Origin of the sequence: Psychrosphaera algicola, assembly GCF_028401425.1 — a bacterium.
Lineage (GTDB): Bacteria > Pseudomonadota > Gammaproteobacteria > Enterobacterales > Alteromonadaceae > Psychrosphaera > Psychrosphaera algicola.
In genome coordinates, this window is record NZ_JAQOMS010000002.1 from 2,537,548 (window position 1) to 2,595,218 (window position 57,671).

General features: G+C 40.8%; 60 protein-coding genes, 1 tRNA gene and 12 pseudogenes (2 of these 73 only partly in view). 36 read left to right on the plus strand and 37 right to left on the minus strand.

Going from position 1 to position 57,671, the window contains the following annotated elements; all coding sequences use genetic code 11:
• From PN838_RS13775 to PN838_RS13795, 5 genes and pseudogenes are all read right to left on the minus strand, one after another.
• Positions 1–1,167, minus strand: the 5' portion of a protein-coding gene (locus tag PN838_RS13775; RefSeq protein ID WP_215963190.1) for a sigma-54-dependent transcriptional regulator. The gene continues 180 nt to the left of window position 1, outside the view; the window shows 1,167 of its 1,347 coding nt (coding positions 1–1,167); its start codon is at positions 1,165–1,167; the stop codon falls past the left edge of the window.
• A gap of 63 nt (positions 1,168–1,230) precedes the next feature.
• Positions 1,231–2,436 (minus strand): ABC transporter permease, encoded by a 1,206-nt coding sequence (locus tag PN838_RS13780; protein ID WP_272181041.1) that lies wholly within the window; start codon positions 2,434–2,436, stop codon positions 1,231–1,233.
• An 8-nt stretch (positions 2,437–2,444) separates the two neighbouring features.
• Positions 2,445–3,757 (minus strand): annotated as a pseudogene (locus PN838_RS13785) (ABC transporter permease).
• Position 3,758: 1 nt separating this feature from the next.
• Positions 3,759–4,490: an ABC transporter ATP-binding protein gene (locus tag PN838_RS13790; RefSeq protein ID WP_215963187.1), complete on the minus strand. Its 732-nt coding sequence runs from the start codon at positions 4,488–4,490 to the stop codon at positions 3,759–3,761.
• A gap of 70 nt (positions 4,491–4,560) precedes the next feature.
• Positions 4,561–5,816, minus strand: a pseudogene (locus PN838_RS13795) (efflux RND transporter periplasmic adaptor subunit).
• A 268-nt stretch (positions 5,817–6,084) separates the two neighbouring features.
• Between PN838_RS13795 and PN838_RS13800 the strand changes: the two are divergent.
• On the plus strand, positions 6,085–6,234 hold the full coding sequence (locus tag PN838_RS13800) for a type II toxin-antitoxin system YoeB family toxin (RefSeq protein WP_370661036.1): 150 nt from the start codon (positions 6,085–6,087) through the stop codon (positions 6,232–6,234).
• Positions 6,235–6,472: 238 nt separating this feature from the next.
• Here PN838_RS13800 and PN838_RS13805 read toward each other — a convergent pair.
• A pseudogene (locus PN838_RS13805) lies at positions 6,473–7,664 on the minus strand (BaiN/RdsA family NAD(P)/FAD-dependent oxidoreductase).
• A gap of 322 nt (positions 7,665–7,986) precedes the next feature.
• On the opposite strand from PN838_RS13805, the gene PN838_RS13810 reads away from it, so the two are divergent.
• Together PN838_RS13810 and PN838_RS13815 are read left to right on the plus strand one after the other, a co-directional pair.
• Positions 7,987–8,181: a DUF481 domain-containing protein gene (locus PN838_RS13810; RefSeq protein ID WP_272181042.1), complete on the plus strand. Its 195-nt coding sequence runs from the start codon at positions 7,987–7,989 to the stop codon at positions 8,179–8,181.
• Between the two features lie 11 nt (positions 8,182–8,192).
• Positions 8,193–8,669, plus strand: a pseudogene (locus PN838_RS13815) (DUF481 domain-containing protein); the annotation flags it as partial.
• Positions 8,670–8,825: 156 nt separating this feature from the next.
• Here PN838_RS13815 and PN838_RS13820 read toward each other — a convergent pair.
• Positions 8,826–8,972, minus strand: a complete 147-nt coding sequence (locus PN838_RS13820) for a hypothetical protein (RefSeq protein WP_272181043.1) — start codon at positions 8,970–8,972, stop codon at positions 8,826–8,828.
• Between PN838_RS13820 and PN838_RS27350 the strand changes: the two genes are divergently transcribed.
• Both PN838_RS27350 and PN838_RS13825 read left to right on the plus strand, forming a co-directional pair.
• On the plus strand, positions 8,911–9,075 hold the full coding sequence (locus PN838_RS27350; protein ID WP_370661108.1) for a DUF481 domain-containing protein: 165 nt from the start codon (positions 8,911–8,913) through the stop codon (positions 9,073–9,075). The two genes, PN838_RS13820 and PN838_RS27350, sit on opposite strands and share 62 nt — an antisense overlap.
• Entirely contained in the window at positions 9,003–9,572 is a 570-nt protein-coding gene (locus PN838_RS13825; RefSeq protein WP_272181044.1) for a DUF481 domain-containing protein, read from the plus strand. Before PN838_RS27350 ends, PN838_RS13825 begins: the two co-directional genes overlap by 73 nt.
• A gap of 141 nt (positions 9,573–9,713) precedes the next feature.
• On the opposite strand, the gene PN838_RS13830 is transcribed toward PN838_RS13825, so the two are convergent.
• From PN838_RS13830 to PN838_RS13835, 3 genes are read right to left on the minus strand one after another with little or no spacing between them, the layout of a single operon-like run.
• Positions 9,714–10,283, minus strand: a complete 570-nt coding sequence (locus tag PN838_RS13830) for a diacylglycerol/lipid kinase family protein (RefSeq protein ID WP_272181045.1) — start codon at positions 10,281–10,283, stop codon at positions 9,714–9,716.
• Between the two features lie 33 nt (positions 10,284–10,316).
• A complete protein-coding gene (locus PN838_RS27355; protein WP_370661109.1) occupies positions 10,317–10,397 on the minus strand; it encodes a hypothetical protein in 81 nt (26 codons plus the stop codon).
• Positions 10,397–10,615, minus strand: a complete 219-nt coding sequence (locus PN838_RS13835) for a hypothetical protein (RefSeq protein WP_272181046.1) — start codon at positions 10,613–10,615, stop codon at positions 10,397–10,399. The genes PN838_RS27355 and PN838_RS13835 overlap by 1 nt, the downstream gene beginning before the upstream one ends.
• Before the next feature lie 241 nt (positions 10,616–10,856).
• On the opposite strand from PN838_RS13835, the pseudogene PN838_RS13840 reads away from it, so the two are divergent.
• From PN838_RS13840 to PN838_RS13860, 5 genes and pseudogenes are all read left to right on the plus strand, one after another.
• Positions 10,857–12,685, plus strand: a pseudogene (locus tag PN838_RS13840) (assimilatory sulfite reductase (NADPH) flavoprotein subunit).
• A 54-nt stretch (positions 12,686–12,739) separates the two neighbouring features.
• Positions 12,740–14,447, plus strand: a pseudogene (gene cysI / locus PN838_RS13845) (assimilatory sulfite reductase (NADPH) hemoprotein subunit).
• A gap of 88 nt (positions 14,448–14,535) precedes the next feature.
• Positions 14,536–15,258 (plus strand): phosphoadenylyl-sulfate reductase, encoded by a 723-nt coding sequence (locus PN838_RS13850; RefSeq protein WP_272181047.1) that lies wholly within the window; start codon positions 14,536–14,538, stop codon positions 15,256–15,258.
• Positions 15,258–16,717: pseudogene (gene cysG / locus PN838_RS13855) on the plus strand (siroheme synthase CysG). The gene PN838_RS13850 and the pseudogene cysG overlap by 1 nt, the downstream one beginning before the upstream one ends.
• A 234-nt stretch (positions 16,718–16,951) precedes the next feature.
• Positions 16,952–17,827 (plus strand): hypothetical protein, encoded by an 876-nt coding sequence (locus tag PN838_RS13860; RefSeq protein WP_272181048.1) that lies wholly within the window; start codon positions 16,952–16,954, stop codon positions 17,825–17,827.
• Positions 17,828–17,839: 12 nt separating this feature from the next.
• Here PN838_RS13860 and PN838_RS13865 read toward each other — a convergent pair whose 3' ends face one another.
• From PN838_RS13865 to PN838_RS13875, 3 genes are read right to left on the minus strand one after another with little or no spacing between them, the layout of a single operon-like run.
• Positions 17,840–19,042 (minus strand): flagellar assembly protein A, encoded by a 1,203-nt coding sequence (locus tag PN838_RS13865; RefSeq protein WP_334313518.1) that lies wholly within the window; start codon positions 19,040–19,042, stop codon positions 17,840–17,842.
• A gap of 9 nt (positions 19,043–19,051) precedes the next feature.
• Positions 19,052–19,186, minus strand: coding sequence for a hypothetical protein (locus PN838_RS13870; RefSeq protein WP_272181049.1), 135 nt, complete (start codon positions 19,184–19,186; stop codon positions 19,052–19,054).
• Positions 19,164–19,487: a hypothetical protein gene (locus PN838_RS13875; protein WP_272181050.1), complete on the minus strand. Its 324-nt coding sequence runs from the start codon at positions 19,485–19,487 to the stop codon at positions 19,164–19,166. The genes PN838_RS13870 and PN838_RS13875 overlap by 23 nt, the downstream gene beginning before the upstream one ends.
• 377 nt (positions 19,488–19,864) lie before the next feature.
• Here PN838_RS13875 and PN838_RS13880 point away from each other — a divergent pair, with 377 nt between their 5' ends.
• From PN838_RS13880 to PN838_RS13915, 8 genes are all read left to right on the plus strand, one after another.
• Positions 19,865–21,502 (plus strand): choice-of-anchor B family protein, encoded by a 1,638-nt coding sequence (locus tag PN838_RS13880; protein ID WP_272181051.1) that lies wholly within the window; start codon positions 19,865–19,867, stop codon positions 21,500–21,502.
• A complete protein-coding gene (locus PN838_RS13885) occupies positions 21,432–22,655 on the plus strand; it encodes a Calx-beta domain-containing protein (protein WP_272181052.1) in 1,224 nt (407 codons plus the stop codon). The genes PN838_RS13880 and PN838_RS13885 overlap by 71 nt, the downstream gene beginning before the upstream one ends.
• Before the next feature lie 97 nt (positions 22,656–22,752).
• Positions 22,753–22,827: transfer RNA gene (locus tag PN838_RS13890), tRNA-Ile, on the plus strand.
• Between the two features lie 1,197 nt (positions 22,828–24,024).
• A complete protein-coding gene (locus PN838_RS13895) occupies positions 24,025–24,819 on the plus strand; it encodes a Vgb family protein (RefSeq protein WP_272181053.1) in 795 nt (264 codons plus the stop codon).
• A gap of 27 nt (positions 24,820–24,846) precedes the next feature.
• On the plus strand, positions 24,847–25,275 hold the full coding sequence (locus PN838_RS13900) for a Vgb family protein (RefSeq protein ID WP_272181054.1): 429 nt from the start codon (positions 24,847–24,849) through the stop codon (positions 25,273–25,275).
• Between the two features lie 178 nt (positions 25,276–25,453).
• The gene (locus PN838_RS13905) at positions 25,454–25,921 is read left to right on the plus strand and encodes a hypothetical protein (protein WP_272181055.1); all 468 of its coding nucleotides are present in this window, start codon (positions 25,454–25,456) and stop codon (positions 25,919–25,921) included.
• A 701-nt stretch (positions 25,922–26,622) separates the two neighbouring features.
• Positions 26,623–27,000: a hypothetical protein gene (locus PN838_RS13910; RefSeq protein WP_272181056.1), complete on the plus strand. Its 378-nt coding sequence runs from the start codon at positions 26,623–26,625 to the stop codon at positions 26,998–27,000.
• A gap of 95 nt (positions 27,001–27,095) precedes the next feature.
• Entirely contained in the window at positions 27,096–29,132 is a 2,037-nt protein-coding gene (locus PN838_RS13915; RefSeq protein ID WP_272181057.1) for a TonB-dependent receptor plug domain-containing protein, read from the plus strand.
• A 464-nt stretch (positions 29,133–29,596) separates the two neighbouring features.
• Here the strand turns inward: PN838_RS13915 and PN838_RS13920 are convergent.
• The 3 genes and pseudogenes from PN838_RS13920 to PN838_RS13930 form a co-directional block, all read right to left on the minus strand.
• A pseudogene (locus PN838_RS13920) lies at positions 29,597–30,252 on the minus strand (Bax inhibitor-1 family protein).
• Positions 30,253–30,488: 236 nt separating this feature from the next.
• A complete protein-coding gene (locus tag PN838_RS13925) occupies positions 30,489–30,767 on the minus strand; it encodes a hypothetical protein (RefSeq protein WP_272181058.1) in 279 nt (92 codons plus the stop codon).
• A complete protein-coding gene (locus PN838_RS13930; RefSeq protein WP_272181059.1) occupies positions 30,734–32,158 on the minus strand; it encodes a hypothetical protein in 1,425 nt (474 codons plus the stop codon). The genes PN838_RS13925 and PN838_RS13930 overlap by 34 nt, the downstream gene beginning before the upstream one ends.
• 507 nt (positions 32,159–32,665) lie before the next feature.
• On the opposite strand from PN838_RS13930, the pseudogene PN838_RS13935 reads away from it, so the two are divergent.
• Positions 32,666–32,859 (plus strand): annotated as a pseudogene (locus PN838_RS13935) (YwbE family protein).
• A gap of 3 nt (positions 32,860–32,862) precedes the next feature.
• Here PN838_RS13935 and PN838_RS13940 read toward each other — a convergent pair.
• The 5 genes from PN838_RS13940 to PN838_RS13960 form a co-directional block, all read right to left on the minus strand.
• The gene (locus tag PN838_RS13940) at positions 32,863–33,003 is read right to left on the minus strand and encodes a hypothetical protein (RefSeq protein WP_272181060.1); all 141 of its coding nucleotides are present in this window, start codon (positions 33,001–33,003) and stop codon (positions 32,863–32,865) included.
• 43 nt (positions 33,004–33,046) lie between these two features.
• Positions 33,047–33,547, minus strand: coding sequence for a GGDEF domain-containing protein (locus PN838_RS13945; protein ID WP_272181061.1), 501 nt, complete (start codon positions 33,545–33,547; stop codon positions 33,047–33,049).
• A gap of 146 nt (positions 33,548–33,693) precedes the next feature.
• Positions 33,694–34,500: a cache domain-containing protein gene (locus PN838_RS13950; protein WP_272181062.1), complete on the minus strand. Its 807-nt coding sequence runs from the start codon at positions 34,498–34,500 to the stop codon at positions 33,694–33,696.
• Between the two features lie 391 nt (positions 34,501–34,891).
• Complete coding sequence (locus PN838_RS13955) at positions 34,892–35,587, minus strand: 2OG-Fe(II) oxygenase (protein ID WP_272181063.1); 696 nt, start codon at positions 35,585–35,587, stop codon at positions 34,892–34,894.
• Positions 35,588–35,813: 226 nt separating this feature from the next.
• On the minus strand, positions 35,814–36,317 hold the full coding sequence (locus tag PN838_RS13960; protein ID WP_272181064.1) for a paraquat-inducible protein A: 504 nt from the start codon (positions 36,315–36,317) through the stop codon (positions 35,814–35,816).
• A 369-nt stretch (positions 36,318–36,686) separates the two neighbouring features.
• On the opposite strand from PN838_RS13960, the gene PN838_RS13965 reads away from it, so the two are divergent.
• Genes PN838_RS13965 through PN838_RS13975 form a run of 3 tightly spaced genes read left to right on the plus strand, consistent with a single transcriptional unit; the run spans position 36,687 to position 38,040 of the window.
• Positions 36,687–36,908, plus strand: a complete 222-nt coding sequence (locus PN838_RS13965) for a hypothetical protein (protein ID WP_272181065.1) — start codon at positions 36,687–36,689, stop codon at positions 36,906–36,908.
• Positions 36,878–37,147: a GntR family transcriptional regulator gene (locus PN838_RS13970; RefSeq protein ID WP_272182601.1), complete on the plus strand. Its 270-nt coding sequence runs from the start codon at positions 36,878–36,880 to the stop codon at positions 37,145–37,147. Before PN838_RS13965 ends, PN838_RS13970 begins: the two co-directional genes overlap by 31 nt.
• A 5-nt stretch (positions 37,148–37,152) precedes the next feature.
• Entirely contained in the window at positions 37,153–38,040 is an 888-nt protein-coding gene (locus PN838_RS13975) for a hypothetical protein (RefSeq protein ID WP_272181066.1), read from the plus strand.
• Positions 38,041–38,160: 120 nt separating this feature from the next.
• Here PN838_RS13975 and PN838_RS27360 read toward each other — a convergent pair whose 3' ends face one another.
• The 3 genes and pseudogenes from PN838_RS27360 to PN838_RS13985 all read right to left on the minus strand — a co-directional run bounded on the left by PN838_RS27360 (position 38,161) and on the right by PN838_RS13985 (position 39,877).
• Positions 38,161–38,616: a methyl-accepting chemotaxis protein gene (locus PN838_RS27360; RefSeq protein ID WP_370661110.1), complete on the minus strand. Its 456-nt coding sequence runs from the start codon at positions 38,614–38,616 to the stop codon at positions 38,161–38,163.
• Between the two features lie 69 nt (positions 38,617–38,685).
• Positions 38,686–39,348: pseudogene (locus tag PN838_RS27365) on the minus strand (PAS domain-containing protein); the annotation flags it as partial.
• Positions 39,349–39,676: 328 nt separating this feature from the next.
• On the minus strand, positions 39,677–39,877 hold the full coding sequence (locus PN838_RS13985; RefSeq protein WP_272181067.1) for a hypothetical protein: 201 nt from the start codon (positions 39,875–39,877) through the stop codon (positions 39,677–39,679).
• A gap of 275 nt (positions 39,878–40,152) precedes the next feature.
• Between PN838_RS13985 and PN838_RS13990 the strand changes: the two genes are divergently transcribed.
• The 4 genes from PN838_RS13990 (at position 40,153) to PN838_RS14005 (ending at position 41,533) form a co-directional block, all read left to right on the plus strand.
• Positions 40,153–40,530 carry a GNAT family N-acetyltransferase gene (locus PN838_RS13990; RefSeq protein ID WP_334313366.1) on the plus strand — a complete coding sequence of 126 codons (378 nt, stop codon included), beginning with the start codon at positions 40,153–40,155 and terminating at the stop codon, positions 40,528–40,530.
• 156 nt (positions 40,531–40,686) lie between these two features.
• Positions 40,687–40,920 (plus strand): hypothetical protein, encoded by a 234-nt coding sequence (locus PN838_RS13995; RefSeq protein ID WP_215964424.1) that lies wholly within the window; start codon positions 40,687–40,689, stop codon positions 40,918–40,920.
• Between the two features lie 23 nt (positions 40,921–40,943).
• Positions 40,944–41,339 carry a DUF1801 domain-containing protein gene (locus PN838_RS14000; protein ID WP_272181068.1) on the plus strand — a complete coding sequence of 132 codons (396 nt, stop codon included), beginning with the start codon at positions 40,944–40,946 and terminating at the stop codon, positions 41,337–41,339.
• Positions 41,336–41,533 carry a YdeI/OmpD-associated family protein gene (locus PN838_RS14005; protein ID WP_272181069.1) on the plus strand — a complete coding sequence of 66 codons (198 nt, stop codon included), beginning with the start codon at positions 41,336–41,338 and terminating at the stop codon, positions 41,531–41,533. The genes PN838_RS14000 and PN838_RS14005 overlap by 4 nt, the downstream gene beginning before the upstream one ends.
• 103 nt (positions 41,534–41,636) lie before the next feature.
• On the opposite strand, the gene traF is transcribed toward PN838_RS14005, so the two are convergent.
• Positions 41,637–42,860, minus strand: a complete 1,224-nt coding sequence (gene traF / locus PN838_RS14010; protein WP_272181070.1) for a conjugal transfer protein TraF — start codon at positions 42,858–42,860, stop codon at positions 41,637–41,639.
• Positions 42,861–43,427: 567 nt separating this feature from the next.
• Between traF and PN838_RS14015 the strand changes: the two genes are divergently transcribed.
• Positions 43,428–43,787, plus strand: a complete 360-nt coding sequence (locus PN838_RS14015) for a hypothetical protein (RefSeq protein ID WP_272181071.1) — start codon at positions 43,428–43,430, stop codon at positions 43,785–43,787.
• Between the two features lie 32 nt (positions 43,788–43,819).
• Complete coding sequence (locus PN838_RS14020; RefSeq protein ID WP_272181072.1) at positions 43,820–44,233, plus strand: hypothetical protein; 414 nt, start codon at positions 43,820–43,822, stop codon at positions 44,231–44,233.
• Positions 44,234–44,276: 43 nt separating this feature from the next.
• On the opposite strand, the gene PN838_RS14025 is transcribed toward PN838_RS14020, so the two are convergent.
• The 11 genes from PN838_RS14025 to PN838_RS14075 all read right to left on the minus strand — a co-directional run bounded on the left by PN838_RS14025 (position 44,277) and on the right by PN838_RS14075 (position 51,298).
• Positions 44,277–45,818 (minus strand): hypothetical protein, encoded by a 1,542-nt coding sequence (locus PN838_RS14025; RefSeq protein WP_272181073.1) that lies wholly within the window; start codon positions 45,816–45,818, stop codon positions 44,277–44,279.
• Positions 45,819–45,914: 96 nt separating this feature from the next.
• Positions 45,915–46,421, minus strand: a complete 507-nt coding sequence (locus PN838_RS14030) for a hypothetical protein (protein ID WP_272181074.1) — start codon at positions 46,419–46,421, stop codon at positions 45,915–45,917.
• Entirely contained in the window at positions 46,346–46,777 is a 432-nt protein-coding gene (locus tag PN838_RS14035; RefSeq protein WP_272181075.1) for a hypothetical protein, read from the minus strand. Before PN838_RS14035 ends, PN838_RS14030 begins: the two co-directional genes overlap by 76 nt.
• Positions 46,778–46,818: 41 nt before the next feature.
• Positions 46,819–47,223: an early set domain-containing protein gene (locus PN838_RS14040; RefSeq protein WP_272181076.1), complete on the minus strand. Its 405-nt coding sequence runs from the start codon at positions 47,221–47,223 to the stop codon at positions 46,819–46,821.
• Between the two features lie 142 nt (positions 47,224–47,365).
• Complete coding sequence (locus PN838_RS14045; protein WP_272181077.1) at positions 47,366–47,683, minus strand: hypothetical protein; 318 nt, start codon at positions 47,681–47,683, stop codon at positions 47,366–47,368.
• Positions 47,617–48,177, minus strand: a complete 561-nt coding sequence (locus tag PN838_RS14050; RefSeq protein ID WP_272181078.1) for an outer membrane protein assembly factor BamD — start codon at positions 48,175–48,177, stop codon at positions 47,617–47,619. The genes PN838_RS14045 and PN838_RS14050 overlap by 67 nt, the downstream gene beginning before the upstream one ends.
• Before the next feature lie 6 nt (positions 48,178–48,183).
• Positions 48,184–48,726, minus strand: a complete 543-nt coding sequence (locus PN838_RS14055; protein ID WP_272181079.1) for a hypothetical protein — start codon at positions 48,724–48,726, stop codon at positions 48,184–48,186.
• Between the two features lie 8 nt (positions 48,727–48,734).
• Positions 48,735–49,205, minus strand: coding sequence for an MlaD family protein (locus tag PN838_RS14060; RefSeq protein ID WP_272181080.1), 471 nt, complete (start codon positions 49,203–49,205; stop codon positions 48,735–48,737).
• Positions 49,195–49,854 (minus strand): ATP-binding cassette domain-containing protein, encoded by a 660-nt coding sequence (locus PN838_RS14065; RefSeq protein WP_272182603.1) that lies wholly within the window; start codon positions 49,852–49,854, stop codon positions 49,195–49,197. Before PN838_RS14065 ends, PN838_RS14060 begins: the two co-directional genes overlap by 11 nt.
• 11 nt (positions 49,855–49,865) lie before the next feature.
• Positions 49,866–50,612, minus strand: coding sequence for an ABC transporter permease (locus tag PN838_RS14070; protein WP_215964432.1), 747 nt, complete (start codon positions 50,610–50,612; stop codon positions 49,866–49,868).
• Positions 50,613–50,734: 122 nt separating this feature from the next.
• Entirely contained in the window at positions 50,735–51,298 is a 564-nt protein-coding gene (locus PN838_RS14075) for a TetR/AcrR family transcriptional regulator (protein WP_272181081.1), read from the minus strand.
• A gap of 165 nt (positions 51,299–51,463) precedes the next feature.
• Between PN838_RS14075 and PN838_RS14080 the strand changes: the two genes are divergently transcribed.
• The 8 genes and pseudogenes from PN838_RS14080 to PN838_RS26450 all read left to right on the plus strand — a co-directional run bounded on the left by PN838_RS14080 (position 51,464) and on the right by PN838_RS26450 (position 57,552).
• On the plus strand, positions 51,464–52,579 hold the full coding sequence (locus PN838_RS14080) for an MBL fold metallo-hydrolase (RefSeq protein WP_215964434.1): 1,116 nt from the start codon (positions 51,464–51,466) through the stop codon (positions 52,577–52,579).
• A 29-nt stretch (positions 52,580–52,608) separates the two neighbouring features.
• Positions 52,609–52,965, plus strand: a complete 357-nt coding sequence (locus PN838_RS14085; RefSeq protein WP_272181082.1) for a hypothetical protein — start codon at positions 52,609–52,611, stop codon at positions 52,963–52,965.
• Positions 52,953–53,507 (plus strand): annotated as a pseudogene (locus PN838_RS14090) (efflux RND transporter periplasmic adaptor subunit); the annotation flags it as partial. The gene PN838_RS14085 and the pseudogene PN838_RS14090, both read left to right, overlap by 13 nt.
• Positions 53,508–53,576: 69 nt before the next feature.
• On the plus strand, positions 53,577–53,702 hold the full coding sequence (locus PN838_RS14095) for a hypothetical protein (protein WP_272181083.1): 126 nt from the start codon (positions 53,577–53,579) through the stop codon (positions 53,700–53,702).
• 2 nt (positions 53,703–53,704) lie between these two features.
• Positions 53,705–56,746 (plus strand): annotated as a pseudogene (locus PN838_RS27370) (efflux RND transporter permease subunit).
• A gap of 164 nt (positions 56,747–56,910) precedes the next feature.
• Positions 56,911–57,048, plus strand: a complete 138-nt coding sequence (locus tag PN838_RS26440; RefSeq protein WP_334313367.1) for a hypothetical protein — start codon at positions 56,911–56,913, stop codon at positions 57,046–57,048.
• 49 nt (positions 57,049–57,097) lie between these two features.
• Positions 57,098–57,319, plus strand: a complete 222-nt coding sequence (locus tag PN838_RS26445) for a hypothetical protein (RefSeq protein WP_334313368.1) — start codon at positions 57,098–57,100, stop codon at positions 57,317–57,319.
• Positions 57,316–57,552, plus strand: coding sequence for an SOS response-associated peptidase family protein (locus tag PN838_RS26450; protein ID WP_334313369.1), 237 nt, complete (start codon positions 57,316–57,318; stop codon positions 57,550–57,552). Before PN838_RS26445 ends, PN838_RS26450 begins: the two co-directional genes overlap by 4 nt.
• Positions 57,553–57,620: 68 nt before the next feature.
• Here PN838_RS26450 and PN838_RS14120 read toward each other — a convergent pair whose 3' ends face one another.
• Positions 57,621–57,671, minus strand: the 3' portion of a protein-coding gene (locus PN838_RS14120; protein ID WP_272181087.1) for a GMC family oxidoreductase. It continues 375 nt past the right edge of the window; the window shows 51 of its 426 coding nt (coding positions 376–426); the start codon falls outside the window, past its right edge — the gene reads right to left on this strand; it ends in the stop codon at positions 57,621–57,623.

Genomic DNA, 57,671 nt, shown 5'->3' on the forward strand with positions numbered 1-57,671 from the left:
CTCACTAAGCGCAAAATCTTCAGCTTCAATCACACCGATTGGCTTTAAGACAGCGACCCTTTTACAGCCATTTTCAAGCTCTCTTACATTACCTTGCCAAAGATGACTTTTAAGCGCATTTTCTGCAGATAAACTTAGCTCTCGATTTGGCAAAAAATGATGCACCAGAGGCATGATATCGTCTACTCTGTTGGCTAGTGAAGGCACGTGCAATTCAATTACATTCAGTCTGTAAAACAGATCTTCCCTAAATTCGCCAGTTGCAATGGCGTCTAGAAGATTACTGTTTGTTGCTGAAATAACTCTAACGTTGGTTTTTATTGTATTTACCGAACCGAGACGTTGAAACTCGCCCGTTTGAATAACCCGCAACAACTTTGTTTGCCCAGAGTAGGGAAGATTGCCAATTTCATCTAAGAACAAGGTTCCGCCATCGGCGGCTTCAAATAAACCAATTCGCTTTTTGTTTGCGCCAGTATAGGCACCCGCTTCAGCACCAAATAATTCGGCCTCAATTAAGTCAGCAGGTAACGCACCACAGTTCACTTTGATAAAAGGCGCGTCAGGTATAAGGGAGTTAGCTTGCACAACTTCTGCAATTTTTTCTTTCCCGCTCCCGTTAGCACCTGTAATTAATACTGAAATGTCTGATTTTGCGACCTGAACCGCCATGTCAACAACACGCTGCATTGCAGGGCTCGCATATACGAGACCGACATTGTTCGCAATTGACTTTGTGCTTTCAGTTATCGCTTGTTGACGTTGTAGCTTCTCACTTGCCTGATTTGCTTTACCTAATGCCACTAAATTTACAATTGTATTTAGTAGCTTTTGGTCATCCCAAGGTTTTGCTATGTAGTCCACCGCACCGGCTTTAACTAATTCAATTGCTTGCTCTAAATCAGTCCAAGCTGTGATTAGAATAACAGGCAGATGGGGATCTAAATGTCGCAGTTGGTAAAATAACTCTTTACCTTCATCGCCGGAAGTCGTGTCTCCGGTGAAATTCATATCTTGAATAACAAGGGAGACACGCAATTGATTCGCGTATTGTAAAGCCTGGACAGGTGATGTTGTTGTAATAACATCGTAACCATGAATTTCAAGCAATAACGACAGAGCTTGGAGAACTGCCGGTGTATCATCAACGATTAATATCTTATCCATTGTCTGCTCATTGCTTGAATATATCCTTTTTGGAATAAGCATATAGCCTACCAATTATGACCATTAAATACTACGAGTTGCAATGCTCGGAGATATGTTAGCTGCTTTAGTTGCCGGCATGACGACCGAAAGTAGACTCGCAATAAAAACAAATAGTGCGGTCATTAATACATAGAATGTATCAAGCGCTGGCATGGAATAATTTTCTAATAGCAGCTGACCCATAAATATTGCAGCAATCGAACCAAGCACAAGCCCGAACACACAAATAATGGCGTTCTCAATTAAAAAGTAACGCACAATCGCTGACTTTCTAGCCCCTAATGCGCGCCGCGTTCCTATTTGTTTGGTACGTTTATTAATATTAAACACCGTGAGGCCAAATATTCCAAGACCCGTTATCAGCACAAGGACAATGATAAGAGTGATGAGCATACGTAACATTAAAATATCTGAAGCGTTATTATCTCGTTTATCTTCATCCATGCCTTGTAAGCCAATAATGACTCGTTTGCTGTGATCTTGGATCATTAAGTCTTCAATCTGGCGCATGATGGCAGTTCGTTGTTCAGGCTCGGTTCGTACAATAATTTTCTGAAATATCGAGGCACTGACAAACGGTATGATGGATACGTTATCAGGACGACTGTCTTTCAACCAAGCACTCTTCATCGGCTCCGCAATACCGATAATTTTCAGTGGTGCAACGCCAAAATAAACGGTTTTTCCAAGTGCATCCCCGGTTGGAAATAGCTCTAAACCTAGTGCTTTTGTAATGATGGTAACTTCAGGGAAGACACCTCTACTTGCAGACATAATCACTTCATCTGGACGGAAATTTCGCCCTTCAAGTAAGTTTACACCAAGCGTATCTAATGCGTTTTCATCCGCTAAAAAATAGGCGGCTCGAACATCTGGGCCCTCTTCAGTCGCAGGTTTTAGGCTTAAACCACCCGCTGAACCACTGCCAGACAAAGGAACTGCGTTAAACAAACTTGCATTCTTAACGCTATGAATATTCCGCAACATCGTTTCGGTTTCTTCAAATTTTTGCACTATGTCGAGTTCTTTATCAAACGTCATAGTGGTAAAACTAAATATCTCTTCTTCTGGATAGCCAGTTTCTTGCGATAAAAAGTCTATTCGATCTTTTGCGATAAAAGCCGCGTTGCTCACAATAGCGGTTGTAATAGCGATTTGGATAAGCAACATTATTGCACCCGCTTTGGAGCGAAGCAGTGAATTAAATATAGGTTTAATTTCTAACATGATAGCTCCTATTGCGTTTTTAAGTAGATGGCAGGTTGCGTCTTACATACAAGCCAAGCGGGATAAAGACCGGCGATTATACAAGCGCCTATCGCTATTGCTGGCGCGGTTAAAACCATGGTCAGATCCATACCAGCAAGATCAGCATATTGGCTACTCGTCACTCGCACTCCCCATAAACCAAGCTGGGCGATACCAATACCAATAACTCCACCGAGTAAACCAAGTACCGAGACTTCCACAAGGTGCTGAAGAAAAATTTGACGCTTGTTTGCACCTAACGCTCTTCGTACTCCAATTTCAGGCGCTCTACGAATAAACTTACCAAGCAGCAGTCCCAAAATGTTAGCTAAACAGACTGCTAAGAACATAAAGCTGAGTCCGACCAATATTTTATTATCTTCCGATACCACTTTGTTGTATTCCATCCATTCGTTGACATCTTGTAAATTGAACTCTGGTTTTTCACGTGTATATCGGCCTTTAGTACCTTGTTCAGTTAAATAGGAAAACAGAAAGTCATGATATTGTTTCACATCATTTTCTGTTGGTAATTCTGCCCAAAACTGCACCCAAAACATTTCAGACTGCAGTTGGCCTTCGAACGTAGTCACATTCTCATGCTTCCAGCCATTGGTATTGCCACGACTGACAAGTTGCATAGGTTCCCACAAAGAGATAGGGATAAAGATAGGCTCCGGCGCATTAAACGATCCGTTATTTAAGTCGTAGTACTTAATATGAATGTCCCACTGTTTAATTACACCTACCACCGTAAAAATGGTGTCATCAAGATACATTTGTTTACCAACGGAGTTTTCACCGCCAAACAACTTATCGTTTATTTCTTCATTAATAACGACAACAGCTTCAGCGGTTTTTTCCTGCGCTGAACTCCAAGGTGAGCCATAAACAAAGTCTAAGTCAAACATGGTAAAGAAGTGACTTCCTGACGCCCTAACTGACGATAAGAAAGGTTTTACGTCTTGATTATTCATATGAACGGTAAAGGCAGTGCGAATAGACGCCGTTTTACGAACTGGCGTGTCAGCATTGTGCAAATACATTGCGTCTTTGTAGGTCAGCTGTAACGGCACATTGTCAGACGTCATCCACTCATTTCCGTCGTCCGTTGTATTAAGTTGCACCGCAAAAGTTGGTCGCTCTTATGCGGAATAGGGTCCATCGACATCATGTGGTAAACCGACAAACTGGTCATCGTTATGCCAATGCCTATCGCAATGGCCATGACCATTAGAGCCGATACTAATGGTGTGCGCTTTAAGCTGCGCCAGCTTAAATCGATATAATGAAGAAACATGTTACACCTCTGCCATAGACTGTTGTACGCGCTCTGCAACAGAGTCCGAGGATTTGTTTTGATACAAGGTAAAATCCGCCAACTGCCCATCAACAACTTGAATATTACGTGGCGCTCGACGAGCAAGCTCTTGGTCGTGCGTCACCATAATGATGGTTGAGCCTTCACTGTTAATATTCTCTAACAGTTCCATCACTTGACGCGCCATTAGGCTATCTAAGTTACCGGTTGGCTCATCGGCAAGTAAAAACCTCGGTTTGCCGGCTAACGCTCTTGCAATTGCAACCCGCTGTTGTTGACCGCCTGACAATTGTTGAGGTAAGTGTTTTGCTCTGCTGGCTAATCCAACTTTCTCTAAACACTCTTCGATACGTAGTTTACGTTCCGCTGCCTTGATACCTCGATAGCGCAACGGAACTTCAATGTTTTCATATAAGCTTAAGTCGGGTATTAGGTTAAAGCCCTGAAAAATAAAACCTATTTTTTGGTTTCTTAGGTCCGCTCTTTCATTGTCACTTAGAGAACCAACATTCACGTTATCAAGCATAAATTCGCCACCAGAAAAGGGTTCTAACATGCCCGCTATATTTAAAAACGTTGTTTTTCCCGAACCCGATGGTCCTGTAACAGCGATGAATTCGCCTTCTTTAACTTCTAAATTAAAATCTCGTAACGCGTGGGTTTGAACTTTTTCCGTTTGATATACTTTGCTGATATTTTTCATGCTTAACATGGTTGTGTTCCTTTCTATGTTTAACTGGTTTGCTGCGCAAATTTTGTTTTATTCTTTATTAATCTGCTTCTTAATTTAATAAGAAGGAGTCGGTTTTACTGTATTCGTCATAGTTCGAAATAATAATTTGATCACTAGGGTTTAAACCGGACAGTATTTCTACTTCTCTCATGCTTTTAGCCCCAAGTTGGATCTCAACTTTTTTAGCAATGTCGCCCTCGACCTTAAATGCATAAAAACCGCCTGATTGCATAAAGCTGCCGCGGCGAACTTTCATTACGTTCGTTTTGCTTTCAAGCAGAACTCTTGCGGAAACTTGTTGATTCTGGCGAATACCGGTAAGTTGTTGCTGATCAAAACGCACTCTGGCAGTAACTTGTCGATTTTTTACTTCCGGCGATATGGCTGATAATTTGCCCAAGAAGGTAGTTCCCGCAATGTTAATTTCTGCCTGCATTCCAATTCCAAGATCATTGGCATAGCTTTCTGCTACGTTCAGCTCAACCTCATATGCACTTAAATCGACAAGAGTCATCAACGCGTCATTCTTTTTAACCAATGCACGCTGTTGAACTAATAAATTTCCCACTACGCCTTTTACCGTCGCGAGTATATTTAAGTCATTAATCTTACGTTTTAGTTCTTCCAACACTAAGGCCTGACGCGAGACGGTACTTTTGGCACTCGCCAATTCGAAAGCTAAACGCTCTTTTGCAACACTCACTTCTTCTTTTGCATGTTTATAAGTCAATTCTGCTCTAGCCAGATCATCAACCGCCATTTCAAAGTCGATTTCACTGATAAGGTTACTTTTCATAGATGCATGAGCACGTCGGCTTTCTCGTTCTGCCGCTTCTAAATCCACTTGTGCTATATCAAGCAACTTAGTCAATTGTAGTGTTTGGCTACGAGCATCTAGCTCCTTGCGTGCTAACTCACCTTCAAGGCGTTCTATTTCCGACGTTTCTTGTTTTAACAGATTGGCTAGTTCGGGGCTGTCCACTGTAGCAACGATCTGGCCGAGATTTACGGTATCGCCTGCTTTAACTTTGAGCGACACAAACCCTTGCTCAGGGCTGTAAACTTGTGGGGCGTTAGCAGCGACAATACGACCGTTAGAAACGATATCACGCACTAACTCCCCCATTTCAACACGAGCGATTTGCATAGAAGCGCGATCAAATGAATGGCTAACTGCGGATTTGTTCATTAATGTTTTAGCTGTAAAAGTAATCACAATTAGCACTATGAGAATGATAAACGCTATTTTTTAATGTTCGGTTTTGATTCAATAGCAACATCCTGCGCACTTGTATCCTTAATCATCTTCTCAACTCCATCGACCATGAATGCAGTCATTCATATGCCTTTTTAATAATTTAATACTCTGGTTAAAGCGAGGACCATGCCAATAGGTAAGTGACTGATTAATATGGGTATAAATAAAATAACAATAAGAATAAAGTGTCCGCGGACAGTTTAAAGTGTCCGAGCGGACACTTTTGATTTAAGGACTAAGCTATGTTTATAGTTTTGAGTAAATACGCGCCATGGGGAGGAATTAGAGTGCTTTGTTTTCACTTGATGCTCTGGCATGCAAAATATCAACCCCCACAAAAATGAGAAGATTAGGGTAGGAAATTTAACAGGCTTCTGGTCTCGACGTATAGACGACACAAGTCGTTTAGTTTGTGCGATTGACGACCATGCATTAACCATAATTTCATGCCGCTATCATTATTAAAATAACAAGTTTTTGTCCAAAAACGTGTTTAAGTGAACTTCTGCTTTTCGCTCAAAGCTGCCTGTCGTCGGTTAATCAAAGCGTCACATCAGGTTTGAGCCACGACACTTTATGACTGATTAATACTGAGCGGTAAGTGCAGCGCACGATTCATTTCGTAATCAATTTGTCTATGACCAACTATCATTGTCGCACTTCGATGGTAATTGTCTCAATTGATGATCCGAGTCGTCACAACCTAACAATCTTGCCCGCACGCCCATCCACAGGCCCAGTACCACTGGAAGTTATAGCCGCCTAACCAACCCGTTACATCTGTGACCTCGCCAATAAAATACAAACCTTTTACTGATTTACATTCCATCGTTTTTGACGACAGTTGGTTGGTGTCTACGCCGCCTAAAGTGACTTCGGCGGTTCGGTAACCTTCAGTGCCGTTTGGTTTTACTTGCCACTGATGAATGGTGGCGATGGTGTTGTCTAAGTCTTTATGCTGGAGTTGCTTTATTGGCTTGTCAACGAGTTGTTTTGACTCGATTAATGCTTCGATAAACCGTTTTGGTAACCACTGCGCTAACGTATTTTTTAGGCTTTGATTTGACGACTGTTGTTTTAAATTATCCAGTTCTTGTTTTAAGTCGATATGAGGCAGCAAATCGATTGAAACCGCTTCGCCTTAGTAACCAATAATTGGAGATTTGTAAAATCGATGGACCAGACAAACCTCGGTGGGTAAATAACATGTCGGCGGGGAACGAAGTGCCGTCTTTTGATTCCACTCGAATCGGGAGCGATACGCCAGATAAATCAGCATAAATCGCTTTGTCATGGTCATGCAGGGTAAATGGCACAAGGCCAGCGCGTGTTGGCAATACCGTTAATCCAAACTGCTCAGCCACTTTATATCCAAAAGGCGTCGCACCTAATTTAGGCATAGACAGCCCGCCAGTTGCGATTACAACCGACTCACATTGATAGTTAAGGCCAGATGTTTGCACTTCAAAACCTGAGTCGGTTTTTGTTACGTTTGTAATTTCGGTTCTAAGCTGAACTTTAACGCCGGCTTCGTTGCATTCGCCCATTAATAGTCGCACGATATCTTTGGCACTGTCGTCACAAAAAAGCTGACCAAAGTCGCGTTCGTGGTAAGCAATCTCATATTTGGCAATCAGACTTAAAAAGTCCCACTGGGTATAACGAGACAACGCCGATTTAACAAAGTGCTCATTGCTGCATAAATAGTTGCTTGGCTCGACATCCATATTAGTAAAATTACAGCGGCCGCCGCCAGAAATTAATATCTTTTTCCCGGCTTGCTTTGCGTGATCAAGCAATAATACACGACGTCCCCGATAACCCGCTTGTGCTGCACACATCAATCCGGCTGCACCCGCTCCGATAACGATTACGTCAAACTGCTGACCTGCCATAACTTACTCCAAAATTTTAAAGGCGCATTTTCCAATAAGCAGATCATTAAAACAACTGAATTCCTTATTCCGCCGAAATTTCGTTCAATAACAAAAATAAATAGCCCATTATTAAAAATATTTAGTGTTAATACTCGATTTGCACTCGAAAAGTGGTGATTAATTAGTATACAATACGCGGCTTGTTAACAATTTAATATTTGCGTAGGAAAGTTCGTGACCTATAGAGTCTTTTTATTTTTTATTTTAGTTTTTTGCCAATTGGAGCCGAAGCTCGCATGATGATGCTCGCATCACCTATAGCAACTATAAACTTGAACCTATGTTCAAAGATAAAGAATGGGATATGTCGGCCGAACTTGGTGTCCTCCTCACATCTGGTAATACAAATTCAACGTCGTTTTTAAGTAAAATAACCGCTTCACATGAGATATTAAAATGGCGGTTCAAGTACGATTTAAATGCCTTATTAAAACAAGACGAAAAGTTTGATTCAGAAAAAATAGAGAAGTACTAACGACTACTGCTGAAAAGTATTCATTTGATGCTCAAGGAAACTATGAGCTAACGCGAACCAATGGTGTCTTTGCATTGATTTCACACACCGACGATCGATTTGCTTCTTTTACTAAATACTCGATGATAGTTGCGGGTTATGCTTTCCGCGGCATCAACAAATCAAACATGTTTCTAGATCTAAACTTAGGTCCTGGATACGCAAGAGGCGTATTAAAAGCTGACGGGGCTGTTGAAGAAGGTCCTGTTGTACGCGCTTCAGCGGCCTATTCTTGGGTAATATCTAAAAGCGCTAAATTTGTTCAAAATGTAAGTGTGCAAACAGCTGGCTTTAATAACAGAAGCATCTCAGAAACATCAATCGTCACTAAAATTAGTGACTCAATGCAGATGAAAGTAGGTTTTCGAGCGATTCATAACAGTGAAGTGGCCACTAATCTAAAAAATTTAGATACTCAAACGTCTGTCACTCTAGTTGTTAACATTTAAAAAGACCCATTTGTCATGAATATGTAATTTATTCGATTTTATCGCGTGATAAATTGGACATATTCGAAAAGTCTTCTACTTTAATTAACAAATTCAAAATTTATATTTTATTAGTAACCACAAAAAACTTAACACGGAAATTTTATACATGAATAATTACTTGGTACTTGGCGCTGTTGCATCAGCATTGTTTTCAAATATTGCAACTGCTGCTGAGCCAGCAAAAACATCTAACTTTGACATAACTGCAGAGCTTGGTGTTCTATTAACATCTGGTAATACTGATACATCTTCATTCTTCACTAAGATTGTTGCTAAGCAACAACTAGAAAAGTGGACAAACAAATATACTTTCGACATGTTGAAAAAGAAGCTGAAATCAAAGATTCTGACGGCAACAAAATGACTCAGGAAACTGACGACCGTTGGAATGCTTCTGCAAAAGGTAGCTACAAAGTTAGCGGTAAATCTTCAGCGTTTGTTTTAGGTAGTTATGCTGACACTCAATACGGTGCTTATGCTACATACGCAACTGTATCTGGTGGTTATAGCTTCCGTGCTCTTGAAAAAGAAAACCTATTTTTAGACTTAGATGTTGGTGCCGGTTTTGTTGACGCTAAAGTACAAGGTACTGACGACAGCGATGACAGTGAATTATACCGTGGTTCTGCTGCTCTAGAGTGGAAAATTAACGACATGACTAAGTTTGTTCAAAACGTAAGTATTGAGCACGCTCCTAGTTTAGACAATACTCAAACAATTACTGAAACGGGTGTTTCTGCATCTTTCAGTTCTTCTATGCAAATGAAATTTGGCTTTAAAACAATTTCAAATACCAATGTTGCTGAAGGCTTTGAAAAAACAGACACTGAAACAAGTGTTACTGTTGTTGTAAACTTCTAATATATCGTTGGTTTTTGGCCAACTAAATATTAGATATCAACCAATACGATATAAGGGTGCTTTTGCGCCCTTTTTTGTGCCCGTCTTTTAATGAACATCACTTTGTTTTTATAGTGTGCCGCTAGCGTCATACCAATGGTATTACTGCTTTAAACGTAGCACTTGTTTTGAAACACCAATTTTACAGGGGCTTTGCCCTAGATACTCTCCGTCTGCTTCAATATCTAAGCCTGTTGTTTCAACCACAAGAGGTTGTGACATCGACTTAATTTCAACATGATCCGACCCAGAGTGTTTTGCAAACAGCAACTTTACTAATAAAGCTAACTTGGTCCATAAGTCTTGTTTTGCCAACTTGACCATTTGCACACTATTGTCCTCGGGGTTGGCCTTAGGCGCGATTGGTAAACCGCTTCCAAAAAAGCGACTGTTAGCAAAGGCCGTCATAAAGTTAAAATAGGTTTCCGTTTTATTGTCATACGAAATGGTACATTCGGGTTCCCGGTAAAGCGGGATATACCACAAAGCCGCGATAAGATAACTTAAACTCGGAACTGTCCCTTTGTTGTGTCTTAACGCCTTGGCGATAGCGGCGTCAAAACCAATACCTAATACATTATGGTAATACACCAACTCCGCTGTTTTAGAGCCTAGAAATTCACAATAGCCAAGGTGGATGGTTTTGTTTTCCTCGCCGGTGACGACGTTCAAAAGGTAATCAAGATTATTTCGGTTTTTCCCGTACTAGGCTCGGGCAAAGTCATTCCCCGTGCCGGCTGGCATTAACGCCACATTAAAGTTGTAATCAATCAGTACATTAATCATTAAGTTAAATGTACCGTCACCCCCACAACAATAACATCGGTGTATTCGGTGTGGTGCTTAGCAAAAAATATTTTATTGGCACTAACGGTTGGCGCCGTTGGATAAAGCGTATAGTCAAACTGCATTTGACCAAGCTTCGCTACAAGTTTATTTAACCGGCGCGTTCGACGACGATTTGGTAGGGGATTAAAAACCACCAAATATTTTCTTGCTGTCATTCATTCTCTCGGGTACTTTAGGCCGTCAGTTGGCACTTTTGTTACAGCCTATCAGGTTAAACAAAAAAGATCTATGTCATAGTAAAAAGTAATATCATCACCTAGTCTGACCACATCCAGTAAAAACAGCCACTTGCGGACCTTTATATCAAAAAGTAATAAACAGTATACTATTGATACTTTATCGTAGTAGTGATCCTTTTCTACAATCCCCTCTGTAATCCATAAATCCGAGATCGTTATGAGTCCAACACAACTTGTACAACAATTGAATCAAGCTTCGTCGCCATTGTCGGCGCAGCAAGTGGCAGACCTGCAAACTTTGGTCAGCGCTTTAAACCCAATCCAACAGGCATGGGTAAGCGGCTATTTAGCAGCTACGGCCAATGCAGCTATGCCAGCGGCACAACCTGCGGGCGTTGCTACACAAACCAACGAAGCCTCAGTGCTAACTATTTTATATGGTTCGCAAACAGGTAACGCTAAAGGTGTTGCTAATCAATTGAAAGAACAAGCTGAATCTCGTGGTTTAGCAGTTAAATTGGTAAACATGGCTGACTACAAGCCTAACCAACTTAAAAAGAAAAATATATCGCGATTGCTGTTTCTACCTACGGTGAAGGTGAACCACCTGAAGACGCAGAAGCATTACACGAATTCTTAGCGTCTAAAAAAGCGCCTAAATTAGCTGGCGTGAAAGTCGCGGTTATCGGCTTAGGCGATTCAAGCTATGAATTTTTCTGCAAAACAGCCATCGACTTTGAAGAACGCTTTAAAGCATTAGGTGCTGAAACGGTTGTTACTCGTGCCGAGTTAGACGTTGATTATGAAGACCAAGTACCAAGCCTGGATTACTGGTGCCGTGGACGCATTTGAACCTGAACTCAAAGCAAGCTCACAAGGTAGCGCACAAGTGATACCAATGGCTGGATTTGGTGCGCCTGCACCTCAAGCGAGCCAGTACACAAAACAAAACCCATTTGCCGCTGAATTATCAGTTTCACAAAAATTACCGGCCGTGACTCTACAAAAGATGTTCGCCACGTTGAAATCTCGCTTGAAGAGTCAGGATTAACGTATCAGCCTGGTGACGCACTAGGCATGTTCTTCTTAAACGACGAGACGCTTGTAGATGCACTGTTAACTCAAGTTGAATTAACAGGCGAAGAGCAAGTTAAGTTAGGCGAAGAATCACTCACTGTGCGCCAAGCACTAATTGAAAAGTTAGAATTAACGCAATCTTACCTAGGATTTGTCGACAAGTATGCCCATGCAACAAATAATGCAGAGCTACTAAAACTTGTTGAAGATAAAGCCGCATTGCGTGAATACATCGAAGCACGTCAAATATTTGATGTTGTCGCTCAAAACCCAGCTAAATTAGACGCTCAAACGTTAGTTGATTGTGCCCGTAAGTTACAAGCACGTTTATACTCAATCGCGTCAAGCCAAGCTGAAGTTGAAGATGAAGTTCATTTAACGGTTGGACTTGTCGAATTCGACGCGTTTGACAGCGAACATTTAGGCGGTTGTTCTGGTTATTTAGCACGTCGTGCTGAAGAAGGTGCATCGATAAAAGTCTTTATCGAGCACAACAACAATTTCCGCTTACCAAGTGACGACAATACTCCAGTGATCATGGTTGGTCCAGGTACGGGTATTGCGCCATTTAGAGCATTTTTACAAGAACGTGATGCACGTGACGCCGAAGGTGAAAACTGGTTGTTCTTTGGCAACCCTAACTTTACCCAAGACTTCTTGTATCAAGTTGAAATCCAAGGCTACGTTAAATCTGGCCTATTATCTAAAGTCGACCTAGCGTTTAGCCGTGACCAAGCCGAAAAAATCTATGTTCAAGACAGATTACGCGAGCAAGGCAAAGACGTATTTGCATGGTTAGAAAAAGGCGCGCATTTTTATATTTGTGGTGACGCAAACCGTATGGCAAAAGACGTACATCAAACCCTCCTTGATATTGTTAAAACTCATGGCGGAAAAGATGACGAACAAGCAGAGCTATACCTTAAAGAGTTGCGTAGCACCCATCGTTATCAAAAAGACGTGTATTAATAGTCGAACAGAATTTTAGGAATTAACGTGAGCATAGATTTAGAAAACAATGACATTAAGCCAAACAGCAAGCACGATGCCAATGCAAAGTTTGCTGATAACGAGCGCTTAAAGACACAGAGTAATTTTTACGCGGCACAATTGAAGCCGATCTTACTGACCAACTCACTGGTGGATTCACTGCAGACAACTTCCAGTTGATCCGCTTCCACGGTATGTATCAGCAAGACGACCGCGATATTCGTGCAGAACGTTCTAAACAAAAATTAGAACCGTTACATAACGTAATGCTTCGTGCCCGTATGCCTTGACGGTATTATTCAACCAGCGCAATGGTTAGCCATCGACAAATTTGCAGATGACAAAACCATGTATGGCAGCATTCGCTTAACCACACGTCAAACGTTTCAGTTTCATGGGGTATTAAAGCCGCATATCAGAGGCATGCACCAAATGTTAGACAGTGTTGGTATCGACTCGATAGCAACAGCTGGCGACGTTAACCGTAACGTGTTGTGCACAACTAACCCTGTTGAATCTGAGTTACATCAAGAAGCCTATGATTGGGCGACTAAAATTTCAGAGCATTTGTTACCAAAAACGAAAGCGTACGCTGAAATTTGGTTAGATGGCGAAAAACAAGCAACTACAGAAGAACCAATTTTAGGGTCAACTTACTTACCACGTAAGTTTAAAACCACAGTGACTATCCCACCAAACAACGAAGTGGATATTCACGCGAATGACTTAAACTTTGTTGCGATTGCAGAAGACGGCAAGTTAATTGGTTTTAACGTGCTTGTGGGCGGCGGTTTAGCAATGACTCACGGCGACGTAAACACCTATCCGCGTAAAGCAGATGACTTTGGGTATATTCCGGCTGAGCATACTTTGTTAATTGCAGAACATGTCGTTGGCGTTCAACGTGACTGGGGTAACCGAGCTAATCGTAAAAATGCCAAAACAAAATATACATTAGATAACTTTGGTGCAGACGCATTTAAAGCTGAAGTTGAAAAACGTGCTGGCATTAAGTTTGAAGCAAGCCGCCCTTACGAATTCACTCATCGTGGTGATCGTATCGGTTGGGTAGAGGGCATTGATGGCAAACACCATTTAACGCTATTTATCCAAAGTGGTCGTATTTTAGATTACCCAGAAAAAACCCTTAAAACAGGTTGTCGCAAAATTGCTGAAATTCACCAAGGTGATTTCCGCATGACAGCAAATCAAAACTTAATTATTGCCGGTGTCCCAGCTGATCAAAAAGCCATTATCGAGAAAATTGCTCGCGAACATGGACTTATTGACGACAACGATACTGAACAGCGCAAAAATTCTATGGCCTGCGTAGCAATGCCAACGTGTCCATTAGCCATGGCGGAAGCTGAGCGTTATTTACCAAGTTTAATAGAAAAAACTGAGGCGATATTAGCCAAGCACAACATTGCAGAAGACGACATCATCATGCGTGTTGTTGGTTGTCCAAACGGTTGTGGACGCGCTTTATTAGCAGAAATCGGTTTAGTTGGTAAAGGATCAAGGTAAATACAATGTGTATTTAGGTGGTAACCGTGAAGGAACTCGTGTTCCTAAATTGTATTTAGAAAATGTTTCAGAAGACGTTTACTTGCCTGCTTTTGACGAACTCATCGGGTCGTGGGCAAAAGAACGTAATGACGGCGAATGTTTTGGTGACTTTGTTATCCGTAAAGGAATCGTCGCTGAAGTGAAAGTATCTAAAACAGACTTTCACGCCTAACAAATTTGGGCTCCTTTGAGCCCCATTGGGAAAAAATTATGACTAGTGCTACAGCTATCAATGAAAAAATTCAGGACAAGGTTCTGAATTGATTACAGATCTTGCGCAAATTAATCGCGATCTGTCATCTTTAAATGCTGAAAAACGTGTTGAGTGGGCCTTAGAGAATTTGCCACAACAAGCGATGTTGTCGTCTAGCTTTGGGATCCAATCTGCGGTTATGCTGCACTTAGTAACCCAACAGATGCCAGATATTCCAGTTGTATTGACCGATACAGGTTATTTATTTCCTGAAACGTATCAGTTTATCGATCAACTTGCAGAACGTTTAAACCTTAACCTACAGATTTATCGGTCTGACCTTTCACCTGCATGGCAGGAAGCTCGATTTGGTAAATTGTGGGAAAAAGGTGCCAGCGGTATCAAGCAATACAACCAAATGAATAAAGTTGAGCCGATGCGCCGTGCGCTGCAAGAACTAAATGTAAATACATGGTTCAGTGGTATCCGTCAGGGGCAATCACAAAGTCGTGCGGAAAAACCAGTCGCAGAGTACAGTTTCATCCGTGGTGAAAGTCAGCCGGTTGTAAAACTTCACCCTATACTGGAATGGACAAATCGTGATATATATCAGTACTTACAAAAACACGACTTACCTTACCACCCGCTTTGGGAAGAAGGTTATGTCTCGGTAGGTGATATGCAAACAACACAAAAACTCGAAGCTGGCATGACCGAAGAAGAAACGCGTTTCTTTGGTCTTACACGCGAATGTGGTTTACACGAAGTAAGCGACGGCAGCGGCATTTAGTGCAAAGCTTACCGCTATTTTTTAATTTAGAAAACAAAGCCGTACTGGTTGTCGGTGGCGGTGATGTTGCGTTGCGTAAAGTGCAGTCGTTATTGCAGGCTGGGGCACAGGTAACTGTTGTCTCACCTGAATTTCATCACGCTTTAGAAGAAATAGCGGACTCAAAGCTCAATCGAGTCTTTAAAGAATATCAATCAACAGACGTTGAACAAAAACAACTGGTTATCGCGGCTACAGACCATTTAACATTAAACAAACGTGTTAAAGATGATTGTGACGCTGCGAACATTTGGGTCAATGTTGTCGACCAACCAGATCTCTGTGGTTTTACGTTTCCATCTATCATCGACCGCTCACCGCTTGTTATTGCCATTTCTACCAACGGCAAAGCACCGGTTTTAGGCCGATTATTAAAAGAAAAACTCGAGAAGATCATACCTCGCTGGACGGGCCAATTTGCCAAGCTCGCCGGCGAATTTCGAGCGCAAGCAAAACAGCAAATCAACGATTTTAAATCTCGTCGCCATTTTTGGGAACGTGTGTTCCGCGGTAAAGCATCACAATATGCCGCAGGCGAACAATGGGATTTAGCCACTAAAGAAATGCAAAACGAATTAAGTGCTGCGGCGTCAGGAACAAAATCAGCCACCAGTGACGGCCAAGTCTTTTTAGTCGGCGGTGGTCCAGGCGACCCAGATTTATTGACCATAAAAGCCTTACAAGTTATGCAATTGGCCGACGTTATCGTTTATGACTACCTAATAGCCGATGACATTTTGCGCCTATGCCGTAAAGATGCCGACATGATATCCGTAGGCAAAAAGGCCGGTAAACATACGTTACCGCAGGAAAAAATCAATCAACTACTTGTCGACTTGGCAAAAGAAGGAAAGGTTGTATGCAGGCTAAAAGGCGGCGACCCGTATATTTTTGGCAGAGGCGGCGAAGAGGCTCAACTCCTAGTAACGAATAATATCCCATTTAACGTTATCCCAGGCATTACCGCAGCGTCAGCATGTTCAGCCTCTACAGGCATTCCGTTAACACACCGAGATTACTCCCAGTCTGTGCAGTTTATTACGGGTCATTTTAAAAGTGCCGAGCAAAAACCGAAGGTGATAAAGCGCCGGGCAAAGCCAATCAACCAAACTGGACAGCATTGGCAGCGTCGAATCAAACGTTAGTTATTTATATGGGCATCATTCGCAGCAGCAACGTTAAAGACAATTTACTCAAACATGGCCGTGCCGCTTCCACACCAGTGGCGATTATTGAAAACGGTACTCGTCCTAACCAAAGAGTCGTTACGGGCACACTAGCGCAGCTAGACACCTTAGCTGACGAACATAAAATTGGTTCGCCTGCACTTATCATAGTTGGTGAAGTTGTCGACCTACATCAAACGCTCCATGCGGCCAATCTCGACTCATCGTTTTATTTATCTGAACCAAAATTGTAGTTCAGCCGCCAGTCTCAAGCTTTATTTACTGCTTTTATTTGATGATGTTAATGCACGTTAAATGTTTGCAAACGTCTTTAAAACAAACCTAATGCCTTTGTATCGTTGCGCGGTCATGTACAATCATAGCTGGAATGGCGTTGCATGAAATGGTATTAATGTTGCCATAATTGGCGCCGCTTTTTAATTAACGCCTTTAAAACTCGTATTTCGTAGCTATATGGATATTACAAATTGAATAGCATCAAATTATTATTTTTCCTTGCCAGCATTATTTTCGCTTTTTCTTCGTCGGCCGAAGAACAATACCAACATGAAATTAATTTTGGACTTATCAATGTCGATACCTTTGAACTTTTTAGTACTGATTTCTCTGAATTTCCGGTATTTGGCGGGACATATCGTTATTACTTTGAAGGGTTAAGTGGCAATTTACCAAGCCATATTGAGTCTCATTTAGAACAAAAAAGCTGGGTGCAATACGACATAAACTTGTTGTTTGGATTAGCGCCTAGTTTAAGTGGCCAATATTATTTTGATAACGGCCTTAACCTAGAATATGACATTACTTATCTGCCAAATTTTTTGAGTCTTAACGAAGCCCGTAACTTCTCTGTGCTTTCAGACTTTGTTGTAAACAAAGCACTTAATAACCAATGGCAGCTAGGTGCCGGGTTTGTTGGCATATATAACAATGAAAGTTCTCATTCTTTTGGCTATGACAGAAACGATGTCGATCAGTTTTACATGCCAACATTCCAAGCAAGATATACCGATATTCAAGGCTCAACAGGTTGGGACATCAATAGTAGAATCGTCTTTTTTAGGGATTATTTGTCTTGGTCTAACAAAGTGACTTATTTAGCCTCGAGCACTACAAGTTATAAGGTGACGGCCTCCCTCAGCCGTTTTCGAGATGATGAAAACTATGACTTTGATGATTTAGAGTTTGGAGAAATATATTTTCAAATAAGTGGTTCAAGGGAACATTGGTTTTCAAAACAGTCGTCTATCGACATTGGCATTGGTTTGCTTAACTTACTAAGCGAAGATCATGACGGCATTCCATGGTTACCCGTGTTTGAACTTAACGGCAAACACCGATTTTAAAGCTAACTGACGCTACCTCGGTTTTATTTCAATTTGATACTCGTCTAACGTCACAATTGAAGGGCCACGTTCACGGTCGTTAATAATGGTCTTATCGCCTATTTCAAATGTCACCGCGGCATGTAACGTATTAGTTATCTCCACTGCCACTTGGCTCATGTATTCTTTGCGCTTCTTAGTGATCCGTTTACGCGCATTGTTTAATTTGTCTATTTTGTATTGTTGGTTAAGGATCTGCTCTTTAATCTCAGCCCGTTGCTGGTCGGTAAGAAACGACTGTAACCTATTTTTTAACGCATCTAACTCGTCTGACAATGGCTCAACTTTAGTCCAGATATCGAGCTCTTTTTGTTTAAACAAAACAAAGCTGCGGTTTAACGATACCGACGTTGCCGTGTCTGATGGCGAACCAAGTTTTCCAACCAACAAGCCCTTACTTAACTTAATCTTTCCACCGACAAGCTTGCCGTCGCCAAATTTACCTCGACCAACTCGTAACGACGCGGCGGTTACATTGCAATGCGAGAGCTGTTTATGAACATGCACATCACGCTTGGCAATAATGTCTATTTGATTTGCAAAGGCCACGTTAATTCGGTAGCCAGACTCCAATAAACAGTTACTCATTCGTCCGTCATAAGGTTCGTCTAAAGGCTTACCAGACGCACCAGAGATGATGGTTATTTCACCACGACAACGAATGGATGCTTGCTCTACAAAGCCACCGATAATGACATCGCCGGTTGCCACAATACGCATTTCAGGTGAAACATCGCCAGCGATCATCACTGAGCCGTTAAATTTAATATGACCATGTTTAGGCGTTAATTCGGCTAGCGTATAAACGTCGTCGACTTCCATTCGATTTTCGATTAAACGCGCTAAACCTTCGCGTTTGGCCAACAGGATATTAGTGTCTTTCTTATCTATTGTCGTGCCGCTTGAAACTTCGAGTTCGGCGTCTTTCCCCGCTGTTGGAATTAAGACTTCACCAAGTAAATTTTTGCTCGGCGTACCGCCGGTTGGAGGGAATTTTTGGAATATTTTTTCACCCGGCTTAACCGTTTCAATGTCGCCTAAATCTTTTAGGTCGACCTTGCCGCCTTCAATTTCCATGGGCCGTCTGATCTTTTCAGTCAACAATTCCACTAGAGGTTTGAAATACGCATTTTTACCGTGTTTAGGCTCAAGTCCTAAAGCAATTGTCCCTTCGATTAGGTCGCCTTACTCAGCTTCAATAGTTTGATGCAACAATCTATCAACCAAAGACTTTTTAACACCAAATACAATACCGAGTTTTTTACATTCCGCTTTGATATCGTTTAAATCAATGTTTTTACCGCCCCATGACCATTTCAATTGTGGCTTTAGCGGTCATTTTATTTGCAGATAAAAAGATTGATAATTTACCATCTCTAATCGCAGCAATTTGATGAACAAAGTCCCCTTCAGGCTCAAGTTCTTCTTTTACTGAAATTATAAACTCATTTCCAAGTTCAACAATGGATGGTAGTAATTCGTGAGATAAGCTGGCTTCGTAATATTGGCTGCGTTCAAATGCTGAAATAAGCAAGGCTTCAGTTAAAGGTGGCGTTTCTGCATTGCAAGCAACAATCAAATTGATATTGGTGTCTTCCTGCTCGAAATTAAAATCTTCCAAAGTACTACCTAATTAACCTATATGAACAAAAGTGACATTACACTTGCGATTAAAACATCTGTCGATATCAATTGAAGCGGCCCTATTTAAACCACGAAGTTCACGACCTGTAAGACAACATAAAACATGTAAAGTTATCGGCACGTTTTAAAAAATCATTAAACCGTTCGGGTCGCTCATCGACAAATTACCTCACAGACGAGTTTACTGCAAAGCAAATGTCCTGCACACTTAATGTATCACGCCAAAAGTATTTGGTTGTTTGATACTCGCAATGTTTTATTTATAGCCTTATTTCAAACTCGATTTAAAACCCAGTCTATAATTTAATAGAGTATAACCATGACTTTGGAACGTAACCCAAACAGGAATTTGATATGTTTAATCGCCATATTTGCGCCATTATTTTTCTTCTCACGCTAATGTACTCAGATGATGCTTTATCTCATGCAGAGCATGACAAGGCTCGTTATGTTGCCGTCGACGGCAAAGACCAAGGTTCATGCGAACAACCCGCCCAGCCTTGCCAATCAATTGGTTATGCCGCTAAAAAAGCAAACAAAGGGGATAAAATTTTAGTTGCCGGTGGCGAATACCAAGCCAAGAGTGTCGACGAGCTATTTTATCTCACCTCCGAACTTGTACCAAGTTACGGCGGCTATTCTAAAGCTGACCATTATAAAACCGCTAATCCTCAACAGAACCCAACATACATAAGTGGTGTCCCTGCGACTTATAATAAGCAGCTTAGCGAACGTGGCTTTATTCTCATCGTCGATAAAAAATCAAAGAGCTTGGCGGCGTCGGCAGCATTTCAACAAAAGCTTGGGCAATTTGATGCAATCAAACAATCCCAAAGCGACGTAAGCTGTGTCAACGGCAATGCGGGAAGCTTCCCGTGTAATAATGTTGATCTCGTTTCACACGTGCCACTTAGCAGCTTTGCAAATTCACCATCTGCAGCCAATGACATTTGGGGGCACGTCGACCTAAATACAGATATTGAATACGCTATAATAGGCTTACGTAACGGTGCTTCGGTGGTATCCCTCGAAGATCCAAGTAATCCGCAAGTTGTTGGCCACGTCACCGGATTAACGGCGATCTGGCGCGACATTAAAGTTTATCAGTATTTCGATTTCGAACAGGGCATGTGGCAAGCATATGCTTATGTCTCTACCGACGGTGCGGCGGATAGCGTCACAATTATTGACCTAAACGACTTACCCAATAGCATCCATTCTGTTGGTCATGCCAATGAAGACGCAAGTTTACATAATATCTACGTCAGCAACGTCAACTATGGTACAGGCGTAGCGATTAACCACCGACAACCTTTGTTGCACTCTATGGGATCGAGTCGTTATGGTGGGGCTCACCGCAGCTACGACCTCATCAATCCTAAAGCCCCAACTGCTGTTTATACACCAGTGGATGCAACACGAGACGATTACACCCACGATGGTACGTCTTTTGTGGTCACGGATGATCGAGTGGCAAACGACTGTCAGCGCTTAACCACAGACCAAACAACCCCAACCGAATGTGATATTTTTGTCGACTTTAACGAAAACGAAATGCGCCTTTGGGACCAAACCGATAAAACAGACTTAACCGAATTAGGACAGGGCATATACAACAACGCCGCTTATACCCATTCAGGTTGGTGGACCGAAGACAAAAAGTATATTTACGTTCACGACGAGCTAGACGAACAGCAATTTAATAACAATACCGCAGTGATGATATTTGATGTTTCTGATCTCACGGCACCGTTATCCAAAGGCCGTTGGAACGGCCCAACGAAAGCCATTGACCACAATGGTTTTGTTCGGGGTAATCGTTACTATATGTCTAACTATGAACGCGGCATGACCATTTTGGACATAACCGACCCAGTTAAGCCTGTCGAAATAGGTTACTTTGATACTTTTCCATTTTCAGATGACGACCAGTTTAATGGTGCCTGTGGGCGTTTACCCATTTTTACCAAGCGGTCTAATTTTGATCAGTGATATCAATTCAGGCTTGTACGTCGTTAAGGACAAGACCAAAAACGTTGCAGCGGGCCAGATTTCATTTAGTCAAATGAAGCAAAACTACGCAGAAGGCCAAACAGCCATAATCCATGTTCAACGACTGCTTGATAGCACAGGCGAGATTAGCGTTGAATACCAAACTCTTTGGGGCTCCGCCACGGGCGACGATTTTGTTGCACAAACAGGCAAGCTAACTTGGGCCGACGGAGATAACTCTGATAAAACTATTTCTATCCCAATCAATTCCGACACTGACACCTTAGAATTCACCGAGCAATTTTCGGTCGAATTGTTTAACCCTCAAGGCGGCGCAACATTGCAAAACCCGGGTAACGCCTGGATCATAATTGACGGTAATAATGAAGTTAGCGGCGTTAAATTTGGTGCTGCAAGTGCCGAACTAATTGAAAACCAAACAAGCGACAAAACCCAAATTTTAATCCCAGTTAGTCGACTTCCGTCGTATGTGAGCGGTCTAAATGTCGGAGTCTCGATTGTTCAAACAGGCGACAGCCAAGCCACAAACAACTCCGACTTTGTATTACACGATACAATGTTAACGTGGGCTGCTGACGACAATTCTGACAAAACAATCACCGTCGATATTATCAATGACGATCAGCAAGAAAACACAGAGACAGTAACTTTAGCATTTGATGTGGGTGATAATTACCGAATAGTAGGTACGAACGCGTTCACAATTACTATATTGGACGATGACTCAAATACCGCGCCAACCGTCACAAGCAATAATTATATCGGTGAAACCATCGAATCACTGCCGCTAGGAGACTTAGTCACGGTTAGCGACGATCAAACGAATTTAACGTACCAATGGACACTGAACGCAAACAACAGCAATGCAACACTAAGCACGGCTAACACCTTAAATGCGAAATTTACAACATCAGTCGCCGGAGTTTACCCACTCACACTAGTGGTAACCGACCCATTTGGCGAATCGGCAACAACCTCGTTTACCGTCGAAAAAACCGAAGCAAAAAAGCAAGACAAGGGTGGATTTTCGTTTAATTACTTAACATTGTTTTTAACCACCGCCCTAATCTTCCTAAGAAGGCGCACAGATATTAAAAAGATCGGTAAAATTGTTCAAACTATGAGCAAATAATTAAACAAACCTAAATCAGGGAGTGACAAGCAATTCGACTTTGCTTATACTCCCTGCCGTTTTCTGGGATTCTTATATTCCCAAAAACATATGGTATGCCCCTTAGCTCAGTTGGTTAGAGCATCCGACTCATAATCGGCAGGTCCCCTGTTCAAGTCAGGGAGGGGCACCATTTTCTCTTCCAGTAACATCCAACAAAATCCACCAGCCTCTTCACCTATTGCGCCTTAAGCAGTTTTAGTGGCCAATGAAATCATATTAAATCCAACGACATCCAAGCGACAATGTTACATCGCATGTAACACGGGGTGTAAATGTACGAACTTGGGTGGCAGCGGGTTCTGAGTCGCTGAACTGCTTTTACGATTAGTAAATGGTTGATTCATAACTTCCTCTGCACTCGGTTGGAGATCCCTAATATCGCTTAGGCCGATTCATATTACAAGCTAGGGGAATGACGTTTTTTGTTCTGAACTTTTGAGCTAATTGAAGGTGAATTATGAACTTCCTCTGCACTCGGTTGGAGATTCTGAATATCGCTTAGGCTGATTCATATTACAAGCTAGGGGAATGACGTTTTTTGTGGATTTGGAATGACGTTTTTGTTCTGAACTTTAGTGCTAATTGAAGGTGAATAATGAACTTCCTCTGCACTCGGTTGGAGATCCCTAATATCGCTTAGGCTCTTTTGGGATGACGGTTTTTTCTGTTGATTTGGTATAATGCTTTTCTCTAAAACATGTTTTCACACCAAAAGTTCAGGCGACTTATTCCTTCGTCTAAATCCCCTTTTTTGAGATTTATATCTCGAAGTGAACGGCAGGGACGCCGTTGCAAGGGATGATTGTTCACTTCAAGGACGAAGGGAGTTCGTCAGTACATGGATGTACGTCAGACGAACCATGGACATACTTTCATCCCGTCTTCGACGATAATATAAATCTTAAATAAGGATTAGGGATTTGGTCGAAAGCGGCCTTTTGCCTACATGATCTTAGAAACAAAGAGCGGCTGTTGAAAAAGTAAGGTCGACGCAGTCGAAATAGCTGCCCGCAGGGCAAAGAAAAGCGCAGCCTGCAAAGCGAATTATGAACTTCCTCTTCACTCGCTTGGAGATCCCTAATATCGCTTAGGCTGACTCATATTACAAGCTAGGGGAATGACGTTTTTTTGTGAATTTGAAGGACGTTTTTTGTTCTGGTAATTTGGGTTAATAAAACGAGCTATGAAATTGTCAGCTAATCACGTAACGCCAGCGTGTTCGACGACGTTGAATGTTTCTACCCCCAAAAAGAAATCATGATACAAATAACACTTACGTCAGTCGTTTGAATTCGAGCTATTGATATTTATTTTTGGGAGATTAGTCATGCGCAAAGTGATATTTAGCCTTTCATTCCTATTGTCGGTTTTTGCCTGTAGTCACGCTGCGGCTACAAATGTAAATATCAAAGTCAACGAGCACGCATACGCCAAAGGGCAAAAATTGGTAGAACGTTTATGTACTTCTTGCCATCGACACAATTTAATCACTCGTAGCTCCGGATATACCTATCAACAGTGGCAATCGCTAACCCGCACTATGATAGATTTATCTGCACAACCTGAAACAGAACAGTTAATTTTTAATTACTTGGCACAGACTTACCCTCCGAATAGTCATCGTTCTCCAACTCTTGTTTCAGGCGATGTGCAAATTTCTTTTGAGCAATGGCACACACCAACGTTAGGACAACGTGCTCGCGATCCGGTTGAAGCCCCAGACGGTTCCATATGGTGGGCTGGGCAACGTGCAAACTTAATTGGCCGCATCGACCCAGATACCGGAGAAATGAATGAGTATTCGTTGCCACCGAATGCGATGCCTCACTCAGTGACCCCAGATAAAGACGGTAATATTTGGTATACCGGAAATAAAAATGGCTCGATTGGAAAACTTGATCCAAAATCGGGTGAAATTACTGTTTTTAATATGCCAGACAAAAACGCCAAAGATCCGCACACGGCGACCTTTGACAGTAACGGCATCCTTTGGTTTACAGCACAGCATAGTAATATGATTGGTCGATTAGACCCTAACACCGGTGATATTAAGTTAGTTACCATGCCGACGGAGCATTCACGCCCCTATGGCATTAAAATCGACGCCGACGGCAATCGCTAGGTGGCCTGTAATGGCAGCAATTGTTTAGTGAAAGTAAACCCATCTACGATGCAATTAAAAGAAATTAAACTGCCGGATGCCGCTTCAAAAGTACGCCGATTAGATATCGACAATGCCGGTAACATTTGGTTCGTGAATTCAGCATTAGGTCGCCTCGGACGCTATAGTCCAGACACCAGCGCAATAAAAGAGTGGCCCTCTCCCAGTGGCGAACAATCACATCCATACGCAATCGCGGTTGTTGATGGCATAGTATGGTACAACGAATCAGGAAAACGCCCCGATGCGTTAGTGAGATTTGACCCGACAACAGAAATGTTCCAAAGTTGGGCTATTCCCTCTGGGGAGATTTATGCTGGGATTATTAGGCACATGCGCGCAACTCAAAGTGGCGACTTGCTTATACATCAAAGTAGCACTAACAAAATTATAAGGGTCAAGATAACGCAAGATTAGAGTAACCAATTAAGGGCAATTTTTTGTCCCAGAACAATTACAGAGTCTGCATTATTCAGGTAAGATGAACAAATAGTAAGTCTCTACCCGCTGCAGACTTTGCTATTTAACACCAATTCAATCGATAAATTATTAATCCCCTTTGCAGGGGATTTACACAAAAAGGGATTTGACGTTTATGCGTATTAATAAAGCTGCTTTACTTGCAACGAGCCTTGTCTTTTCAATTGCTAATGCTGAAGTCTTAGAGTTTCCAAAAGCCGGTTTTACAATCAATAGCTTGGATACTAGTCCTACAACAGGAATGTCGCAACCCCTTCAAATGTTTCTCCCTGCCAAAAATGGTTTTGCGTCAAACGTAAATGTTCAAATTCAACCTTACCCTAGCACCTTGACTCAATATAAAGAACTTTCGATAGGCCAATTTAAACAAATGGGTATCTCTATTGTTTCCTTTGAAGAAAGCGCAAATTCAATCTCATTTGAATACACAGGTATGATGCAAGGGCTTAGTCTTCATTGGTATGCCAAGGCTTTTAAAAAAGGTAATTATGTCTATTTAGTTACTGCGACAGGAAACGAAAAGGACTGGGCTGCAGACAAACAAGTCCTAATGGAAAACGTAAATAGCTTTAAACTTAAGTAAATATCATAATTTTTGAATCAACTGAGTCGGACCAACAGGGACCAATGGGGCCAGTGTCGCTGATCCGGGTTTATGGTTAGAAATGGTTGATTCATAGCTTCCTCTGCGCTCGGTTGGAGATCCCTAATATCGCTGTGGCTGACTCATATTACAAGCTAAGGGGATGACGTTTTACTTTTTAAATTTTGAGTTATTGCACTTAAAGTTCAGACTGCATATTACTTCGTCTAAATCCCCTTAGTTAAGATTTATATCTCGAAGTGAACGGCAGGGACGCCGTTGCAAGGAATGTGCATAGGGATGTGCGTACATTCCGTCTTCGACGATAATATAAATCTTAAATAAGGATTAGGGATTTGGTCGAAAGCGGCCTTTTGCCTACTTTTGGGGCTGTTGCAAAAGTATGGTCGACGAAGTCGAAATAGCCGCCTGCAAGGCAAAGAAAAGCGCAGCCTGCAGGGCGAACCATGACATTCCTCTGCGCTCGGTTGGAGATCCCTAATATCGCTGTGGCTGACTCATATTACAAGCTAGGGGAATGACGGTTTTTTCTGTGGTTTTAGAATGACGTTTTTCTGTTTGGTTTGAATAGCGGTTTTTGTACATTGATAATGCGCTGATGAAAAATAAACTTAGCTGTGACTATTCACTTACCATTATGAAACTTTTAAAATGTTGTGCATATTGTGTTTGGGGTTTTTATGTATAAAGCGGTTTCAAGAATACTAGTGCTAGCGATGATGCTTGTTTCCTTTGCGGGGCAGGCACTCACCTACAATGCCGCCCAATTTTGCGAAACAAACGAAGACACGCACTCGCTATCTGACAACCTAACAGTCATAACCTCAAACGATTTACCGGCTTCCGATGTCGATAACCCAGCGGATTGCTGTGATGTCGAATGCTGTGATCTGGATTGTATCTGTATTGCCAATGCTTGTTCATCTGTGGCTTATTTTAGTACAGAACACATTTCTACTAAGACCCAATTGTCAGATGAAATGACTTACCTACAGCAATTTGAACAGCCTAATTCTGTTGCAAGTTTACTTTATCGACCTCCCATTTTTACCTCATAACGGGCGGGTTTCGCCCCCGATTTTTACAACACGTCATTTTTAACTGAATCAACACCATAGTGCTGGGTTATTGCCAGCATTGCCCGAGGCAAAAAATGTTTAAAAAATATTTAAAATCAACAGTAGCAATGCTGTTAATTCCGGCGTTTGTATACGCAAATGAAAGTGAACACGGCAAAGAGCATAGTGATGAACATCACGAAAAACATGAAGAGCATGGAGAACATGGAGAACATGGAGAACATCAACATAGTGAAAGTAGCATTGAGCGGATCCAAGTAAGAGCTTCTCGTTTAGGTCGTATTGTTACCGAATCAGCCACACGAACCGAAATAATTAATGGTGAAGAAATTCAGGAAAAAGCGTTAATGCGTCCCGGTAATATCTCTATGTTAGTTGCTGAAACCGGCGGTGTCAGAGTACAAACAACCTCGCCAGCGTTAGGTAGCGCCAATATTAGACTGCAGGGCCTATATGGGCGTTATACTCAATTGTTAAGCGATGGTTTGCCTTTGTACGGTGGCCAAACCGCGTCAATTGGCCTCCTGCAGATCCCACCAACCGATCTTGCAAATGTTGAAATAATCAAAGGGTCTGCTTCGTCACTTTATGGCGGTTCTGCACTTGGGGGTGTCATAAATCTCATTTCACGGACGCCTTCAGATAACTATGAAGGGGAGGTGCTGGTAAACCTAACCTCCAAAGACGGCCAAGATGTTACGTCTTATTTTGCCTCACCTTTAACAGATGCGTTAAGTGGTTCTGTCACTGCAGGTATTCATAACCAACAAGAACAAGATTTAGATAACGATGGTTGGATTGACATGGCGGGTTACCAAAGAGGCAGTGTCCGACCCCGTTTCTATTGGCAAAACGACAGCGGCGCAAATCTATACGTGACATTTGGCGCAATGACTGAGCAAAGAACGGCTGGAACTTTAGATGACGCTCATCTCCCTGACGACAGTGCTTTCCCATTGACCCAAGACACGCTTAGAACCGACATAGGCTTCATTTACGACCAACCGATAGGTGACGAGCTAAACTTAAATATGCGTGGCTCTGCGATGAATCAAGAGCATCAACACGAGTACGGCGCCATCCTTGAAGATGATAGTCATGAAAGTTATCTGATCGAGTCGAGCTTATCAGGGTATTCTGATCAAACCGCATGGTTAGTTGGCTTGGCACTTCAAACTGAAAGATTTGACTCAAATACCTTCTCAGAATTTAATTACTCTTATCAAGTACTAGGGTTGTTTTCGCAAGTGGACTACGAAGCGAGCGAAGATATTTCAATGTCGCTGAGCGCTCGGGCCGATTGGCATAGCGAATATGGAACCCAGATAAGCCCTCGTGTTTCAATATTGTACAATCCTGATAACTGGACAGTTAGAGCAGCATACGGGCAAGGATTTTTTGCTCCAAGCCCATTTATTGAGGACATCGATGAGGTGGGTTTATCTCGTCTTGCGCCATTAGGTAGCCTTGACGAAGAGCGAGCATCAACTGCATCCATCGATTTCAGCTATGTGTTGGGCAGTATAGAAGCCAGCATGACATTATTTGCTTCCGACATCGATAACGTTACGGCATTAGAAGCAATTGAAAATGCTGACATATATGCGGAAAAACAAGTCCGCATTGTCAACTCTCTAGGTGAAACTGAAATCAGAGGGGCCGAACTATTGCTGCGCTACCGCTGGCGCGACATCAAATTTACAGGCAGTTATTTATATACCGATGCCACTAAAGAAGATGATTCCGGTCTTAGCCGTCAACCACTAACGTTAACACCAAAACACTCCGCTGGATTTGTGGTTATGATGGAGGAACATGGCAGTCATTTGTTGGGATTTGAAGCTTATTATACCGGCACGCAACATCTTGAAAACAACCCTTACCGTAGCAAAAGTAAACCCTATTGGCATTTAGGGCTTTTAGGGCAAATTACCGTTGGCCGAGTAAGCTGGTTTGTTAATGCCGAAAACTTATTGAACATACGCCAAACTCGCGACGACTCATTGTTATTACTTGAACAAGCAGCCAGTGGCCGATGGACAACCGACATCTGGTCAAGAAATGATGGATTTACGGTAAACGCCGGATTACGATTTAAATTTGGTGGTTAGCGATTAAATTCGTTCACTGTTACTCGGTGTTATCTGTATTTTTACTTTTAACACCGACCTTTAAATATAACCACTCAACCAAAGAATAAAGCACTAACGTAAAGCAAAACCCAGCAACAATAATAAAAGGCCAAAAAAGCATCGTCTTGCCATTTCCCCAGTCTGCATAAGCAAATAGAAAACAAACACCCCTATTCCAAGCTCTAGAATAGCGGTAGTGATCCCCGTGTTAACATTTTTACCAACACTCTTCTTAGGGTAAACTTTGTACTTTAAATTTAGTGCCATAATTAAACGTGACCATTTGATTCTAGACTAGCGCTCAATTGAACTTATTTGAATTCCTGAAGTGTTAATTTTCAAAATCGAAAAAAACAAAAAACTAAAATTTACAAACACTAACGAATAAAAACAACAATTTAGAAAAATCTATTCACCGTCCTGTACTACGGATTCAGAGTTACTTATTTTCTACCAAGAATTCTTAATATGCGTAGAAACAGATTAATAATATCCATATAAAGAGCAGCCGCACTATCTACAGCGTTGTCATAGGTTTTTGGTATCGCGTTAGCTCTTGCCCAGTCATATCCGATATAGCCACAAAAAATAACAGCAACAACCCAATCTAAAATACCGTGATGCGTGTTAAATACAAAAATTTCAATAAGCTCAACCACAATGACGCAAAAAAGTGCGATGGTGAGGCCACCGGCAATTTTATTAAAAAGGCCGGATACATAGACCCTAAAACCATCATGACAAAAGTTACCATTCCTGTAACTCTTATGGCTTCGAGCACAATGTCAGGATTATACTGGCTTACCACTAAATTAATAATTAGCCCAAAAGGCACAACAACAAAGTTGTACCCAATGAAGCTCACCAGAGCACTAAGGGATTTGCTAAATAGATAAACACCAAAGAAGCAAGAGGCAAAGTAACCGATATAAAAGAAAATAGGATTAATACTACTAATTGACTCAACTGGAATATTTAAAACCATCCACCAATTAACAGCAAATCCCCAGATTAATGTAAGCCCAATAACAAAGTTATACGTTGAACCGCTTATTCGTTTATTTGCGGTTTCTGTTCTATCAAATACATTTACTTCCATTTTTACTTCCTGATAGTTAAATCGTCGATTCCTGACGCATGGCACGCCTTACTTCATTGATAACAAAATCCAATAGTGCATGCCAGATATAATTTGAGACGACTGGCTGTTCATGAACGACGTTTCATCGACTCTGACCCCACAGCTTGGATTCGCAGGCTTAGTTTATGTTTTACAAAATAAAAAGGCAGACTCGTTGTCTGCCTTTAAAATGTAACTTTATGCGGTTCTCTGGGTTATTTTAATGCCCAAATAGCGTCATAACCCAACTCGTTCTCTTTCTTCTCCATCATCTTAAAGCTTTGTCTCAAAGCTTCCATCAACTCTTTTTGACGCGTCACTTCAGGTAAAATATCCATCATAGTGGCCGCATTCATTTTCGCCTCATCTAAAGGCATACCAGTACCTGAAATAGTACCTTGGTGGAAGATAGTTGGCCCAGCTTTATAGCCATTTGGTGCGCCTGAAATTTGAATACTCATCACTGGTGACAAAGTAAAAGTATTCCAAGGCATTGCTTAAGGTCAATCGTTACCGAAATCAAACCATCAACACCTAACTCTCTGATTAGGTGAGCATCAACTCGGTCAGATGCAAATGTAGATGATATATTGCCAACGATAGAGGAAAATGATGTTGGAATAAGGTTTTTAGTCCCTTTATACGATTTTTCCACTTCAACAATGGTGTTTTCATCGGTGACGGCTTCTAATTTTTGATAAGAAGGTGCTCGCAATACGTTCTCTACAGGAATAAGTTTAATGTTGTATTGGCTTTTTAAGACTTTTTCCAAATCTACGTATAAACCATCAATATAACTATCCCAAAAAGCGTCCGGTAAGGTTGGAAAAGTTCGAGTACTCGTTGTAGTCGTAGTTGTTTTTACGCCACCTAATGTACTGCTCGACGAATCCGTTTTTGATTGTTTAAGTTTTGTAGCTCGCACTGTAAACGATGCTAACGCAAATGTTTTTCCAGAACTCATTGGTCGGCCATAAAACGCATTTGGCTTATTCATTTTTACTTTCATTTCGCCATTTTTTATGGCGATTGTTTCTTCAATATTAATCCCATTGTCCTTAACAACCCCGGTAAATGCGGTTTCCACTTCACCTTTAATTGAAACAGGAACAACATCAATCGACGCACCAATAATTTGACTAGCGCCCACACCCTTTATCACTTTTAAGTTGGTATCAAATCGTTCAACTTTAAGCCAATTCGCACCAGACGTAGCTGGCACTGGCGTAATTGGATTCTTCCAAATTTCTGCAGGTAGCGTAATGTCATCTTTGTATTTAAAAATTCCCGACTCAATAAATGAGTTAATACCCATCACTTTCGTTACTAGCGACACAGAAAATTCAGTATTTTTATCATGTTGCGGGCTTTTCATTTTTAATCGTAAATCTGAATTTAGATCAATTTCCATTCCAGATTTTTTACCATTGACCGACACGATCTCGATTAAAGGTGGTGGTGTTATCGAGAATTCTGCAACCTGACCAGATACCGTTTCTATTCGAATCGTTTTAGGGGAGATATCATTTTTATCTATCCATTTACCATAAAAGCCATTCGCGGTATGAGGTATTTCTGTGCCATCTATAAACACTTTACCGTCTATAGTATACATACCAACACCATCACGTTTCAGAAAACTTACCGAAACTAGATTTGCCCCTTCGCGCCAATTTTCTCCTAGATATTCAACTTCAAATGTTTTTACATCTGCTGAATACATATTCCGAACAAACCCTGCGGAAATAGATACAACTGATAAATCGGAAGTTTTTGAAGTTAAAAGATTCGCAGTCAACTGCCCTACTTGCTTCATTACCGAACCACAGCCGACTACCAACAAAGCTACGAGAATAATACTGTATATTTTGTACTTTAATGTCATTGTTTTTCCTTAAAATTTAACACTACAATTTACCGCTAATGTACTACTCCACTTTCAAGTACCTAATGGAATAATCACCAAATAAACCAACGAGTTACAGCAGTCCTTTTAAATGACATTCGTTTGTTTTAGTTTGACTATTAGCCTTATTAAATAACTCGTTTTCCAATATTTAATTGGTTTCCCGGTATGGCCGGTTTTAAAAGTATAGCCAACAATTATATACTTGCTTCATTTATCCAATTAATAATTTTTATTATAGAAAACAAGTAGATAACTAGATTTTGTTAACAATAACAATTTTTCCATATAGCATAAGTCGATTTTTACCCCGTAATTTCCGAACGCCACTTTTACTTTCTCTCGTTTTGTTGCAACTCGCCACTAACGCTGTATTTGGCAAACGATAATGCGGGGCAAATACCTATTTTGTTATCCCTGCACTAAGACGCCAAACTGTGACATAATTTAAAAAATTATTACTATGCATAAACTGGGAAATACGTAATGGATGGGCAAAATCGTTCGGATATAGAAATAGGTTCTGATGTGAAAATCGTGCTGAAAAAGATCAACGCTCTGGTCGTCTGACTGAAGGGGTGGTAAAAGACATTTTAACTAATTCGCCATTTCATCCCCATGGCATTAAAGTTCGTTTGGAAAGTGGTGACGTAGGCAGAGTAAAAGAAATCGTCGGTTAGTTATTAGACTTGTTTTAAACCGGCATCCAAAAAGGTTTGCGATTCAGTGGCAAACCCTTGAGTTTTATATTCGTCCTGTGTTGCAACCTTGCACCTCGCCTTCCATTGCCAATAATTTATTAAGTCTGTTTGTTTCTGCTTCAACAAATAGATGCTAAGTCAGGCAATATGTTCTGTAAATTTAGACTTATTTAGCAACGACAACACGATTTTTACCTGTGCGCTTGGCTTGATATAAAGCGTCATCAACTCGTTTAAACAAGGAGTCCGCGTCGTCATTGTCACGAACTTCTGTTACCCCTAAACTGACTGTCACAGTCTTTTGAGCTTGGTGTTTTAATTCTGCATTGTTTTCAATATTTTGTCTGACCTGCTCAGCGATCTTGAGGGCATCTTCTGACTTAGTGTCGATTAACAAAATAATAAATTCTTCGCCGCCCCAACGAGCGATAAAATCACTTGTTCGAATGGTTGTCTTTAAGATATCGGCAATTTTAATTAAAACACCATCACCGACGTCATGACCTTCCACGTCGTTTACCTTTTTAAAATCATCTATGTCAAAAAACACCACAGCTAATTCTTGTTGGCGGCGCTTTTTCATTACAATAAAGTGCTCCAACCTGCTGTAAAAGGTTCTTCTATTGGGTAGGTCGGTCAAACTGTCATTGCTAGCAAGTTCATTCAATTTGCCGTGAATTTTTCTCACATATAACACGACAATAATAGTGATCAATAAAGTGATTAGAACCGATACAATAATATTAAAATAAAACGCCTCTAGAACCGACTGAGTAAAATTATCAACTTTAGCTTCTACTACGACATAAAGATCTAATTCTGCGACATATTTTTTGTTAACAAATACGCTTCGCCGTTCATAGTGTATTCAAATAACTGCTTATCTGGTTTGGTGATATCTGGTATTAATCGGCTTAATTCTTCATGCTGATTTAGGTGAGTTAAGTTATTCACCTCTTGCTCGGCGATAAATACCTGACCAGAAGCATTTATAAAATAAACATTAAAATTAAAACGTTCTCTAAAAAACTTAAGCATTTCATTGATGTAAGATGTTTTTAGGCCAATTCCAGTTGCCCCTAGCATGTTGTTATTATCATCATAAATTTTATGATTGATAAACATGATCAATGCTTCACCCATGTGCTTATTATAATCAATATTAACTTCGCTTTGTTCAGCCTTATCTCTGAAGCTAAAGTACCAATCATTGTGTTCATTATTAATGTCGATTTTTTCAAGAAAACCATTGGCCGTGTAATAGTTGTGGCTTTTTTCTGAGACCAAAAACGCAGTAAACATATTATATTTATTTTGTATCGTGCCGAGATACTGAGTTATTTGCCCCACGTCATTTTCTTCATGCGCCAGCCAATCCTTCATGAACGTGTCATTAGACATAACGGAGGCAATTAGATTGGGTTCTATGATTTGCTTTTGAATTTTTGTGTAAATGTTGTCTACCGTTAAAGGTAAAGAGCTATTTTTTAACTGCTTGCGAGTGGAGTCCATAGACTCAATATAATTAAGAACCGTTAAACTAATTGATAAAGTAAACAAAAGGGCGGTAATTATAAAAACAATTCGGTAGTCAAAGCGCATAGGTTTAAGGTTCTGCAAGAAATAAAATGCTCGGCTAATGTTAACAAGTTAGCTTAGAAAAGTAACTCCCCAATTGCTTTACATTAGTATCTCTAACTAAAAAAATACACTAACAAGCGATTCTCACATTATTATCTATCACACCAGCTGATACCTTAATATTGTACAGAGGCGGCATGCGTCAACCAAATGGTGAGCCAGCAACTGACTTTATTAACAAATGATCAATACCTGACTGTTAGTCACTTTAAATAAAGTGGGCTCAACTGGCCGACTAAAATCAAAAAGGAAAACATACGTTTTCCTTTTTTAATTCACTCAACATTATTTAAACCATACGCTTATAAATTTTTTTCAAAGCCGTTAACACCCTGTTGTGTAAACGACACTTTTAAAAACAAAACAATTATTACTCTGACCAATACCAACTCGTAACGTTATAACGATAACCTGCGGCATGTTCAGCGTTTAGCTTGTTCACCCAGTGTTCTGAGCCTTCCGAGGCGGGATCAAATAGCACACATCGATTAAACAATGGCGCAATCGTAACTGGCTTGTCGTCTTTACCTAAAAAGACTAACTCGCCACCAGCATTTGTATTCCATGTTTTATTTAAATATAGCAATAAACAAACTTCCCGGCCTGGAGAATCGTCCGCATGTAAGGATACAAAATCGGCTGAACCTAACCGGAAAAAATTAGTATTAATTTCGGGTTCACCAACATTGATGTCTGTTAGGTGAACGTTAAACACTCTAGATAACAAAGACAAAAACGTTTGAGAACGCAGAAACGCTAAAAAGTCCTGAGCCGGCTTTGCCCTTGAACTGTTATTTATTGACGTTGGACGCTGCCATGAATCTCTCTGCACAAACCGTTCTTCGTCACTGACTTCATGCCATTTAGATTGATCAACATACAATTCAGAATAGGAATGTGTTTGAGTTTGCCAATGAGTTGGTTGGCTTAAGACGTTCATCACGTCATTAAGTTTGGCTTCGTCAAACAAGTTATCAATAACGACGTAATTTGGGCTGGTGCTTGTCAACTTTGCCCGATAAAGTCGTATTGCAGAATCGCTCACTTGTTCTTCATTCAACCACATTAACTCTACCTACTCGCCTTTAGCAATTTTGACTTTGAAGTGGATAATACAGGGTTAATCAAAAAAATGAATCGTAGGAAAAAGCTTACTTACTTGTTTATTTACTCTGCCTTTAAACTAAATTCTGTAATGAACCCTAGGCACAAAACCCTCATATTAGATGAAATATTGATTTTTAAGTCCCCTCCTCAATTTGTTTAAAAATCCTTCCGAAAAAGTTATCGGGTTACCTTTTTAGGACCGGTTCGGTCACTTTAGATGCCGACATTAACTGCGTACCGGCAATAGATAACAGGCAATAGGTTGTGAAGAAATAGAAACCGTTGCCCAGTTGCGAGATGGTTTGACTGCTGATCTCCACGGCAAGTTGAAAGCCAAATACCGAAAACTCTTTCACCGTCGACGTTTCTGCATGGTTGGTTGATAATACGGCTAAAAATATTGCAACCACAAACACATCGGCCATCGACCATTTACCAATTGCATTAACAACATTCAGAAGCTTCGCTCTTAGTTGCTGTTCATGAATAAAATAGGCAATCGTTACCATCACCAATTTGATCAGTGGGATACATACCGAAAAGGCAAATATGAGTATCGCTACAAAAAAGCGCTGCTCCTGCCAAAGAGTATCTACGGTCGCCATAATCGACAATTCCTTGCCAACCAAGGGTGCTGTTAATTCAGAATTACTCAGTAAGACCATCATTTCCATATCAAATTCAAACATAGTGATAAAAATACCAGGAAGAAAAAGCCCAATGCCAGCATATTTAACAAAAAACCAAAATGTTGACGTTTTGTTTTCGACCGCAATGTTCCTAACCCTTTTGTATCCGACCCCATACTGCTTCCTCACTTGTTCACTGTGTATTGAACACTAAATATTTCTAATAACGTATCTTAGTTTTCTGACGTTGAAGTGCAATCTCTATGTTTAAAAATGGAAAATTAGCGCATGTAGAAAAATAACAATGACATCCAATTTTGTTTAATCATTACGGAAAACAAAAACGTTGCATGTTTTTCATCCAACTGCTATCTTTCAATTCTATTGTACCACTTGACCCACGGGTACAATGGTACAAGGCTAAAATAGATGCAAGGTTACAACGATGCAAAGGTACAACAAACATTGGTACAAGAAGCCAATACGCAAGTACACACTAACGGAGGATTTATGATAGTTGTTGATTTAAACAGTAGTGAACCCTTGTTTAGTCAGTTAATTAATCAGATCAAAAAGCAATTACCAACGACGAGCTACTTGCGGGTGCACCATTACCTTCTATTCGACAGCTCGCCAATGAATTGGACGTGAATAATAAAACCGTTGCTAAGGCTTATAAGCTTTTAGAACGTGACAATGTTATTGAGTCAAAGGGGTACAGAGGGACTTTTGTGCATCCAGAAGCAAAACAACATTGCACATTTAATTTAAACAATTGGTTGAATGAACAGCTCACCGACGTTGTTCAAACTCTTAAACAGTCTGGTGCGACCGACTCTGAAATTCGGATTGCATTTAACCAAGGTAATGACACAGCAAACAGAGGCTAACTAACATGATGACGCCAGAAATCGCAGAATTAAGCACCCTACAAATCGCGTTTTACGCGACAATCTTTCTACAAGTTTTGATTACCACGATATTAATTCCAACAAATATTTACAGAACGTTTGTAACAATACTGTCGAATTTTGCCCTTGAACACCAATCAAAAAGCACAGAAATATCTGCACGAGACATCAAGTTCGCAAAAGCGAGTTTAACTATCTATTTAGTCTTATCTGTAGTTATCGCCTTGTTTTCGACCTACGTTGTGCTGAGTAGTTATGTAGAGCAGAAAGAGTTGTTAAATTGGGACAACCAAGCCGGTGCGATTGTCTTAATTTTCCTCGCCATATTACCTGTCATTACATTAGCTTTATTAAATAGGTCGTTCCTTAAACATATTAGACAAAGCGTCTCAAGCCTGCGCAGCGCGTCGTTGTCACCATTAACATGGCGGGACTTTATGTCGCCAATGGTCATTATATTATTGGCTATTGGTCAATTAACGTTTATAGGCGCGACCGCATATTTCACTTTGAACCCATTTGACGGATTTGGTGGCATGTGGAATATTTTAGGTTTGGTCTTTTTAAACTCTGTGATGGGCTTCACAGTTTATAGCGGCATGAACAATCGAGGGTTGTCGACCATCGCCAATGAACATGAAAGGCTCAGCGCAAAAAAATTGATCATCAACGTTAATGTATTTATTTGGGTCGTTGCATCATATTACCTTACGCTGTCTTTGCTATTGGCTGGCTTTGATTTAAAAAGCTATTCTTTGGTACTACAGAGTATCTATTTACAGATTATTTTTATTGCCATGATTAAGGCATTTAAAGTTGGTGAATATAAAGCGCTTGATGCAAATTCACAGTTAAAATCATCATTGAACTAAATTAAATAAGCCGCTATTTTCCATCGATAGCGGCCGATTTATGGCAACAAGCGCTGCATAATTTTTTATGAAAGCTGCTCCACGGCAGAACTAACCCCTACCATTCCTTGATTTATCTCTTTAAACACTCCGTCGACTATAGGTAATTAATTCGGTGCCCAAATTGGCCTTTTCTTGAGTTGCCATAATACTCTCCGACAAGGCTTGTGAAATCGCTTGGTTTTCTTTTACAACATTGGTGATTTCAGTTGTCGACTTGCTAGTACGGGCTGCTAATTGCCTAACTTCATCGGCGACCACCGCAAAACCTCGGCCTTGTTCACCCGCTCGAGCTGCTTCAATTGCCGCATTTAGCGCCAGTAAATTAGTTTGGTCGGCGATGGATGATATTGTGTTTACTATGTCACTGATTTGAGTTGATTGACTGCCTAGCTCGCCAATATTGTTAAACAAAACATTCACGTTTTCGACAATTTCATCCATGATCCCAACACTGTCCTGCAGTAACAATTTTGCTTGTTGAGAAACCGCTTCCGTTTGCATTACAGTAGCCTGCACAGAAGCAGATGCATTCATTACATTTGTGATCCGACTAGTAACGTCTGATGCAAATTTGACGATTCTGATCAGATTACCAGCGCTATCAACTATTGGGTTATAACTGGCTTCTAGCCAAATAACATTGCCATTAGCCGTTTTACGTTCAAATAAACCATGGATATACTCACCTCGATTTAAGGTATCCCAAAACTGCTGGTATTCATGACTATTAACAAATTCGCTTTGACAGAACATCGCATGCGACTTACCTCTAACATCCTCAAGCCGATAGCCAACCGTCTTTAAAAAATTATCGTTCGCGTCGACAATTGAGCCATCTAGATTAAAAGATATTGTCGCCATTGACCTATCAAGTGCGGTTAAAATTCCATCCTGTACATTTGCTTTGTTGACGTGTTGGGTTACGTCAGTGGCCATTTTCACCACAGATATAACGTTGCCAAAATCATCTTTGATTGGGTTATAGGTTGCTTCCAACCAAATGGGTTCATTGTCTCTAGTAAATCGTAAAAACCTATCACTTAATGATTTCCCCGACGCCAACTGACTCCAAAAGGTTGAGTAATCACTCGTTCGTGTATACGCCTCGTCACAAAATATTCTATGATGTTGTCCTTTTATCTCGTCCAGTGAATAGCCGATGACGTTAAGGAAATTGTCGTTCGCATCTAAGACCTCGCCATTTGGTGTAAACTCAATAAACGCAATTGACGCTTTTAATCCCTCTAAAATTTGCCGTGACTTAATATCATGTAATTGTTGAGGAGTCGGTGTATCTACTTGTTTTGGATTTCTTGAAAAAAATTCATTTAAACAACCTTTGCACGTTCGCCATTTTGTTAGTTCATCCCTTTAGATCTGCTAAAACTATCATGATGGTTTTAAGAATGGCAGAAAGTTTGAAAATTACTAATTATCGAAGATATTTTTATCCACTAATGATTTTAATAACAAGAGGTTCACTACCTTTTGACGGTGCTAAATTCTTACTGGAAATATGGATATTTTCGGCGGTTATATACGATAAGCTCAAGGTTTGTTTAGAGGAGAGGGAAGTTGAATGAGTAATAAATTATCAGGTCACCGACTTCAATTCGATAACCTGACAATATTTAAATAACAATACCGCTACTCTTGTTATTCTTTTTAGACGCTTTAGCCGCCTTTTTTCTTTGGCTGTTAAAAGCGGTTTCTTTTTAGCATTCTTTTTACTGTCTTGACCTTTGCTCATGATATTTTCCAATTGTTGTAACGTCATCAACCCAAGGTCAAACATTTAACCTCAGGACTCTTGTTAGCAATGAATCCAGTTAATAACCTAAACCAATGAATAACCTATTGAGTATGTGCGCATATCTACACAATAGATAGGCATTGCAAAAAATATCTAAAATGGCATCTTAGTAATTCTGTAATAATGAACAAAAGTGTCAGCGCTATGATAAGACCAATTAACACGTCAGATGCACAATTCGTAGCAGAAATTTACAATCATTACGTCTCAAATACGACGGTCACGTTTGAAGAACACCTATAGTAACATCACAAGATATGGTCGCCAGAATTGACGAATGTAAAACGAATGGACTCCCATGGTTTGTGGCAATAGATGAAAACCAAATCATTGGCTACTGTTATGCGAGCAAATGGAAGGGTCGGTGTGCATATCGTTACTCCGTTGAAGCGACGGTATATCTGTCACCAACCGCGACTTCAAAAGGATGGGGAACCCAGCTTTACAACCAGCTATTATCGCAACTGACCGAACAAGGGATACATGCAGTAGTTTGTGGAATAGCATTGCCAAATGACGCAAGCATAGCGTTACACGAAAAATTTGGAATGGAAAAAGTGGCTCATTTTAAGCAAGTTGGACGTAAATTTGATACATGGATAGACGTTGGATATTGGCAGTGCTTACTTACCTAATTTTAAGGTATCGTTCGCTTTTGCACACTTAGATTAGTTAGCCCTATTTTTAAGATTTAAGTCTGTGGGCCATTTTACCGAGATAAAACAAGGGGGATCTGTGATCAACCTGTTTTCCAACACCATTTGTCACTAATCAATTAACAGGAAACATCAATGAATTTCGAATTTTTAGATCAGGAATTCCTCAATTTTGGCCCTCTAACAGACGCTTTTATTTTGCTATTCAGTGGTCTTATTGTCACATTGTTCGCTAAAGGAAAGCTGTTCATCAAAGCCAAAGACAATGAAGCGAAGAGTAATAAGTCGATGTTAGAAAATATTTTTTATCTCGGTTTGCTGCTTATTTTGGTCAGCTTTATTCAATTTTTTAGATATTTTCTTATATAACAAACTATAGGGTGCGGTTAATTATGACGTCGGATTTACCCCCAAATGTAGTAGCCATTTTAGAAAAATCAGAATGGCATGAAGAGCGTAAATTGCTGCGTGAGATTTTGCTGAACCACGACTTAGAAGAAGACGTAAAGTGGGGAAACTTATGTTACACCCACAACAACAGTAATGTTGCGTTAATTTATTGCCTCAAAGATTATTGTGCCATTGGATTCTTAAAAGGTGTTTTACTCAAAGACCCACAAAACTTACTGCAAAAACCTGGGCCTAATTCACAATCGGCAAAATGGATGAGGTTTAACAACAAGCAAGATATTAAGACCCTTAAAACCACTCTCGGTGACTACATAAAAAATGCCATTGATGTAGAACGCGCAGGTTTGAAAGTCGATTTCAAAGAAAAAATGAATTGATATACCCCACTGAATTGCTCCAAGTTTTTCAACAATCACCGGAATTAGAAGTCGCTTTTGAAAACTTAACACCCGGCCGAAAACGAGGTTATATTTTGCATTTTACAGGGGCGAAACAATCCAAAACACGCACATCTCGGATCAACAAATGTGTCGCTAAAATAATGTCTGGCAAAGGCTTTAATGAACGTTAGTCACTTTAAAAATTAAAGTTTTTGACTTTGTTGGTAAAATTCAGAAGTCAGCTTAGGTGTAAATAAAATAGCATGTTGGAAAACATTCAAGACCACTAAAATGCTAACCCAATTTGTAATGCAGCACCGAGTTCGTCGTTTTTTCAGACTTTGCCACAGCAATATCGACATTAAGCTGATTAGTCGAAAAACCTAACCCAATAGAGGGCAATGTCGCCCCATTAACTAAGTTCTGTCGAACGCCAAAACGCAGTGCACCGTAACCTGTCATCGGTAATTCGATACCCAAACTGGCATATTGTTTGTTTGGGTCAAATCCAATGGGATCATTTGATGTTAAGTCTACATCCCCAACTAGATGAAAGGACGTTCCCTGATAAGACACGCCGAATCTTGCAAGGGGTCGATATTTAATGGTGTTATCAAGCGCCGTTAAAAAGTCATAAGGTAAGACATTTTTGACCACCAGACCCATTTTTGTTGTGGAATTAAAATGGTAACTCACTCCAATATCGGCGTTGAATTTATTATATTCGGTTTGGTTTCCTTTTGATGTCACTTCGCCAGCACTGACATCTGCAATATCTGTTTCAAAGTCAATTGTCGTTAGCTGTAACTGTTTTAAATTTATGCCCACTGTGACCCCCTGAAAATTAGCAAAGGCGGTCGCAAAACCAATACTCGACTCACTAATAAATGCGCCTTGCACAGCAATAGTCGACTGCAATTTATTACTTGGTTTATAACGAATATATTGATTTAGCTGTGGCGGGTTATTGATTGCATCTGGATCCTTCAAAGCGGCTTCTAAGTCATTTAATCGTAAGTATTCTTTAAGATCTGTCGCCAATCTACCGGTATCAATGGCTTCTTCGATAAGTTGCTGCATTCCAGGTAAGTAAAAATAGTCTTCAAGTTTTGAAGTCAGTTCTCCTGAATCGATCGACGTATTAATAAGCGCTTCAAGAGTGCTCAAATCAAGTTCATTTGCTAAAGCGATTGCATCTTCGACGTTGTCGGCAATATCGGCCATTATGTTTAAAATTCGAATTGCTTTACTGATTTGTCGCTGGTCATCCTGATTAAAATTAATTTGGGCACCAACAACATAATAACGACGATAATGTGCGCCCCAAGCTGTTGCATGACCAGTTTTACCCGCTGATAACTGGTAGGAAGCACTAACTCTTAGAGGTTTATTAGACAGGTTATTTAGGTCGTTTTGCCATTGTGCTGCGGCACCGGCTACAACTCGAATGTCATTTGAAACCAATGTACCTTGGTTAAAACGTGTTTTGGCGAGTTGCAGTTGAGTATCAAATGCCAATTGCGCATTATTTTTTGGTATTCATCGACGGCGTTAATAAACCCATCACGGTCTAATATTCTCGCGCCTAAATAAGGCACCGAAAAAACACATTGGATTTGCCAGAGGTGACCAATAAAGCAGGGTTAAACAAGGTTGCGTTGTAAATAGGCGAACTTGCAACTCCCGCACCTCCTAACGCCATCGATCTAGGGTCAAAAGACAAAAACGAGACCGCAAAAACATTGCTAGAAAAAACCAGTAATAACAGGCCAGTATTTTGTATCGTAGAAGCTATTTTGAATGGATAAAAAATCTTAAAACCACTAAGAACCTTGTTCTTTTTTAATCGAGTGTTTAATAGGCTTAGTGACAATTTGAGTTTACGTGGGATCATTTTTTCTTAGCCTAGTTTAACAGCATCATATAGTTTACACAGCTCACCAACGTTTGCCCCATTTTCTCACTGTTCAGACCGTTAAAGACGAACAACGAGCTCATTGCTGTCGCCAAACTTAAGGATGTTTTAGTTTTTATAATAAAAATATACACTGGTAAACATGTATTACTCGGTAATAAGAATTAAAAATGGAAACCAAACTCGTTGTTGCAATTATTCATGGCATGGGTGATATACACCCCGACTTTGCAGACCAATTTATCGATGACGTTTGTGACCAAATCTCGCCTGATGTGTCACCTCAGGCCATAAAATTTGTCCCTATCCATTGGGGGTATATTACACAACCAATTCAAGATCAGTTCTATCAAAGAGCAAATGCGGTGGCAGACTTAGATTACAAACCCGTTCGTAAATTTATTTTGTCAGCACTAGGCGACGCCGCGGCCTACCAAAAAAGCCAAATCAAACGAATTCAACTTACCAACAAATTCATTCGGTTGTTAAGTCCAAACTTGATATCAATGTACCAGACAATACGCCACTAATTGTTGTTGCCCACTCTCTTGGCTGTCACATTATGTCGAATTACTTGTGGGACAAACAACACCACCCTGACCCGGCAGCCAGCCCGTTTCAAAATGGCAAGACGTTAGCCGGTATGTTTACTCTCGGTTGTAATATACCGTTGTTTTCATTTGCTGAAAGCGATCCACAGCCGATAGCATTCCCGGGCAATGTCTTATCTTCAACGCTCAAACAAAACGCGCGCTGGTTTAATTATTTTGATAAGGACGATGTCTTAGGTTACCCCATTAAAGTCATTAATGAGGCCTACAATAAGGTGGTGGACGAAGATATTGAAGTGGATATCGGGGGCTTACTTCGAAGCTGGAATCCATTTTCACACGACGTTTATTGGTCGGACAAAGACATAATTAATCCAGTGGCCAACTACCTAAGCACAACACTCAAAATTCTCGATAACGACTAACTTTACAACACATTAACGAGAATATTGATTTAACCGCAGAGCTTTAATCAAGCGGCGTTATTACAATGCCGTAGAGATCAAATTGGTTAAGTTGTCCATCTACGCCACCAGCAGATGAATACGTCTCGTTTGTTGTTAGATAGCTCATGTTATAAAAATCGGTTAACGACAAGGTATATTGTCCGGCTTTTAGGTCGAGGTATATGGGTGTCGACAAACTAATCCCAGCATCCGGTTTAGTATGCGGCATTTGTACAATCTTCTTAGCAACAAGCATATCGCCTAGTCGAATATTAGCGGCCTTCACTCCAGCGGTTATACCAGTATTAATAGAGTGATTCAAATTGCGATATCTAAATTGCAAAGCGACCTTACCCGGCGTCGCTTGTTGCCAAGATAACTCAAACTTGTCGGTTGCTGAGCCCCAATTTTGTAGTGTATTGCCAAAGGCTGTTGGGGTGATTTTAATGTTGCTAACAACGGTGTTCGAATCAACATCCACTTGCGTAGCTTGCCCAGCACAAACCGTTTTACTCAAATGCGATACAGTCCCAGATTGCTTAAATTGGGCACTAACGTTGTAGCAGGCGTTTTCTTGATCGCTCAGCGGACTATCTTGCCATGTAGACTGAGTTAAATTTTCAGCCACTAATAAACCATTTTTATAGACATTAAATGTCACGGTTGCAGTGTTAACATCGTCTATATGAAGCTCAATACCGCTATCTATTGCCGTCAAAGTTAAGTTAGGTTCAACCGGAGCAAAATGTTGAACGTTATCGTTCGATGGTAAACCCGTCACTAATGTCATTTTGTTGTCCGTACTTTGTTCAACAAGATCAACCGTTATCTCGTTGTTTTCTAACAACATAGCTGCCTCAAGGGTATTTGTTTTTAGCACTTGGTTATTGAGCTTAATAGTGCCTGCGCGTAAGACCTGTTTAGCGCTGTAACTCGATGGTAAGTTGAGCGTTAGTGTAATTGACTTCCCTAACCAATTAAGTTGATGCAATACCACTTCTGTTTGGCCTGAAAAATAATGTAGGGCGACGTCAGTCGGTAAATACGGATCAATTTTTAAGGTACTTTTTGCACTTAACCCATCTGAAGCACTATCGACACCAAAAATTCCGCTAACCACCATGTTGATGTATCCGGCTACTGACCATAGTTGACGCTTGGAGTTAATTGCGGGTCCCGATTGTTGTGGCTGCTCTCTATCTAGCCAAATTGATTGGCCAGACAACCACTCTAAATTTTCCATATTGGATAAGTTTAACGCCGCGCCTCGAATAATAGATTCAATTGCGTTCGTAGCAACCGCCGCGTTGTTGCCTCGTTTAGCCGCTTGCAAACCAAAGGCCGTGACAAAAGGCCAAATTGCACGATTATGATAAATTTGAATACCAGGTTGTTGTGGGAATATAACCGGAGCCCCCATCTTGCTGTGAGGGTATCGCTTAAGTATCATTTCCGTTTTTGTCTGGTCTGCAATACCAGTAATTATCGCCAAAGACTGACCAAGCCAGTCGTATTTTTGCATTGCGACTGGGTAATGATGGCCACTCGATAAGCTTGAGTACAACCCCTGTTCTGGCAACCAGAAAAAATCATTAATATGTTGTTTTAGTTCATCAGCCCACTGTTGGTAACGGGTGGCGACTTTACTGTTATTCGTTTCCTAGGCCAACTTAGCAGCCAACGTTAAGGCCTGATAATGGGCGACATTAGTTGAAAGTGACATTGAAGTTGCCATTGAAGATAAATCATCAACTATCCACTGGGCATAACTCTGTTCACGCCAATCGAGGAATGACTGCTCGCCTTGGTACAATCCTACGGTAGAATTAAAGATGGCGATGCGGTCTAATTCGATAGTATTGATTAACGCATCTAATGCTTTCCTAGCAAACCGCGAGCGTTCATTATCTGCGATATTGGCAAGGACCGACTCGGCACCAAATGCCCATGTCACTCTGTCCGTGCTAATTGGCCAGCTGCCGCCACTGCCAGTATCTTGTAATATTTGGGTTCCGGCAGCAGTCATCAATTCACTTCCGGTCACTGAAACTTCATCTCTAAATGGCGATGTTTTAAAGAGCAGTGAATTAACTACGCGTTTAGGGTCAAAAAGCCCAAACCTAACTGTGCCGCGTAAGATAAGTCGCGAGTCCAGACGTAATTCCATTTTTCTCCTGTTTCAAAACAGGGACAAGCAATGGCCTTACCTAAGTTGTAGTTTCCATCTTTGATATTGGCAACCGAGTTTAATTTCATCTCATCCATAGAAAGCGCAAACAGAGCATCAAACGCGATATTGCCGCTGCGCACATAAGGCAGATTTGATGATTCGCTGTATGTTGAGTGTTGTGGTACAGGGTCACGTAATAACTGCGTGGTGGCATGTACATAGGTTTTTAATTGACCCGTCGTTTTAGCCACTGAAAATGTAGCGCGCTGCTCCTGTCCTAAAACATCCTCATACTGCAATTGAGTTATACCCTTGTCACCGTGAGGCTGTTCAATACTTGTCGCTTTGAACAAAACATTTTCAATAATAAGATTAACGGGCGTAACAGACGTATCTACGACAATATCAAATTGTGCTGGTTGTGGAGTGAGGATTTGGCTGTTGTAGTCGACGTTTTTTTAGCCAACGCAAATGCAGTGTTTTGATCGTGCTCTAAATCAATAACATGATCGGATGCCAATAACATTTGAAGAGACCAGTCATTTGACGCCACTTTAAACGCGTGAATACCAAGGCCAACAGATATAGTACTGCGGTATTTGCCCGATGGCTGTTTTACCAGAGGGTTTTCAGTTCCCCAACCGTTAAACGCGCCACGAATATACAAATCGTCCTGTGATAGATCAGTATTTGTTACAGCCTGTTTTGAACAAGACACGATAGTTGTCAGAGCCAATGTTGTTAAAACCAATGTAGTAATCGATACCATTAACCCTAGTTTCTTTGTGACCAGTTTCAAATTACACGTCCATTAAATTAATCTTTTACGTGCGTTTAGTGTATGCAGGGGAAGGGGTGGAACAATATGTGATTGCACCATAAACTTGATTTCATACGTATTCATCACCACAACCAACAAGATTTTTAGTTTTAGATGACTTTCAATTCGGTAATGCGCTTAGCTTGTTGTTGATAATACTGTGATTTTTCAGGTTGGTTTTGTTGTGCAAAAAGTCCGATAACAACAAATAACAATCCGCTATTTTATTGCTTTGCTCTAACATCGAAAAATGCGCTATTGCGTCTATTAAAATAGGCTCAGCCAACTCGTTATTTTGAGCCGTTAAGTATTTCCCGTACTGAAATACCGCATAAGAAAATATTTCGATATTGTAAAGTCGACCTTCGCTTTTTAGTTCGGCAAGGACATTGTAGCCTGTGGCGATGGTAGTAACAGGAACACTCGAATTATCGTACACCCAACTAACAAACTGGTAAAAATACGTTTTTCAGGCTCGTTTTTAAAAGCTTTTTGCAAAGTGGACAAATGTTCAAGTGCGATATCGGTATTGCCTAAATACTGCTGATATTGGGCTTTTACATACAATAATGAATTTTTCAAACCAACAGGCTCAAATTGCTCGATTTGAGCCACAGCGTCCATTAATTCTTTGGCTTTCTCGACCTCGTTCAATTTTAAATACACTGCTGCACGTTTTAATTGTGATAAACCAAAACCGTATTTGTCGTTTCGTTTTAATGCGTATTTTTCTGATTCTTGATAATAAACCAGCGCTTCTTTATATTGACCTAACTGACGTTTGTCGTCAGCTAACGTTAATAACGCATTGCCTACCGACTGCAATGTCGTCACTTCGTATTGTTGTTTATCTACGCTCGAACAAGACGTTAAACCTAAAACAACTGAGATAAGTGATCCTAAAAATATCAAAGATTTGATCGAATTAATCATTCATCTCTATTCCTTTTGGTGGTTTGTTTTTTCTATTCCGCCTTTAAGTAATGGATTGTTGTTTACGCCCTGCAGCGTTTTGTCCATCCGGTTAAGTACTTTTAATAGGGTATTTACGGTCACAGCCAATTGCATTCGTTCAGCGTAGACTTCATCTATCATACCCTTCACTAAATTAAGGCTTTCGTTTACGTTAGTCATTATCTCTGGTAGCTGCCCACCTGTGGTTTGCTCCACTAATCCGATCGGATCTTGATATTGAGCAGACACCGATTGCAGTTCAGTTATTAAAGCTTCGGCTTCACTTAATAATCCATCAATCTTAGTTTGCGTTAAAGGGACATTAGCTAAAATTTGATTCGCGTTTGCGATCAGCAATTCCGTTTCATTCACCACAGAACTGCTGCTAAGTTGCTGACTTAAGATCAGTAAATGGTCACTCATCGACGCAACTCGATCGAGTATTTTAAACAACGAACCGTCTTCTGGGTTATCTGATTTTTGTAGGTTGGTGAGCAAGGTATTGACGCTTGAGATGATTGAGTCCACGCTGTTTCTTAGCTTAGAGATAATGCCTTTTTAACAAACATACGGCCCACATCACTATCAATGTAAGGCACCATAGACCCTGCAAATAAGGGATCATAGCGATACCCAGCCAACTTGTTGGGCATGAGCAATTCAAATTCAGTAGCATTGTTCAAAAATACGTTTTGATTGCCTGATAAAACCGCGTGTTGAATTATTTTAGGCTGGTAATCAATAAATACGTAAAAGTCGACTTCGATATCGTTGGTCTCTTCATTTAAACTGAAATCTGAAATTCGACCAATTTCGAGCCCTTTGAAATAAATAGGCGGTTTTGCGCTTAACCCTTTAGCGTCGTTTAAAATCGTTCGGTAATAAACCTTATCTACCAATGCTTTAGTATTAATCAAAATGATCACAGTGAACGCAATAAGAAAGGCCAAACCTGCCGTCACAAAGGCAAATACGATACGGTTAGTACGATTAGCGTTATTTAACATCGTGTTGCCTTAAAATACCTTCCGATAATATAAAGTGTCGTGTTGCAAATTCTACAATAAGCTCATCATTATTTGACAATAATATGATTGTTGAACCTGCCCGTTTTAAATCGCTTAATAATGATTTGACCACATCTTCGTAGCGTTGGTCTATCTCTACTAAGGGGGCATCCCAAATTAAACATTTAGGTTCGAGTAACATTCCTCTTACAAAGCCCGCTAATGCTGCCTGCCCAACTGATAGAGCATCCATTCGTTGAGACAAAAACTTGGTTATACCGACCAGTTCAGTTAGATGATTTATTTTAGCCAGCTTATCCTCTCTACTTAAGTAAGGATAATGCAAATTGAGTGGTAACAAAAAGTTTTCTAACAGAGACAAATTAGAAATCAGTGCTGGACGTTGAAATATTGTGGAAAAGCACTTTCTAAAATGTTGATTTTGTTGCTGGTTCATTGAGTATATTGCTTGCTCATCGACCAAAACTCGACCTTTATCTGGTTGAATTAATCCACATAAAATTGAAAACAACAGCGATTTTCCGTTACCCGACGGTGCGGATATCACAATTGACTCCCCACTTTCGACATTAAAACTAACATTACGTAGCAGTTTTACGTCACCTCGATTGTGACTGACGTTTTGCATATTCACGTTCATTACATATTCACCAAAATCATGTAAAGCCCGGAACCGATGGCATTTACCATCACAACCGCGATAACTGAACCACCCACCGCTTTAATATTTCGCTGTGGAACCTCGGTAATTGCCCGTTGGACGCTAAGACCTTGAAAACTACTGATTACGCTGATGAAAAACCCAGACATCACAACCTTGAGCACCATCATAAATAAATCCAGCGCTTCGAGTTGGTCCATTAACCGAGTTACAAACTCCACCAAGGGGATGTTTTGAAATAAGTTACTTATGAGAAAGCCACCAAATATACCAGTCATCAAAAAATAGCTCATCAGAATAACCAAAGATAAAATCATGCCGATAACACGGGGCGTAACAAGATAGGAGATTGGCGCGACGCCCATGCAAATTAACGCGTCAATTTCCCGATTAACCCGCATATTGCCTAACTCAGTGCAAATGGCAGTTCCTGAGCGGGCTAAAATAATGAGACAAACGATAAATGGACCAAGATCACGAACCATGGCAAAGATAAGTATTTTGTAGATCCACTCTGTTTGACCAATCGAGGTCAACAAAGGATACCCTTCGGCAATAATGATGGCACCTAAGACCAAAGATAATAGGGTACATAGGCCTAATGCCTGAACGCCCGTGAATAAAACCTGCTTGACCAAGACATCAAAACTGATGGCTTTATTACGGCGGAAGTGGATGAGGTCGTCGATAACCTCTGCGGAAAATATTGTTAGACTGTTTGTCATATTTATCGCGCTTTATCCAAAGAGTTTACAGCCAATATTGGCTATAAATTAAGTTAACTGCCTTATAATCATACGTTTCAGACCAACAATCAACCTCTAACTCAATGGCAATTTCAAATCGTTTATATTTGATAATAACCGAGGATCATACCAACAGTTGTTTTCGCTAATTGGTCAATTTGTTCAGCATTCAATTCCGGCTTCATTCGCATAAACTGCGGCCAAAATGCTTGCCCTTTAAGCAGGCTAATGATCTGATCATTAATAAAATTCACATCAGTTAATTTAAGTCTTTTATCCGCTTGAGCGGCCTTAAGCCAACGCTTCATTGCGGTTTCTTGTTGAAAAAACTGCGCCATATTTTCCTGTAACGCTTCTGGGTTAAACAGCCAATAGCCCATGGAAACACGGATTAGTTCTGATATTTCAGGGCAGCACATAATACTTAATTCATTCTTAATTAAGATTAATAATTGCTCGTCGAGTGGTTTATCTGGCTGGTAGTTAAAATCAAATATTGCGATGTTTTTCTGCCAAATTTCTTGAATAAGTCCAGTAACCAAAACTTCTTTACTTGGGAAATGGTTATACACAGTACGTTTTGACACTTCCGCCATTTCAGCAATCTTATCCATACTGGTATTGTTCACACCAAATTGTTGAAATGCCTGCATTGCACTTGTCACGATAGCTTCGCGCTTTAATTCGCTTCGAGTTTTTTTATATCAGTCATCACAAATCCTCAATTCCCAGACGCCAAACTTAGCGGCCAACATTTTTACACTAATCAGTTTACTTTTCAATTTATTCACTTAAACTACACCGTGCAGTGTACTTTGTGAAGAGATGTTATGATTAAATTATTAGGGGCAGTCATTATGGCGATTTTGTTAACTGGATGTGCAACCGAACCCACTAAAACGTTTGAAAATAGTGAAATTAAATACTCATCTGATTTGGGTCAACTTTGGCAAATTGCTAAAGCTTTCTGGAACGACGACCGAAAGTACGCAACCCCAAAAGAGGCTATTCCGATGGCCAAATTAACAACGGAAATGCTCACATCAAGCCACGAAGACGCTGTTTTTAAACTAGGTCATTCTTCGGTTTTACTTCGCATTGATGGTGAATTTATTTTATTTGATCCTGTCTTTAGCGAACGCGCCTTCCCGGTCCAATGGATGGGGCCTAAACGTTTTCATCAAGCACCAATTTCTATTGACGATTTGCCGCATATTACCGCTGTCGTTATCAGCCATGATCATTACGACCACCTAGATAAAAACGCCATTAAACAACTCGCTTCAAAAGTAGACCGCTTTATTACGCCCCTTAAAGTGGGCCAGCACTTAACTGATTGGGGCGTGGATAGTCAAAAAATTATCGAACTTGATTGGTGGCAACAAACTAATGTCAAAGGCGTCAATGTTGTCGCCACACCTTCACAGCACTTTTCTGGCCGAACATTAACCGACCGCGACGAAACATTGTGGGCAAGTTGGGTTATTCAAGGCTGGGAAAACAAAGTGTTTTTTAGTGGTGACTCAGGTTACTTCTCTGGCTTTAAAACTATCGGAGAAAAATTCGGACCGTTTGACGTCACACTTATCGAAACTGGCGCTTACAACAAGCTTTGGTCAGAGATTCATATGATGCCAGAACAGAGTTTACAGGCGCATATTGATTTGAACGGTAAGGTAATGATCCCGATTCACAACGGTACTTTTGACCTATCTCTACATGATTGGTTTGCCCCTTTAGAATCTATTTTCCAATTGGCAAGTGACAATGACGTTCGATTAGCAACTCCTATTTTTGGCGAAGCACTTTTGATCAACAACGCTAAAACAAGCAAACAACCCGCGACGACTTGGTGGCGTAAATTTATGCCAATCGATGAGCAATCAGCGACGTCTGACTATGGACCTAACAAATTAACTCCATCGTTGTCCTCTGGCGGCGAATAACCATATTTTTATTTTATTCGGAATTAAACATGATCTCTAACAATACGTTCACTACATCTAAATTGAAAAAACCAACCATTCTGCTAGGGGCATTTTTGGCGTCTATTTTTATTGCAGGTTGCACAGAAGAAGAGGTGCAAACTGAAACTGCCATCATCGAACCAACTGTTAAATTGTCAGCTGCTACAGATATGCCAAACTTTTCTGAATTTGAATTTCCGGCAGAAGTTTCAGCGGTCAAAACTATCGACGTGAGTTTTGAAGTCGCCGGTCGATTGCAGGACGTAAATTTGCGCACGGGTTCTATTGTTAAAAAGGTGACTTACTTGCTCAAGTCGATCCAACTGAATTCACTCAACGCCTTAATGAAGCTAAAACCCGTTTAGAACAGGCGAAGCGAGATTTAGATCGTGCCACCGCCACATTTGAAAAAGGCCTTGCAGCCCAAAGCCAACTCGATAATGCAAAAACAAATTACGAACTTGCTCAAATTGCAATAAATCGCGCGCAGAAAGATTTAAGTTATACCTCGGTTAAAGCGCCATTTGATGCACAAATTTCACAACGTCTTGTGGACAACAATAACTTTGTAAAAGCGGGGGACATCATTGCTAAATTGCAGGATGTGTCACGATTTTATTTTAATATTAATGTCCCTGAACGTTTATTAACTGGCTACAAACAAGGCGCAGAGATTGAAGCCGCCGCTAGCATCATTTCAGCACCAGAAAAAATGTATCAATTAGAATATGTTGAACATGCCACGCAAGCAGACCCGATTACTCAAACATACAAAGTCGTTTTTGCTGCGGCAACGACCGATCCTAGCCTGACACCTGTGGGCACGAGCCAAAGTCTTATTAAAACTAGGTTATCAACGTTATGGCGATGGTTTATTAATTCCTGTTACGGCACTCGTTGGCAATAATAGCGAAGGGTTCCACGTATGGAAATTTGATCCAAAAACCGTGAAGTTGTAGCGACTGAAGTCGAGGTCTTGTTTGTTAAAAACCAGCAAGCATTAGTGAAAAGCACACTAAACGTAGGCGATGAAGTCGTTGCTGCTGGTACGACGAAGATGCGCGAAGGCCTTGTTGTTAAACCTTACAATGCGGAGCTGTAATAATGGATATCGCTCGTTATTCCATTAAAAACCCAGTCAACATTTGGTTGATGGTAATCGTATTTATCATTGGCGGTTTAATCGCCCTTAACAATATCGGTCGACTAGAAGACCCCGCATTTACCATTAAACAAGTACAAGTTGTTACTCAGTTTCATGGGGCCAGCGCGGTTAAAGTTGAACGGGAAATTACTGAACCACTAGAGATCGCTATTCAGCAGATGCCGCAACTGCGTCGCATTATGTCGATTTCTAAACCCGGTGTTTCAGAAATTACAGTTGAAGTAGAGTCGCATTACGATTCAAATGTATTGCCTCAAATTTGGGACGAACTCCGAAAACGTCTACGTGACGCTGGTAAAAATTTGCCAATTGGCGCACAAACACCAAGCGTTTACGACGACTTTGGTGATGTGTATGGCATGTATTACGCCTTAAGTGCTCCTGAATTTTCACCTCAAGAATTACGTGAGTTTGCTCGTATTATTCGCCGTGAGTTATTGGTCACCGAAGGCGTTGCTAAGGTGCAGGTTAGCGGAGTTCAACAAGAACAGCTTGTTGCCTACATTAACCCTTATCAAATCGCCGGATTGGGCATTTCGTTCCCAGATCTGGCTCAGTTATTAGCCGAAAACCTAAAACCTTTTAATGGCGGTCGTGCCCAAGTTGGCGAGAAAAAGTTCGTATACTGGTGGATAATGCCCTAGATAAAATTGACGAAATTTATAACTTGTCGTTAGTTGTCCCTGGTAGTTCACGTTCGATAAAAATTCGTGACGTCGCTGAACTCAAAATAGAACCCGTTGATATTCAACCTGTTTTAGTTCGCTATCAAGGCCATGAAGCCATCACATTAGCCATTTCTGCGTTAAACGATGTCAATATCGTTAACGTCGGGCATAGCGTGACCGACAAAGTTGAGCAGATAATCACGACGTTACCAGCAGGTATTACGTTAACCCCAATTTACGACCAAGCGGCACTTGTTGACCAATCTGTTAAGGGGTTTATCGATAACCTAATTTTGTCGGTTGTTGTGGTAACACTTACTCTTTGTATCTTTATGGGTTGGCGTTCAGGTGTTGTTGTTGGCGCAGTATTGTTAGTAACAGTAATGGGTACTGTGTTGATCATGTGGTTAATGGGTTTGCAGCTACAACGAATTTCACTTGGCGCTATGGTAATTGCCATGGGTATGCTGGTCGACAATGCGATAGTTGTGGCTGAAGGCATGATGTTAAGAATGAAGCAGGGCAAATCGGCCACAGAAGCAGCCAGCTTTATTGTTAAACGAACACAGTGGCCTTTACTAGGGGCGACAATTATTGGTATCGCAGCGTTTTCTGGTATTGGTTTGTCAGACGATGCAACAGGTGAATTTTTGTACTCATTATTTGCCGTCGTCTTAGTTTCTTTGTTGCTTAGCTGGGTATTAGCAACAACGGTTGTGCCTTTATTTGGTAAATATTTTTACCAAGTTGGTAACGACACAGCGGGCGAAACAAACAAAGGCGTGTTATATCGCGGTTATTTGGCTTTGCTGCACACCGCGCTTAAATTTAGATGGATAACGGTTGCTGCGTTATTAGCGATAACCGTTGTGGCTTATATGGGCTTTGGGTCAGTAAAACAAGGCTTTTTCCCAAGTTCTAATGCACCATTGTTTTATATCCATTATTGGGGTCCACAGGATCGTGATATTCGTCATACAACTGAAATTATGACTCAAGCTGAGTCGGTCATTTTAGAACATAAAGATGTTGATACCGTAACGACCTTTATTGGCCGTGGTGCGGACCGCTTTACTCTGACTTATGCGCCACAACAGCCAAACGAGAGTTATGGCTACTTTTTAATTAAAGCCACTGACCGAGACAAAATAGACTCGTTAATTAAAACATTAGTAAAACAACTTCCGCAGCTGGACTTAGATGCCAACTTTTATAGTGAACGTATGCAATTTGGTCCCGGTGGCGGCGCCAAACTTGCGGCACGTTTTTCTGGTCCAGACACTGAAGTACTGCGTGACTTAGCAGAACAAGCCAAAACCATCTTAATCAACGACGAAAAAGTTCGAGATATTCGTCACAACTGGCGAGAAAAAGGGCTGGCTATCAATACCCATTACGATGCGTTTAATGCTGGTATGACGGGCATTACCCGTTCTGACTTTAGCCAAGCGATTCAATACGCTAGCACTGGACTTGAATTAGGTAGATTGCAAGATGGTGACTATAGCTATTCGATAAAAGCCAAAATGGCGATGGCGTCTGATTCAGAACTTGATTCAATTAAAAACAGTCAAGTGTGGAGTTCGTCTCAACGTCACCATGTGCCGTTTTTACAAGTCTCCAATGGACTAGAGCTGGTAAACGAAGAAACACAAATTCATCGCCGTAACCGCTTACGCACAATAACGGTTAATGCTGACCCTGGATTTGACGAAACCGCTGGCTAAGGCATTTGCCCGCATGAAACCGCAAATCGAAGCGATTTCATTACCCGATGGTTACAAACTGGAATGGGGCGGAGAATATGAGTCGTCAAAAGACGCTCAAAAAGCACTTGGTTCAGGCTTGCCGGCTGGGTTCTTGGCGATGTTTTTAATTTCGGTTTTACTGTTTGGTCGAGTACGTCAACCTTTGATCATTTGGTTAATTGTGCCAATGGCTGCAGTAGGTGTGGTCAGTGGTTTGTTGGCCACAGACATGCCATTTGGGTTTATGTCGCTGCTCGGTTTTTTAAGTCTGTTTGGTATGTTAATTAAAAATGCCATTGTTCTTATTGAAGAAATCGACCTGCAGATCCAAGAAGGACTCGAAGCCAAAGTCGCGATTATTACCGCCAGTGCTAGTCGTTTACGGCCTGTCGCATTAGCCGCCATTACCACTATTTTAGGTATGGCCCCGTTGTTATCAGATGCCTTTTTTGCTGACATGTCGGTGACCATCATGGGTGGATTAGCATTTGCTACGATATTAACAATGATTGCCGTTCCTGTATTTTATAGTATCTTTTATAAAGTGAGCTATAGAGCTAAGTAACGACAAACGCATAATGCTAACGGCGCCTTGTCATGACAAGTGCGCCGTTTTTTATGTTTGCCATTTGGCCAATGACGATATCCAACCTTGGGAGATAAATAATGTGTGGCAGATTAAACGTAACTGACGATCCCTAGGTACGCCAATTAGCACTCGATTTAGGGGTGAATTTAGATCAAACGCCAATTCAACCAAACCGTTTTGTGCGAGCGGCTTCAGAAGTACAAATTATCGTAGAAAAACCCGGCGCGCGATTTCTTCGTCCCGCGACCTTAGTGGTTGCTTCTGGAACGTTCAGATAATGGATTCAAACCGTCAAAATACACATCCTTTAATACTCGATACGACAAGTTGAATGTCCCCCGAAGCGCCGGATATGCGCCATTTCGAGAATCACGTTGTGTTATCGTAGCTAAAGGCTTTGGTGAGACCGAGTTTGTGCAACACGGTAAACAAAAAGTCCCTAAACACTATTATGATTTGACGGCCAAAGACGGCGCAATAGCGTTTGGGGGTTGTATCGAGATTATTATAATAAACAGACTGGAGAAGTCGTCACCGGTTGCAGTGTGATCACCTTACCCCCGCACCCTAAACTAAATGAAATTCACAGCAAAGCAAGCCCATTAATGTTACCTCAAGATGACACATTAAACGCTTGGTTAGATCCATACAATCAAGATGTTGCGATGTTTCAACACCTTTTGCAGCCAAATATTAGACAAACACTTGAAGCCACACAAATTGATAAACCAAGCTTATTTAATGCCATCGCCGAGCCTATTTTAATTCAAGCTGATGGCTAATGACTGAGATATTGGATCGCCGCGAATACAAACTGATCGGCGACGATTTTTATTAGCACAAAACGATTTTATATCCGTTTGTTATTCATCTCATTCACGCAATATTTAACTGCCCTGAC

Excerpts from the sequence above, each read along its gene's own strand:
- PN838_RS13930 (WP_272181059.1), bottom strand. The coding sequence starts at position 32,158 with ATGACATTAAAGTACAAAATATACAGTATTATTCTCGTAGCTTTGTTG.
- PN838_RS27355 (WP_370661109.1), bottom strand. The coding sequence starts at position 10,397 with ATGATTAATGTACTGATTGATTACAACTTTAATGTGGCGTTAATGCCA.
- PN838_RS27360 (WP_370661110.1), bottom strand. The coding sequence starts at position 38,616 with ATGAATGCATCTGCTTCTGTGCAGGCTACTGTAATGCAAACGGAAGCG.
- PN838_RS14030 (WP_272181074.1), bottom strand. The coding sequence starts at position 46,421 with ATGGAATTACGTCTGGACTCGCGACTTATCTTACGCGGCACAGTTAGG.
- PN838_RS14080 (WP_215964434.1), top strand. The coding sequence starts at position 51,464 with ATGATTAAATTATTAGGGGCAGTCATTATGGCGATTTTGTTAACTGGA.
- PN838_RS13995 (WP_215964424.1), top strand. The coding sequence starts at position 40,687 with ATGAATTTCGAATTTTTAGATCAGGAATTCCTCAATTTTGGCCCTCTA.
- PN838_RS14000 (WP_272181068.1), top strand. The coding sequence starts at position 40,944 with ATGACGTCGGATTTACCCCCAAATGTAGTAGCCATTTTAGAAAAATCA.
- PN838_RS14060 (WP_272181080.1), bottom strand. The coding sequence starts at position 49,205 with ATGTTAAATAACGCTAATCGTACTAACCGTATCGTATTTGCCTTTGTG.
- PN838_RS13975 (WP_272181066.1), top strand. The coding sequence starts at position 37,153 with ATGATGACGCCAGAAATCGCAGAATTAAGCACCCTACAAATCGCGTTT.
- PN838_RS13925 (WP_272181058.1), bottom strand. The coding sequence starts at position 30,767 with ATGCCTTGGAATACTTTTACTTTGTCACCAGTGATGAGTATTCAAATT.
- PN838_RS14085 (WP_272181082.1), top strand. The coding sequence starts at position 52,609 with ATGATCTCTAACAATACGTTCACTACATCTAAATTGAAAAAACCAACC.
- PN838_RS13915 (WP_272181057.1), top strand. The coding sequence starts at position 27,096 with ATGTTTAAAAAATATTTAAAATCAACAGTAGCAATGCTGTTAATTCCG.
- PN838_RS13790 (WP_215963187.1), bottom strand. The coding sequence starts at position 4,490 with ATGTTAAGCATGAAAAATATCAGCAAAGTATATCAAACGGAAAAAGTT.
- PN838_RS13960 (WP_272181064.1), bottom strand. The coding sequence starts at position 36,317 with ATGTTTGAATTTGATATGGAAATGATGGTCTTACTGAGTAATTCTGAA.
- PN838_RS14070 (WP_215964432.1), bottom strand. The coding sequence starts at position 50,612 with ATGACAAACAGTCTAACAATATTTTCCGCAGAGGTTATCGACGACCTC.
- PN838_RS14050 (WP_272181078.1), bottom strand. The coding sequence starts at position 48,177 with ATGATTAATTCGATCAAATCTTTGATATTTTTAGGATCACTTATCTCA.
- PN838_RS13780 (WP_272181041.1), bottom strand. The coding sequence starts at position 2,436 with ATGTTAGAAATTAAACCTATATTTAATTCACTGCTTCGCTCCAAAGCG.
- PN838_RS13905 (WP_272181055.1), top strand. The coding sequence starts at position 25,454 with ATGCGTATTAATAAAGCTGCTTTACTTGCAACGAGCCTTGTCTTTTCA.
- PN838_RS13835 (WP_272181046.1), bottom strand. The coding sequence starts at position 10,615 with ATGACAGCAAGAAAATATTTGGTGGTTTTTAATCCCCTACCAAATCGT.
- PN838_RS13955 (WP_272181063.1), bottom strand. The coding sequence starts at position 35,587 with ATGTGGTTGAATGAAGAACAAGTGAGCGATTCTGCAATACGACTTTAT.
- PN838_RS13965 (WP_272181065.1), top strand. The coding sequence starts at position 36,687 with ATGCAAGGTTACAACGATGCAAAGGTACAACAAACATTGGTACAAGAA.
- PN838_RS13885 (WP_272181052.1), top strand. The coding sequence starts at position 21,432 with ATGACGACCAGTTTAATGGTGCCTGTGGGCGTTTACCCATTTTTACCA.
- PN838_RS14015 (WP_272181071.1), top strand. The coding sequence starts at position 43,428 with ATGGAAACCAAACTCGTTGTTGCAATTATTCATGGCATGGGTGATATA.
- PN838_RS13985 (WP_272181067.1), bottom strand. The coding sequence starts at position 39,877 with ATGTTTGACCTTGGGTTGATGACGTTACAACAATTGGAAAATATCATG.
- PN838_RS13880 (WP_272181051.1), top strand. The coding sequence starts at position 19,865 with ATGTTTAATCGCCATATTTGCGCCATTATTTTTCTTCTCACGCTAATG.
- PN838_RS13810 (WP_272181042.1), top strand. The coding sequence starts at position 7,987 with ATGTTCAAAGATAAAGAATGGGATATGTCGGCCGAACTTGGTGTCCTC.
- PN838_RS13800 (WP_370661036.1), top strand. The coding sequence starts at position 6,085 with ATGCAAAATATCAACCCCCACAAAAATGAGAAGATTAGGGTAGGAAAT.
- PN838_RS14065 (WP_272182603.1), bottom strand. The coding sequence starts at position 49,854 with ATGCAAAACGTCAGTCACAATCGAGGTGACGTAAAACTGCTACGTAAT.
- PN838_RS13990 (WP_334313366.1), top strand. The coding sequence starts at position 40,153 with ATGGTCGCCAGAATTGACGAATGTAAAACGAATGGACTCCCATGGTTT.
- PN838_RS14020 (WP_272181072.1), top strand. The coding sequence starts at position 43,820 with ATGTCGAATTACTTGTGGGACAAACAACACCACCCTGACCCGGCAGCC.
- PN838_RS13895 (WP_272181053.1), top strand. The coding sequence starts at position 24,025 with ATGCGCAAAGTGATATTTAGCCTTTCATTCCTATTGTCGGTTTTTGCC.
- PN838_RS13910 (WP_272181056.1), top strand. The coding sequence starts at position 26,623 with ATGTATAAAGCGGTTTCAAGAATACTAGTGCTAGCGATGATGCTTGTT.